At 41.9% G+C, this 57,671-nt stretch carries 46 protein-coding genes and 1 pseudogene (1 of these 47 running past the window's edge); 9 read left to right on the forward strand and 38 right to left on the reverse strand.

The genetic code is table 11. From position 1 onward, the window contains the following. Window positions 1-313: 313 nt before the first annotated feature. The 4 genes from ELQ35_RS12870 to ELQ35_RS12885 form a co-directional block, all read right to left on the reverse strand. The gene (locus ELQ35_RS12870; protein WP_126865237.1) at window positions 314-1,315 is read right to left on the reverse strand and encodes an agmatinase family protein; all 1,002 of its coding nucleotides are present in this window, start codon (window positions 1,313-1,315) and stop codon (window positions 314-316) included. Beyond that, window positions 1,288-2,589, reverse strand: a complete 1,302-nt coding sequence (gene hutI, locus ELQ35_RS12875; RefSeq protein ID WP_126865238.1) for an imidazolonepropionase — start codon at window positions 2,587-2,589, stop codon at window positions 1,288-1,290. Before hutI ends, ELQ35_RS12870 begins: the two co-directional genes overlap by 28 nt. Window positions 2,590-2,671: 82 nt before the next feature. Next, a complete protein-coding gene (hutU, locus tag ELQ35_RS12880; protein ID WP_126865239.1) occupies window positions 2,672-4,342 on the reverse strand; it encodes a urocanate hydratase in 1,671 nt (556 codons plus the stop codon). Window positions 4,343-4,543: 201 nt separating this feature from the next. Next, a complete protein-coding gene (locus tag ELQ35_RS12885) occupies window positions 4,544-6,025 on the reverse strand; it encodes a helix-turn-helix domain-containing protein (RefSeq protein ID WP_126865240.1) in 1,482 nt (493 codons plus the stop codon). A gap of 744 nt (window positions 6,026-6,769) precedes the next feature. On the opposite strand from ELQ35_RS12885, the gene ELQ35_RS12890 reads away from it, so the two are divergent. The 4 genes from ELQ35_RS12890 (at window position 6,770) to ELQ35_RS12905 (ending at window position 10,591) form a co-directional block, all read left to right on the forward strand. Beyond that, on the forward strand, window positions 6,770-7,300 hold the full coding sequence (locus ELQ35_RS12890) for an IseA DL-endopeptidase inhibitor family protein (RefSeq protein WP_126865241.1): 531 nt from the start codon (window positions 6,770-6,772) through the stop codon (window positions 7,298-7,300). Window positions 7,301-7,552: 252 nt separating this feature from the next. Next, a complete protein-coding gene (locus ELQ35_RS12895) occupies window positions 7,553-8,866 on the forward strand; it encodes a TrkH family potassium uptake protein (RefSeq protein ID WP_126865242.1) in 1,314 nt (437 codons plus the stop codon). A gap of 15 nt (window positions 8,867-8,881) precedes the next feature. Then, window positions 8,882-9,535: a potassium channel family protein gene (locus ELQ35_RS12900; protein ID WP_126865243.1), complete on the forward strand. Its 654-nt coding sequence runs from the start codon at window positions 8,882-8,884 to the stop codon at window positions 9,533-9,535. Between the two features lie 276 nt (window positions 9,536-9,811). Beyond that, window positions 9,812-10,591, forward strand: coding sequence for a class I SAM-dependent methyltransferase (locus ELQ35_RS12905; RefSeq protein ID WP_126865244.1), 780 nt, complete (start codon window positions 9,812-9,814; stop codon window positions 10,589-10,591). A 250-nt stretch (window positions 10,592-10,841) separates the two neighbouring features. Here ELQ35_RS12905 and ELQ35_RS12910 read toward each other — a convergent pair whose 3' ends face one another. From ELQ35_RS12910 to ELQ35_RS12945, 8 genes are all read right to left on the reverse strand, one after another. Then, window positions 10,842-14,357 carry a YhaN family protein gene (locus ELQ35_RS12910; RefSeq protein WP_126865245.1) on the reverse strand — a complete coding sequence of 1,172 codons (3,516 nt, stop codon included), beginning with the start codon at window positions 14,355-14,357 and terminating at the stop codon, window positions 10,842-10,844. Continuing rightward, window positions 14,354-15,628 (reverse strand): metallophosphoesterase family protein, encoded by a 1,275-nt coding sequence (locus ELQ35_RS12915; RefSeq protein ID WP_126865246.1) that lies wholly within the window; start codon window positions 15,626-15,628, stop codon window positions 14,354-14,356. Before ELQ35_RS12915 ends, ELQ35_RS12910 begins: the two co-directional genes overlap by 4 nt. Before the next feature lie 305 nt (window positions 15,629-15,933). Next, a complete protein-coding gene (locus tag ELQ35_RS12920; RefSeq protein ID WP_126865247.1) occupies window positions 15,934-17,466 on the reverse strand; it encodes a tripartite tricarboxylate transporter permease in 1,533 nt (510 codons plus the stop codon). A gap of 1 nt (window position 17,467) precedes the next feature. Further along, window positions 17,468-17,953: a tripartite tricarboxylate transporter TctB family protein gene (locus ELQ35_RS12925; protein WP_126865248.1), complete on the reverse strand. Its 486-nt coding sequence runs from the start codon at window positions 17,951-17,953 to the stop codon at window positions 17,468-17,470. Window positions 17,954-18,008: 55 nt separating this feature from the next. After that, a complete protein-coding gene (locus ELQ35_RS12930; protein ID WP_246026074.1) occupies window positions 18,009-19,022 on the reverse strand; it encodes a tripartite tricarboxylate transporter substrate binding protein in 1,014 nt (337 codons plus the stop codon). Window positions 19,023-19,147: 125 nt separating this feature from the next. Continuing rightward, window positions 19,148-20,095 (reverse strand): hydroxymethylglutaryl-CoA lyase, encoded by a 948-nt coding sequence (locus ELQ35_RS12935; protein WP_126865250.1) that lies wholly within the window; start codon window positions 20,093-20,095, stop codon window positions 19,148-19,150. Then, the gene (locus ELQ35_RS12940) at window positions 20,092-21,309 is read right to left on the reverse strand and encodes a CaiB/BaiF CoA transferase family protein (protein WP_246026067.1); all 1,218 of its coding nucleotides are present in this window, start codon (window positions 21,307-21,309) and stop codon (window positions 20,092-20,094) included. Before ELQ35_RS12940 ends, ELQ35_RS12935 begins: the two co-directional genes overlap by 4 nt. Before the next feature lie 56 nt (window positions 21,310-21,365). Continuing rightward, a complete protein-coding gene (locus tag ELQ35_RS12945) occupies window positions 21,366-22,034 on the reverse strand; it encodes a GntR family transcriptional regulator (RefSeq protein WP_185861760.1) in 669 nt (222 codons plus the stop codon). A gap of 185 nt (window positions 22,035-22,219) precedes the next feature. Here ELQ35_RS12945 and ELQ35_RS22625 point away from each other — a divergent pair, with 185 nt between their 5' ends. After that, window positions 22,220-22,384: a hypothetical protein gene (locus ELQ35_RS22625; RefSeq protein WP_185861761.1), complete on the forward strand. Its 165-nt coding sequence runs from the start codon at window positions 22,220-22,222 to the stop codon at window positions 22,382-22,384. Beyond that, window positions 22,381-23,448, forward strand: coding sequence for an alpha/beta fold hydrolase (locus tag ELQ35_RS12950; RefSeq protein ID WP_126865252.1), 1,068 nt, complete (start codon window positions 22,381-22,383; stop codon window positions 23,446-23,448). The genes ELQ35_RS22625 and ELQ35_RS12950 overlap by 4 nt, the downstream gene beginning before the upstream one ends. A 259-nt stretch (window positions 23,449-23,707) precedes the next feature. On the opposite strand, the gene ELQ35_RS12955 is transcribed toward ELQ35_RS12950, so the two are convergent. Beyond that, entirely contained in the window at window positions 23,708-24,475 is a 768-nt protein-coding gene (locus ELQ35_RS12955) for a sulfite exporter TauE/SafE family protein (protein ID WP_126865253.1), read from the reverse strand. A 488-nt stretch (window positions 24,476-24,963) separates the two neighbouring features. On the opposite strand from ELQ35_RS12955, the gene ELQ35_RS12960 reads away from it, so the two are divergent. After that, window positions 24,964-26,457 carry a peptide MFS transporter gene (locus tag ELQ35_RS12960; RefSeq protein WP_126865254.1) on the forward strand — a complete coding sequence of 498 codons (1,494 nt, stop codon included), beginning with the start codon at window positions 24,964-24,966 and terminating at the stop codon, window positions 26,455-26,457. 64 nt (window positions 26,458-26,521) lie between these two features. On the opposite strand, the gene ELQ35_RS12965 is transcribed toward ELQ35_RS12960, so the two are convergent. The 22 genes from ELQ35_RS12965 to ELQ35_RS13070 all read right to left on the reverse strand — a co-directional run bounded on the left by ELQ35_RS12965 (window position 26,522) and on the right by ELQ35_RS13070 (window position 52,645). Further along, on the reverse strand, window positions 26,522-27,088 hold the full coding sequence (locus ELQ35_RS12965) for a Uma2 family endonuclease (RefSeq protein WP_221884968.1): 567 nt from the start codon (window positions 27,086-27,088) through the stop codon (window positions 26,522-26,524). Window positions 27,089-27,170: 82 nt separating this feature from the next. Next, entirely contained in the window at window positions 27,171-28,475 is a 1,305-nt protein-coding gene (locus ELQ35_RS12970) for an MmgE/PrpD family protein (protein ID WP_126865256.1), read from the reverse strand. A 1-nt stretch (window position 28,476) separates the two neighbouring features. Then, window positions 28,477-29,394: a glycine betaine ABC transporter substrate-binding protein gene (locus ELQ35_RS12975; protein WP_126865257.1), complete on the reverse strand. Its 918-nt coding sequence runs from the start codon at window positions 29,392-29,394 to the stop codon at window positions 28,477-28,479. A gap of 23 nt (window positions 29,395-29,417) precedes the next feature. Then, the gene (locus tag ELQ35_RS12980; RefSeq protein WP_126865258.1) at window positions 29,418-30,158 is read right to left on the reverse strand and encodes an ABC transporter permease; all 741 of its coding nucleotides are present in this window, start codon (window positions 30,156-30,158) and stop codon (window positions 29,418-29,420) included. A gap of 12 nt (window positions 30,159-30,170) precedes the next feature. Beyond that, window positions 30,171-31,175, reverse strand: coding sequence for an ABC transporter ATP-binding protein (locus ELQ35_RS12985; RefSeq protein WP_126865259.1), 1,005 nt, complete (start codon window positions 31,173-31,175; stop codon window positions 30,171-30,173). Between the two features lie 18 nt (window positions 31,176-31,193). Continuing rightward, window positions 31,194-31,802 carry an ABC transporter permease gene (locus ELQ35_RS12990; protein WP_126865400.1) on the reverse strand — a complete coding sequence of 203 codons (609 nt, stop codon included), beginning with the start codon at window positions 31,800-31,802 and terminating at the stop codon, window positions 31,194-31,196. Between the two features lie 363 nt (window positions 31,803-32,165). Continuing rightward, window positions 32,166-33,086: a DUF6282 family protein gene (locus ELQ35_RS12995; protein ID WP_126865260.1), complete on the reverse strand. Its 921-nt coding sequence runs from the start codon at window positions 33,084-33,086 to the stop codon at window positions 32,166-32,168. A 221-nt stretch (window positions 33,087-33,307) separates the two neighbouring features. Next, window positions 33,308-34,678, reverse strand: coding sequence for a sigma-54-dependent transcriptional regulator (locus ELQ35_RS13000; RefSeq protein ID WP_126865261.1), 1,371 nt, complete (start codon window positions 34,676-34,678; stop codon window positions 33,308-33,310). Between the two features lie 2 nt (window positions 34,679-34,680). Next, window positions 34,681-36,774 carry a PAS domain-containing sensor histidine kinase gene (locus ELQ35_RS13005; RefSeq protein ID WP_185861762.1) on the reverse strand — a complete coding sequence of 698 codons (2,094 nt, stop codon included), beginning with the start codon at window positions 36,772-36,774 and terminating at the stop codon, window positions 34,681-34,683. A gap of 125 nt (window positions 36,775-36,899) precedes the next feature. Further along, entirely contained in the window at window positions 36,900-38,696 is a 1,797-nt protein-coding gene (locus tag ELQ35_RS13010; protein ID WP_246026068.1) for a carbon-nitrogen hydrolase family protein, read from the reverse strand. Between the two features lie 81 nt (window positions 38,697-38,777). Beyond that, on the reverse strand, window positions 38,778-39,689 hold the full coding sequence (locus tag ELQ35_RS13015; protein ID WP_126865263.1) for an alpha/beta hydrolase: 912 nt from the start codon (window positions 39,687-39,689) through the stop codon (window positions 38,778-38,780). Between the two features lie 539 nt (window positions 39,690-40,228). Continuing rightward, the gene (locus tag ELQ35_RS13020; protein ID WP_126865264.1) at window positions 40,229-40,753 is read right to left on the reverse strand and encodes a DUF1572 family protein; all 525 of its coding nucleotides are present in this window, start codon (window positions 40,751-40,753) and stop codon (window positions 40,229-40,231) included. Window positions 40,754-41,004: 251 nt separating this feature from the next. Continuing rightward, window positions 41,005-42,315 carry an Nramp family divalent metal transporter gene (locus ELQ35_RS13025; protein ID WP_126865265.1) on the reverse strand — a complete coding sequence of 437 codons (1,311 nt, stop codon included), beginning with the start codon at window positions 42,313-42,315 and terminating at the stop codon, window positions 41,005-41,007. A 132-nt stretch (window positions 42,316-42,447) separates the two neighbouring features. Further along, the gene (locus ELQ35_RS13030; RefSeq protein WP_126865266.1) at window positions 42,448-43,170 is read right to left on the reverse strand and encodes a GntR family transcriptional regulator; all 723 of its coding nucleotides are present in this window, start codon (window positions 43,168-43,170) and stop codon (window positions 42,448-42,450) included. 49 nt (window positions 43,171-43,219) lie between these two features. After that, complete coding sequence (locus ELQ35_RS13035; protein ID WP_185861763.1) at window positions 43,220-44,566, reverse strand: FAD-dependent oxidoreductase; 1,347 nt, start codon at window positions 44,564-44,566, stop codon at window positions 43,220-43,222. Between the two features lie 111 nt (window positions 44,567-44,677). Next, a complete protein-coding gene (locus ELQ35_RS13040; RefSeq protein WP_126865268.1) occupies window positions 44,678-45,634 on the reverse strand; it encodes a cyclase family protein in 957 nt (318 codons plus the stop codon). 113 nt (window positions 45,635-45,747) lie between these two features. Then, complete coding sequence (locus ELQ35_RS13045) at window positions 45,748-46,524, reverse strand: SDR family NAD(P)-dependent oxidoreductase (RefSeq protein ID WP_126865269.1); 777 nt, start codon at window positions 46,522-46,524, stop codon at window positions 45,748-45,750. Continuing rightward, a complete protein-coding gene (locus ELQ35_RS13050; RefSeq protein WP_126865270.1) occupies window positions 46,505-47,785 on the reverse strand; it encodes an MFS transporter in 1,281 nt (426 codons plus the stop codon). The genes ELQ35_RS13045 and ELQ35_RS13050 overlap by 20 nt, the downstream gene beginning before the upstream one ends. 239 nt (window positions 47,786-48,024) lie before the next feature. Then, entirely contained in the window at window positions 48,025-49,383 is a 1,359-nt protein-coding gene (locus ELQ35_RS13055; protein WP_126865271.1) for an FAD-dependent oxidoreductase, read from the reverse strand. A 147-nt stretch (window positions 49,384-49,530) separates the two neighbouring features. Next, complete coding sequence (gene pdxA, locus ELQ35_RS13060; protein WP_126865272.1) at window positions 49,531-50,553, reverse strand: 4-hydroxythreonine-4-phosphate dehydrogenase PdxA; 1,023 nt, start codon at window positions 50,551-50,553, stop codon at window positions 49,531-49,533. Then, complete coding sequence (locus ELQ35_RS13065) at window positions 50,550-51,869, reverse strand: four-carbon acid sugar kinase family protein (RefSeq protein WP_126865273.1); 1,320 nt, start codon at window positions 51,867-51,869, stop codon at window positions 50,550-50,552. The genes pdxA and ELQ35_RS13065 overlap by 4 nt, the downstream gene beginning before the upstream one ends. After that, window positions 51,866-52,645: a DeoR/GlpR family DNA-binding transcription regulator gene (locus ELQ35_RS13070; RefSeq protein WP_126865274.1), complete on the reverse strand. Its 780-nt coding sequence runs from the start codon at window positions 52,643-52,645 to the stop codon at window positions 51,866-51,868. The genes ELQ35_RS13065 and ELQ35_RS13070 overlap by 4 nt, the downstream gene beginning before the upstream one ends. Window positions 52,646-52,755: 110 nt before the next feature. Between ELQ35_RS13070 and ELQ35_RS13075 the strand changes: the two are divergent. Beyond that, window positions 52,756-52,905, forward strand: a pseudogene (locus ELQ35_RS13075) (DoxX family membrane protein); the annotation flags it as partial. Window positions 52,906-52,990: 85 nt separating this feature from the next. Then, window positions 52,991-54,499, forward strand: a complete 1,509-nt coding sequence (locus ELQ35_RS13080; RefSeq protein ID WP_126865275.1) for an aminotransferase class V-fold PLP-dependent enzyme — start codon at window positions 52,991-52,993, stop codon at window positions 54,497-54,499. A 251-nt stretch (window positions 54,500-54,750) separates the two neighbouring features. On the opposite strand, the gene ELQ35_RS13085 is transcribed toward ELQ35_RS13080, so the two are convergent. The 3 genes from ELQ35_RS13085 to ELQ35_RS13095 all read right to left on the reverse strand — a co-directional run. After that, on the reverse strand, window positions 54,751-55,704 hold the full coding sequence (locus ELQ35_RS13085) for a TRM11 family SAM-dependent methyltransferase (RefSeq protein ID WP_126865276.1): 954 nt from the start codon (window positions 55,702-55,704) through the stop codon (window positions 54,751-54,753). 15 nt (window positions 55,705-55,719) lie between these two features. Further along, a complete protein-coding gene (locus ELQ35_RS13090; RefSeq protein WP_126865403.1) occupies window positions 55,720-56,625 on the reverse strand; it encodes a DMT family transporter in 906 nt (301 codons plus the stop codon). 264 nt (window positions 56,626-56,889) lie between these two features. Further along, window positions 56,890-57,671 carry the 3' portion of an MBL fold metallo-hydrolase gene (locus ELQ35_RS13095; protein WP_126865277.1) on the reverse strand. The gene runs 211 nt beyond the window's last position, so only the last 782 of its 993 coding nucleotides appear in the window; its start codon lies off the right edge, out of view; the stop codon is at window positions 56,890-56,892.

Here is a 57,671-nt window from a genome sequence, read left to right on the forward strand (position 1 = left end):
TGAACTGCAACAGATATACAATAAATATAAAGTGGAATTTTCAGATACTTGAAGTACCACAAAACCTTTCGGTTTTTAGTGGCACTCCGTATCTGACCTCACTTTCATCCCACCCCTAAAAGGGGGTGATATCGCACCGTAGTGGGCTTTCTCGTTCGGTAAATCTGTAATTAAAGATTAAAAAGTTTGTTAGGTCGTCTGTTTTTTGATTTTGTCATCACTTTTTTAGTTTTCGTCGTCTGTTTGTTATTTTTGTCGTCACTTTTCAGGGTTTCGTCGTCTGTTTTCTACTTTTTTTCAAATAACGAAACTACTACTCCATTTCCCTCTGCTTCAACCCCGTCAAAAAGGAAAGCATCGTGTGGACGGCGGATTTTGTAGTCATCTCGCCTCTATCCTTATACGGATCAAGGCAGACCATGTCCATCGCTTTCACCTTCGGGCACCTGCCTGCAAGATAAACTGCTTCGAAAAGCTCATCATTTCGCATGCCGCCCGGTGTTGAAGCGGGTACACCGGGTCCATAACTGCTGTCGAGGACATCCATATCTACCGTGAAATAAATGGTATCGACTTTTTGGCTTAGTTGCGCTAATGCCTCGTTGATCGTGGTGTCGATTCCTTTTTTACGGGCCTGCCGCATCGTTGTATAGCTTACCCCTGCTTCATCGGCATACGCTTTTAATGAACGTGCATTGAAGAAACCGTGAAGCCCGATGTTATGGACGTCTTCTCCCTTGATGACCCTGCTTTCGATTAAATTTCGGATGGGGGTACCGTTGCTCGGCCCGTTATCCGCCAAATCGCGTAAGTCAAAGTGAGTGTCGAGCTGGAGGATGCCGATTCGCTCATCTGGGTGAACCGCCTTCCATCCCTTTACCAGCATTGCTGTAATGGAATGGTCCCCTCCCATGATAAGAGGAAACACTTCCGGGTGATGGGTGCGCATGCTGACCATGGCTTCTTTAATATTGGTGTGGCATACTTCAATATCCGTTACATGCTGGCGGACGTCACCGAGATCGACGACTTTCATTTCTAAAAGATCTTCCTCATGGTCGAGGTTGTACGTCGTGAAGTATTTCCAGGCTCTGCGCATCGCATCCGGGTTTTCACTTGCTGCCGAGGCTGAGATCGATGAACGCGACAAGGGAACGCCAAGAATCGCAGCATGATAGTTTGGCCAATCTACTTTTTCGATACTTCCGGGATCAAGCGTCTGAATCCATTCATTTACTTTCGGTTCCTCGGGTGCCGAGCTCCTGTCCCAGCTGAACGCCGGTGGCTTTAACTGGGGATACGGGTATCGTTGCACACTAATCTCCCCCCATTAACGATCAATTCACCGTTTTTAATGACACTGTGTACATGGTTCACGCCGTATTTGTATTGAAGCACCATGTAGTTCGGCACATCAAATATCGTGATATCCGCTTTTTTCCCTTTCTCAATGCTTCCAATTTCTTTTCCTCGATTCAGCGCATGGGCAGCATTGATGGTCGCTGCTGTAAGTACTTCCGCCGGAGTCATGCCCATTTTCAAGCAGCCAAGGTTCATGACAAGCGGCATGGAGACGGTTGGAGATGAACCTGGATTGCAGTCAGTAGAGAGCGCGACCGGCACACCAGCATCAATCATGTCCCGTCCGTTCGCTGACTCTGCCATCAGGAAGAATGCGGTTCCTGGCAGAAGGACCGCGATTACCCCTTTATCCGCAAGTGCCTTTATTCCTTTATTCGATGCTTTTAAAAGATGCTCAGCCGAGATGGCCCCGATCGATGCGGCAAGCTCCGCCCCTTCGTAAGGCTCGATTTCATCGGCATGGATTTTTGGGAGAAGCCCATGCTTGAGTCCCGCTTCCAGAATGCTTTTAGACTGTTCAGGTGTAAAAACACCGCGTTCACAAAAGACATCATTAAATTCAGCAAGCTTACGGCTCGCTACCTCCGGGATCATGTCCTCGATGACATAATCGACAAATCTATCCGGGTTCTCCTTGTACTCGAAAGGAACGGCGTGGGCGCCCATAAAGGTCCGGACGACATCAATCGGATGATGATCATTAAGCTTACCGGCGACTTCCAGTTGTTTAATCTCGTGTTCTAGCGACAGGCCATACCCGCTTTTTGCTTCTACTGTGGTGACACCGTGCAGCAGGAATTGGTCAAGGCGCTGTTTGCTTTCCTTAAAAAGCGTTTCATAGCTTGCTTCTCTTGTCATCGAAGTGGTGGCATGAATTCCGCCGCCGCTATTCATAATTTCCATGTATGTCGCGCCCTGGAGCCGCATTTCGAATTCCTTTTCACGGCTTCCGGCAAAGACAAGATGGGTATGTGGATCGACGAGACCCGGGATAACGAGCTTGCCTGTTGCATCGATCATTTCTGCTTCCTCCAGGCGATCTTTATAGGCTTCAGCCACTTCTTCATCTTCTCCGACAAATTGGATAAGGCCGTCTTCCAGCCAGACGCTGCCGTTTTCGATAATGTGGAGCTGCTCCATCTGCTTTCCGATTAGAGGCCTGGCGCTGCTTCCTTTCAGGGTAACCAGCTGGCTTGCATGGCGAATCCATAGTGGTTTTTTGCTCATGCTGTTTCTCCTTCCTATTATCTAATTTTGCAAAAAAGGGGAGACTATTACTGCTGTGCTCCCCCTGCTTAATGGTCTAGTTTTATTTTTTCAACGTCGGCATATGAACGCCTTTTTCTTTGGCCGTTTGAATCGCGAGGTCATACCCTGCGTCTGCATGGCGGACGATCCCCATTCCCGGATCGGTGGTGAGCACACGCTCCAGACGTTTTTCAGCTTCCTTCGTTCCATCTGCGACGATGACCATTCCCGCATGGAGCGAATAGCCCATACCGACGCCGCCGCCATGGTGGACCGACACCCAGCTTGCGCCTCCGATGCTGTTGATCAGGGCATTCAGGATTGGCCAGTCTGCCACAGCATCGCTCCCGTCCTTCATCGCTTCCGTTTCCCGATTTGGAGAAGCAACAGAGCCGGAATCCAGATGGTCGCGCCCAATGACGATGGGTGCCTTCAGATCCCCGTTGGCGACCATGTCATTAATGATTTTCCCAAACTTTGACCGCTCTCCATAACCGAGCCAGCAAATCCTCGCCGGCAGTCCCTGGAATTCGATCCGTTCCTGGGCCATCTTAATCCATTTGCACAGATGGGTATTGTGGCTGAATTCGCGCAAAATGACTTCGTCTGTTTTACGAATGTCTTCAGGGTCGCCGGATAGTGCTACCCAGCGGAACGGCCCTTTTCCTTCACAAAATTGCGGGCGAATGTAGGCAGGTACAAAGCCAGGGAAAGTAAAGGCATTTTCTACCCCTTCGTCTTTCGCGACCTGGCGGATGTTGTTTCCATAATCAAACGTAATCGCACCTTGTTCTTGCATGTTCAGCATCGCCCGGACATGCTCGGCGATGCTTGGCTTTGATTTCGCTTCGTATGTTTTAGGGTCTTTGTTCCGAAGCTCAGCTGCTTCCTCCATGCTCATGCCAATGGGAATGTAACCGTTGATCGGATCATGAGAGGATGTTTGGTCTGTGAGTACGTCTGGTATAAATCCTTTTTCAAGCATCGTGTTCAATACTTCCGGCGCGTTGCCAAGAAGCCCAATCGAGATACCTTTCTTATCACGTTTAGCTTCCAGTGCCATAAAGATCGCTTCGTCCAGGCTTTCGGTCATTACATCAAGATATTTCGTATCAAGTCGGCGCTGGATCCGGCTCTTGTCGACTTCAATGTTGATGCTGACACCGCCGTTTAATGAGATAGCAAGCGGCTGAGCGCCTCCCATTCCGCCAAGGCCGGCTGTAACTGTAATCGTCCCTGCCAGCGTGCCGTTGAAATGCTGGCGGGCGCATTCGGCGAAGGTTTCATATGTCCCCTGTACGATCCCCTGGCTGCCGATGTAAATCCAGCTTCCCGCCGTCATTTGCCCATACATCATAAGCCCTTTTCTATCAAGCTCGTGGAAGTGGTCCCAGTTGGCCCATGCCGGTACTAAATTGGAGTTCGCAATCAATACTCTTGGCGCGTCGCTGTGTGATTTGAAAACAGCGACCGGTTTGCCGGACTGAACCAGCATCGTTTCGTCATTTTCCAGGTTCTTGAGGGTTTCGACAATCGCATCAAAGGCCTCCCAGTTACGGGCGGCTTTCCCGATTCCGCCGTAGACGACAAGGTCTTCCGGCCGCTCCGCCACCTCAGGATCCAGGTTGTTGTACAACATTCTTAATGCCGCTTCCTGGATCCATCCCTTCGTGTGAAGTTCAGTCCCGGTATAGTTTTTGATTATCCTTTTTCCTGTTTGATTTACCGCCATGCTCCCACCTGCTTTACTATAGGTTTATGGTGTTCAAGATGAACTTCCTTGAACACTCATTTCTTTTCTATCTAAAGTGTAGAAAAAAAAAGCAAGTATAAACAGACGATATTCTTTTGAATTTTCCTAATTATTTTAGAATGAAATCCCTCACAGGAAGCGCTTTCACTATAAACCTATCATTATTTTAGATTTCTATACTTATTTACGATTCCGAAACAAACGGGGGGTTTCTCCGGTTTTTTCCTTAAAAATCTTGCTAAAATAATTGGCGTTCATGAATCCGGTTTTTTCGGCTATCTCCTGCACAGATAGTTTCGTAGCCAGCAAGAGCCGCTGTGCTTCTTTCACGCGGATTCCCGTCAATATCTGCCGGAAAGAGCTTCCCTGTCTTTTAGTGATCAGGGAGCTCAAATAGGCGGGACTGCGGTCGACATGATTGGCGACATCTTCAAGCCTCAGTTCCGGGTCGTGAAAACTTTCTTCCAGATACAGGATTACCTGCTCAATGATGTCAGTCCGTGCGTTTTCTTTGTGGTTTTTTGCCTGGTCAAAGACTTCGTACAAAAACAGCAGAAATTCCTGGACGATGCGGTACAGAATCGGGTTATAAAGGATCGTTTCGAACATTTGATGATAGCGTTCCTCAAGTAGGCCCGTATCAAGGTACAGGGACTTCATATACCGACGCACCTGGGCCAATATGCTCGTCAAGCGGGTCCGCAGCAACCCAGGTTCCGGGTATGGCATTTCCTTGTTAAGAAATTCCCTGTACATCCATTGCTTTAGCCTCTCACGGTCCATGTTGTTCAACATATCGATCCACTCCCGCTGTTCAGACGGCGTTAGGAACGGGTCGATCATTAACCAGTCCACCCTATCCTCAATGACCGAAAGCTGCCGGAATCCCTGGAAAAACCTGATTTCCAGCGCCTGCCTGGCATAAAGATATTTTTCATTCAGCGAAAGGGATGGATCTGCAGTATCGTATAAAACCACTGACAGCGGTTCGGAAAACTTTTCTTCCCATTCTGATAAGATTCGGTTTCCTAGGTACTTTAAATGCTCAAGCGGATGCCTGGAATCGAATTCAAAAATGCAAACGATCATATTGCTCAACGGCAGGAAAACCGGCTGGTTATGAAACGGATACTCCTGTAAAAAGGCCAGGAGCATCAATTGATTTTTCGGATTCTCCAGCTGCATCAGCATCAGCCGGTAATTGATGCCCGCCGTTTCCTGGGGCAAGAATAATGAGCGGTAAGAAACAGTGCCCGCTTCAGCTTTTGCCGGTTCCTGAATCATCGGGGTCCGGGTCAAAATCCTGTAGCAATCCGTCAACACCCGCTTGATGTGATCGGGCGATTGATGCTTCACCCAGAGATCGCACGCCTGAAGCTCGATTCCCTGCAGTGCCCGTTCAAAGGTTGCTTCCGCCGTCATGGCGATGACCCTTGGCTTATACCTTTTTGCCAATTCCCTGAAGCTGTCCCATACATCCTTGGGAATCATATCAAGTTCAATGCACATGACGTCCGGCATTTCCGCTTCGATCAAACGGAAAACATCAGAAACCGTCCCTGCAAACAATACTTTATCAAACGGAATCGCATATGAAGAAACGAGCCAGCGAATGCCGGTCCGTTCATTTTGATCCCGGTCCGCAATCAACAGCTTTATCATAGGGATGCTCCTTTCATGAATCCGGTCTCGCATAGGATAAATATTATGAAAATTCTATTTATATTTTATTGTATCGATTCGGACATTTAAACCGGAATCATGCACGATATGGCTATTTTTTGCAAAAGCGGGATACTGCCTATAGACAGGCACTGTGTTTTGGAGTGGTGTTAATCACATTTACGGAGACTTTCTTAGATGCTTTACTACCCTGGATTGAAGAAGCTGGGGCAAGGCTCCCTCACTTCAGCTCCTGCAATCCAATGTCTTTCATGAATATCATAGGCCAACTTTTAATTGATTAAACGCATATTTTATTGTCTAATTTATATAATCTAAAATAGTTTATTTCGTATGGTAATCTATGTTGAGAGCACAGCCGTAAGAATTGAACTATGTTATCACATCCGTACAACGTTATTGATACATTCATTTGTACATAGCGTTCTTTACTTATATGAAGTGAGACACTATTTATTTCTCCCCTTTTTTTATCCGGAGAGGATTCTAATTTTCTTAAGACTTTATCCATATGAGTGACATTGGTTGCACCAATAACAGGGACTATCGGCCTCTTTCTAATTGGATTTTCCAAGCTCTATGAATAGAATTGACTATTGTTAAATGAAACTTCAAAAATGTCTTTATTTCATGTAATATTTAATGTAACATAAATGTAATATTTGTAATAAAGAAACACTATAGTTTTATCAGTATCGCTATTTTGAGGAGGAGAAGCAAAAAATGAAAAAATTTGCAGTTATCATACTATCGTTCATTCTTTTCTGTACGATAAGCACAGGAGTTTCAGCACACTCTTCGGCACAGAACCTATCAAATACAAATGCGATAAAAATAGCTAATAATGCTAGCACTCATTTCTGGAATGCATTACATGGATACAAAAACACCTCTTGCACACAAAAAACATTTAATTATAAGGGGAAACAGTATTCTTACCTTTGCAAGGAATTTAATACAAAAGACAAGCTAGTTACATACTTATCAGAAAAATTTACAAATAATTCCATACAAAAAGGGTTAAACAAATATAATTATATTACGTATAATGGAAAATTGGCTCGCGCTGTTGGGGACGGGAGCAGCATGCTAACTTGGAGTAAAGCGAAAGTAAAATTGGTGTATCAAAGACCAAACGTCCGTTCATATACATTCACTGTACCCACTGTTGAAGGAGATAGTGTGAAACGCACTGTTACTTTTTACAAGTCGGGATCTAAATGGAAAGTGAACCAATTCGATGCCGTGCAATAAGTAACTCTCGCATGCCACAGGCAATGTTAAGGGCTCAATCATATGACGATTAAGTAAAATTAGAGGAAGAAGCATAGAAAAGTCCCAAAACCAATTGGGACTTTTTCTTTTATGGTTAACTTATAAAGGAAGATGTATCAAGCTGTTGACTATCCAAGTTACTTTTGGGTAAATTACTATCATACATAACTGTTTAGGATATTTTCTTAAAAAAAATATTTACGAAAAAAATCACCAAAATGGAGTATTGAAATGACCCAAACCAAATCAAATATCAAACAATTTCGCTTTGTATTTGTTCTGTACGTTTCGACGATTTTACTTTTTGCCCTGTTCTATGCTGCACCCATATCACATAATGGGGAACTTGGTTATCTCGATTCTTTATTTTTATCCACGAGTGCCCTCAGTGTGACGGGCCTCTCCTCTATTGATGTATCAAGGGATCTAACCAGGTTAGGACAAATGTTGTTAATCTTCGAAATGCAGCTCGGTGGAATAGGTATATTAGTAGTGATGAGCTATCTATTTTTAATGTTGGGGAAGCGGCTTACGATGACTAATTTGCTTTTGCTTTCTAAAGATCAGAATCAAAGTAATCTAAGAACCATCAGGTCTTTAGGGTTTTCCGTTTTAGTTATCGCACTCATTGTTGAAGCGATCTGCTTTCTTATTACACTCGTACAAATACTCCCCCGATTTGACAATAAAACGGATGCTATATTTGTTGCAGTATTCCATAGTGTCGCAAGTTTTACAAATTCCGGCTTTGATTTATTTGGTGACAGCCTAATTTCTTTTAAGGATAATAAAGTTATTTTGCTGACTACGGCATTCACCATTTTTTTAGGCAGCTTGGGCTACCCGACGATCGTGGAATACGTATTTTCTTTCAAGAAGAAGAAAAGCCTATTTTCCAAAATCAATATCAGAATGCACACCTATCTGTTAGTAGCTGGTTCCGTTGTATTTTTTGCCCTTGAATATAACGGTGCTTTTAGTGGTTATACAATCCTAAATAAACTAACAAATGCCATATTTCTATCGGCCACTGCCCGTAATGGTGGATTTACAACTTTGCCTCTTTCTTCTATCACAATGACATCTTTAATGATCCTAATGTTTTTAATGTTTGTAGGAGGAGCTTCATCCAGTGCCGGGGGAGGCATAAGACTGACCACTCTTAGAGTGTTAATTGCCAAAACGGTTTCAGTTGCCAAATCGCAGGACTACACAGTAATAAAAAAGAAAACCATTTCAAATGAGGCGATTAATAAATCTTTCTTAATTTTCTTCAGTTTTTCAATGCTGCTTTTTGTTTCTGCTGTCATCGTTTCAATGCTGGAAAAACAACCATTTGAATTCATTATCTTTGAGGTTTTATCTGCATTAACGAATACAGGGCTATCTTTGGGGATAACAGGAGAACTAGCACCTGTCTCGAAAATCGTTTTGATTTTATTGATGATCATCGGAAGAATTGGAGTCTTTAGCATGATTTATTCTGTACTACGGTTGGAAGCATCTAAAACAAGATATCTGAAAGAGGATTTAGCTGTAGGTTAAAAGGGGGACATATACTTGAAACAGTTTTTAGTTGTAGGGGCAGGAAGTTTCGGCGGCGGCATCATCAAAGAATTATATAAACAAGAATGTGAATTAGTCGTTTGTGATATAAACGAAAATTACCTTGAGGATTATGATGAGTTTTCAACATACTCCGTTGTCGGGGATATGAGAGATGATGATGTTCTAGATGAGTTTAACATCGAGGAATTTGATGCCGTATTCATTGCAATCGGAACAGACGAATACTCGGCAATACTTGTAACTAAAAAAGTGAAAGAACGCGGAGCTAAAAAAATTATCGCGAAAGCATCCAATAAAGAAGTTGGTGAAATTCTTGAAAGTGTAGGTGCAGATCGAGTGGTAAATCCAGAGGAGGAAGCCGGAGCTAAGATTGCCCGCCATGAAATGATGTCAGGAGTGGCTGAGTATTTTGAGATCACAAAAGATGTTTCTGCCATTGAGATGGCAGTTCCTGAACAAATGCTGGGTCATACTTTAAGGCAGTTGGACTTTTCCAGAAACTATGACCTTACTGTGTCTTTGGTTTTACGAAACGGAAAGCCACTGTTGACTCACTTTGCAGAAATCCCTTTTAAAGAAGGCGATCTCTTCCTTTTGATTGGGGAAAACAAAAAGATTGAAAAACTCAAAAAGAAATTCCAATAAAGAATAAAATAATAATAACAACGCTCACCTTCGCGAGTGGACCTTTTTTTCAGAAATCTGCTCTTCCATGAAAGGTCTCCCTTAGGATAATATGTCTCACGACCAATTATTACTGCAAATTTATATCATTGTTATTGATAGGAATCAAAATAAAACAAGGGTTTGAAGCAGTTATTTGGCGGAAGGCATCCTAGTCAAATAAAATAAAAAGTGATGGTCGGTCAAACTGAGAAGAGTTCCTCTCTCTTTACCTTATCAAAAAGGAGAAAATGACATATGACGGAACAAGATTCAATCAAAAGGAAGGTGCAGGAGCAATTCGGAAAACATGCACAGAAATATGTAACAAGCAGCACACATTCAAAGGGGTCTGACCTGGCCCTTCTTCCTGAGTGGCTACAGCTTCAGCCAGAATCGATCGTACTCGATATCGCCACAGGAGGCGGACATGTGGTTAAAGCTTTAGCTCCGCATGCAGCATCTGTTTTTGCTGCAGATTTAACCTACCAAATGCTTAAAACAGCCAGGCGCCATCTAGATCCATCGTATTCAAACATTCATTATGTTGTGGCAGATGCAGAATCTCTGCCGTTTTTAGAAAATACCTTTGATGCTGTCACATGTAGGATTGCCCCGCACCATTTTCCGCATCCTGACAAATTCGTAAAGGAAGCGGCGCGGGTATTAAAACCGGGAGGTAAATTCCTGCTTATTGACAATATTGCTCCCGCAGACAAGGAATTAGATGAATTCGTCAACCGACTGGAAAAACTCCGCGATGAAAGCCATATGCGCAGCTACTCGGTGAAAGAATGGTCGACATGGTTTGAGCAAGCCGGGTTGACTTTAGTGAAAGCGGAATCCCGCAAAAAAACATTTAATTACCCGGAGTGGGTCGAACGCACAACGACATCAGAGGAACAAATCAAAAAAGTCGACAAGCATCTTCTCTCTGCCAGCAAATCTATTCTTGACTATTTCTCTATTGAAATATCAGAAGACATGATTCAATCACTAACAATCGATGAATGGATGGCCCTTACAGTGAAGAAATAGAATATAGCACATTTAAAAACCGGATGCCAGCTCCTTTTCGGAACGATCATCCGGTTTTCACTTTTTCCGCTCCAACTATTCCAGGAATTTACTTTTGAAAACATTCTTGCCGTGCCCCTTTTTGCTTTTCCGGTCATTTTTTTCGATATCTTCGCTCATACCGACCGATTGTTTCCATACATAATTCCCACTTCGTTATTACAGATTTTCCGATCGTTAGTCAGCTTTTGCCCCTCTAGGAGTGGGAGTGTCAAACAGTAATAGTAGGGTTTAAGTTTGCTATTTCTTCAAGCTGGTAATCGTCGTTTCCTACTTGTTTTATTATCTCAATAAGTCTTGAGTGGTGCGTAAAGAAAATGACCTGTGTTTTCTGCGATAACTCCAGTAGTACCCGAAGCGTTTCTTTTGATCGTTCATCGTCAAAATGGATAAGGATATCGTCAACAATAAACGGAATCGGTTCGTTGTCATGAACATACTTTTCGAGGCTGGCGATGCGAAGTGCCAGGTACAGCTGGTCTGTCGCGCCGTCGCTCATCCCATCAACCCGCACCTTATCTCCATTATTACGTACGCCCATTAAAACAGGTTCATCTTTTTCATCGTAATCCACGGTAATGCCATGATAAGAATATAAAGTAAGTCTTGAAAAGATTTCGCCGGCTCTGGTTAATATTGGGCTTTGGTTATTATTCCGATAATGTTCGATGCCTTTTTGCAGCAAAAGCGCCGCCATTTTGTGCGTTACGTATTGTTCAGCGTGAAATTGCAGGCGGGACAAAATGCTTTCTTTGTCTTGTTCCGCTTTTACCGTTGCATTGCTATTTCCCTTACTTTTTTCAAAGTATTCCTTTTGTAATGCGCCATGATCTTTACTGAATGACATTCGTTTCTCATCCAGGTGTTGCAGTGTATTTTCAATCTCACTTATTTCCACAGAAATGGTATCATACTCAATACCATCACATTCTTTGATGAGTTGGTCAATGGTGAGTCCGCCACCGAGATTAAAAAGCTCTTCTTCGATTTCTTGAATTTTAGAAATAAATTCTACCTTTAAGTAAAACATAGAAATTAATTGCTCCAGCTCTTCATCTTCCTTGCAGTTTGCGAGTTCTTTTAGGTTCTCAATTGCCAGTGTTACAGCTTCAATTTCACGATGTGAGCCATTAACCGTTTCCCGCAATCCTTTTAATTGTTTATCGATTCCCTCTGCAGTACTTTGGTCTTTTTGAGCCTGTATCAGTTCTTTGTGCAATTGACTGATAGCATGATGTTCGGGAATTGAATTCAACTGGTATTTATCAATTAGACTTTCTGCTAGTTCTTTAAATTTCTGGATGCTCTCATTGACGGCCTTCAGTTCTTTTTCTTTTTCAGTCGTCTTCTCATACGCAAGTACGCATTCCTCCAACAACTGAACGATTTCCACGACCACTGTCGGCGATGAACCAGGCCATACAGGAACTTTTGTAATCGCTTGTTTCCATTGTGAAGTCCAGTTTTCAACCCTTGTAAGAATGGTTTGTTTTTCTTCTTCCTTATGGCTTACATTTTTCTCGATTTGCCGGATTTGTTGGAGCGTTTGATTTCTCTTACTCTTCTTTTCTTGTAACTCCCTAAATGATCTCACCGCATGATCAAGCAGATTGGTTAACGTTATCTCCAATGAAGGCAGCTCAAGCTTTTCAAGTGCAGCCGATAAAAGACTTTTGAGTGAAGACCGTTTCGCTTCCTTTTCCTGAATGCCCAATATGAGTTCATTGAGCCCGCCGGTGAGTTCTTTGATTTTTTCGTATTTCTGCAGCCATTCGAGCATTTCTTCCGGGGTGAGCGGCGCGATGTTTGCTGATTGCCACTGGTCGGACCATTCATTGTGTAAAAAGGATAATTCATTTGTTAGTTTCTCTCTCTTTTCTTCATGTTGAGAGATTTTCAGTTCACTAGTTTGAATGTCGCCGAGCCGCTTGTTTTTCTCGCCCACTTTTTCAGCCTGGATTCGCATGGTGTCTGAGGCAAGATCTGCCTTCTGAATTGCTTTTTCAAAAACCTGCTCCAAAGGCAAGCCATTTGTGTAGGTAATTATTTGGTTTTTATCTTCTTTGCCATGTAAGTTTGAACGGAGGATAACCCAGCCATGGTCACGGTGTTCACGCAAGTGCTTCAGTTCTTCTGCTGTTGGGATATTTTCCAACGCTTCTAACTCGCGTATTCGTTCATTATTTTCTTCTATCGATATCTGCTCCTGCAGGATGGATTCGTTCACCCGCTTCAATTCTTCCTGGAGCATGGTAAAGTCTTTCTGAAACTTCCTTACCGTTTCCACCATTGGAGGCTCTATTTGTAAAAGTGACTCTCTATTGCCAGTCCATAAAGGCAGCCGATTTATCGAATCTTTTATAGCTGCATCTTGTTTTTCAGCTTGTTTTGCTAACTTTTCTAGCTCTTCCTCGATTCTAACTTCACGCTTTACCTTTTCGATCGCTGTTTCTAAATCGATTAATTCAGGCACATCCCGTAGTATGGCCAGCTCATCTTGAAAGTTACGAAGGTCAAAAGCATAGGAGGCAATATCGTCTGTTACTGTTTTGAAAGATTGATCAAGCAACGGCTTTTGCTTCGATAATTCAAGGATCAATTGTTTTGTTTCAGCAGAAATTCGAAATGAATCAATATCTTCTATCTGGTTGAGTGAACCGTTTATTTTCTTTGCTAGGTAGAGAGCTTGCTGTTCCAGGAGATTCTTTTCCTGCTCCAGCAGAGGTTGCTTTTTCAGTTTGTTTTCATAGCTTTGCACATCTTTATATAGGGAATCGATAAGCAGCGCATGTTCAATAATAAATTCAGGAATTTGGATTTTCGCCAGTTCCATTTGTAATTCTTCGATTTGCTCCTCTGCTTTCTTCAAGTCTTTTTTCGCCACTTGCAGTGCTTGAAGATTTCCGTTGTACCTATCCCGTATATCATGCGGCAGTTCTGGAATACTGCCTACTTCTTCAAGCTTTTTCTTATATTCGCTTCTTTTTGCCGTTTTCGGCAACGTTGTCTGAACACGGAGAAGTTTCCGTTGTTTCGTTTGAAGCTCACGTATTTGTTTTTGCAAATCTTCTAGGTGCTTTTCGCCTTCACGGTAACTTTTTTCTAGATCCTTCCACTCTTTAACTCTCAGCTGGCTTTCGGTTATCTTCTTTGTTAGCTCTTTCTCTTCTTTAATCAGCTGATTAACCGGTGGATTGGATCCCCCTTTTTTATAGATATCTTTTGCTTTTGTATCTAGCTTATCTAAAACCGAACGAACCATATTTATTCCTGAAGCTGCTGAAAATAAACTCTCCCCAAGATTACCGCCGCTTTGCAGTAAGCTGTTTCCGCCTTCACGGATACGGACATGGTCAAGCGCAAACATATTTGTAAACTGCTGTTCTGAAATATGGTTTAATAACTGACGGACTTTTTGTTCATCAATTGGTTTGTCTTGAAGGTCCAATACCGTGTTCTTATTCCCTTTTCTTCTGGCAAAATGCAATTTTTCACCGGTTGACCGGCTTAGCCCGCCTTCGATTCGGAGTTGTTTATTATCATGTAAAAACGAATAAGTGGTGTTTTTCGGAAATCCATAGAGCCAGTTTGAAACAGAGTTAAGAATGGTACTTTTCCCTGCTTCATTTGGCCCATAGATCAGATGAAAGTTTTTATTGAGATCAAATGTCAAATGATAATCAGTGAAGTGGCCAAACGCCTTTAAACGGAAATAATCAAATCTCATACCGCACCCACCTCTTGCTTCGTTAAGTAATGTAAAATTAGATCCTCAACTTCCTCAAAACGTTCTTTAACAAGCATTGGGTTGTTAAAGTCCAAGCCTCTTTCTGTCTGTTTTAGTTCATGAGGCAGCGCATTGTGAAGATCTTTGAATTCCGCCAATAATGAAGCTATCGCTTCATCGTCTACTTTGATTAGTTGTAAATAATCTAAAATACTGGCCAATGGTGTATTCCGCTCTCTTAATTCATCTATATTTACGGTTTTTGCAGTCTGTATCTTTACTTTTTCGATCCAAATATCGCCTTGCCCGACTTCCAAAGATAATGAACGAATATTATTGATAAAGTGTTCTCTTTGAGTAAGCAATTCTTGATGGATCGAACACGCTCCGTAAATCCGGAATCTAACTGCCAGAAAACGGCCTTCTGCTCGTTCAAATGTTTCTTCAAGAAGTTCCCTTGCTTTTTCAACTAAATCAGAAGTGTTTTCTACACCGTTCGCATCCACTTCGCATACTTGCCACCTGACAACATCCAGGGTATGATGTTCAATCGATTGAATTTCGCTATCCCTTACATGGACAAATGTACAGCCTTTGTCCCCAGTTTCTTTTATATGTCGGCCTTGAATATTGCCAGGAAATAAAACGACCGGTTCATTCTCTGACAGCACTTCTCTTAAGTGAATATGCCCAAGCGCCCAATAATCATAGCTTTTTGCTTTTAAATCATCCAATGAACAAGGAGCGTAATGTTCATGGCCTTCCCTGCCTGTTGCCGAGGTATGTACAATCCCGATATTCAAATAGCCGTCTTTCCGGATCGGATATTGCAATACAAGGTTATCCATTACTGAACGGGAAGAGAAACCTTGGCCATGGATGGCAGTATTGAATTCCTCCAACAAAATCGTTTCCGGCTCGTTCACGGACAGTTCCTTCACATTTTCAGGCAGTTTAAGCTCTTTTGAAATTTGACTGGCGGCATCGTGGTTACCACGAATCAAAATCACTGGAATCCCTTCTTTTTGCAATCGTGTCATTTGGCTGATAAAAAATAACCCGGTATTGTAATCCTTCCAATCCCCGTCGTATAAATCACCGGCAATAATAACAAAGGCTACTTTATTCTCGATTGCCGCATCGACAAGGTTAATGAATGCTTCTCGCGTCGCATTCCGTATTTGCTCAACCGGCGCCCCTTCATATTGTTCAAGTCCCCGCAACGGACTATCCAAATGAATGTCTGCTGCATGAATAAAAGTAAAATCCACGTTGGCTTCCTCCCTTGGTTATTTTTAGGTTACTATACATTTCCGGATTAAGAGTATAAAATCCTTCATAATTTGACAGAAAAATAGTTGGCTCCTGACATCATTCATATTTTGTAGAAATATGGAGCCCGTTTAATAAGTCCAAGAGTATATTCTACTATTTTATTAAAGTTTAGCCAAACTTTGAAGTAGATTGAGTGTCAGGCATCATCCAGATTATGGAGTAATAATGGTTTTAAGCCCTTCTCTGATTGAGAAGGGCTTTTATTATAAAATGAGATACCCATAATCGCATCTGAAAATGATTAGGCATTCGTATTAATATCTGTATCCGTCGGTTTTTTACCGTTCCGTTTTGTCTTACCCAACGTCTTCACAATTGGTACAATGATAACCGCGAAAATAATGAGGCTAAGAACGAGTGAAATCGGTCTTTCAAAAAACGTGAACCAGTTGCCATTTGCAATATCAAGGGAACGGCGAAAATTTTGTTCCAAAAGCGGGCCAAGCACTAACGCCATAACAGCAGGAGCAAGCGGAAAATCGAATCGCTGCATCGCATACCCGATCAAACCGAACCCAAATAACAATAAAAGATCAAATTGGTTGTAATTAATCCCGTACACACCTAACACTGAAAATGCCAATACACCCACAAACAGTGGCACAATCGGCAGCTTCAATAACGAAGCGAATACACCCACCAATGGAAGATTCAAGATTAACAACATGACATTCCCAATGTACATGCTGGCTATGATCGCCCAGAGCAATTCGGGGTTCTGGTCAAACATTCCCGGTCCAGGCTGCATGCCGTACATCATGAAAATAAACATTAACAGTGCTGTCGTAGCCGATCCTGGAATCCCAAGTGTAAATAACGGAACTAATGCACCGCCCACACCGGCATTGTTGGCTGCTTCCGGACCGGATACACCTTCAATCGCTCCCTTTCCAAACTCTTCAGGATGTTTGGAGAGCTTCTTTTCCATCCCGTAAGACAGAAAGGATGCTAAAGATGGACCTACCCCAGGGAGGACGCCAATGATGAAACCTAATAACGAGCCTCTACCGAATGGCCCGACGGATCTTTTCCAGTCCTCACGTGTCATCCAATTAGACCCTTTAAATTCTTGCATATCCATTTTAGCGGCTTTGCCTTTTCTAGCCATATTCGAAAGGGCTTCTGGAATCGCGAATAAAGCAATCGCGACTAACACAAAATCGATACCATCCAGCAAATTCGGAACCCCGAACGAAAATCTAGGTACACTGGATTGCAAATCAATCCCTACCATCGCGATTGACAGGCCAAACAAGGTAGAGATGTAGGCTTTTAAGGCAGAGCCAGTAGTTAAACTGGAAACCATGGTCATGGCCAACACAATCATCAGAAAATACTCGGCCGAACCAAAAAAGTAAGCTGCTTTGGCTAAAATCGGTGCAAGCAACATGAGACCCAATGTGGATAATGTTCCCGCAATAAACGATCCAATCGCGGCAGCCGACAAGGCACGTCCGGCCTTTCCTTGTCTTGCCATTTCATAACCATCCAATGTTGTTACCACGGAAGCCACTTCCCCTGGTGTTTTCACAAGTATGGCTGTGGTTGATCCCCCATACATAGACCCATAATAAATCCCGATTAACATAATGAGGCCGCTCATTGGCTCCATTCCATATGACATTGGTATTAATAAAGCAATCGCGGTAATAGGCCCGATCCCGGGTAGAATTCCGGTCAATGTCCCAATCAGAACCCCGAGAAAAGCAAAGGCAAGAGTCTCCCACGATAACGCTTGGCCGAATCCTGTCATCAGATTTGAGAAAATGTCCATCTTAGCCACCTCCCAATGGACCTAGCGGCAGATAAACAGCCAGCACACGGTCAAAGATGAGATAAATGGTGACAGGGAAGGCCAAAGAATAAATCACATTTCTAATCCAGTGCCCCCGGTCCAAAAACATGGTAACACTCAGAATAAAGAGGGCTGTTGAGATCAAGTACCCCAACGGGAAGAATAATAAGACATACCCAAGTAGTAAAAGGGAAAGAACGAAAACCTTCTTGGAATCTTGTTTTTCCCCTTCTTCTTCCGATTTCTTTTCAGGCTCTTGCATGCCTTTTTGCTGGCGTTGTTCAATGATTCCCTTTCCTATAAGCATAACAGAGGTCACAATTAAGAGAATACCAATGGCTGTCGGAAAGACGGATGGGCCAATTACTGCGTTTTGTGACGATGAGGCCGGCAGCCGGAACGCCATAATGGTATAAATAAGTGCAAAAAGGAAGACCACAATTCCGGAAACGATATTCTTGTTCAAATGACCACCCCTTCCTTTCAAGATTCATAGTTAGATTGTTTGCTGGTTTACCAAATTATTTAATTTGCCCAGTTTTTTGCAGCCCTGTTTCAATCGAGTCATTGGTTTCCTTTAAGTATTTCTGGAATTCCTCATCCTTCATAAAAGTCGTTTCCCATTGGTTTTTTTCGGCGAGTTCTTTCCATGTATTCGTTTGAAGTGCTTTTTCAATGGTATCTTGCCAATACGTTACAGCTTCTTGTGGCATTTCCGGCGGTCCCATGATGCCGCGCCAGTTCCCGAAAGATACATTCACCCCTTGTTCGATAGCTGTAGGAACATCTTTCATTGCACCTTCCAGGCGTTCTTCGCTTAAGACAGCTAGAGCACGGAATTCACCCGCCTCGATTTGGGAACTGAATTCGCTGACCCCTGAAACAGCCGCTTGAAGATCGCCATTCAATAAGGCATTTGTGATTTCTCCGCCGCCTTCATACGAAACGAACTTAATATTCTTTGGATTTCCTCCTGTTTCATCCACCAATAAAGCAAATGGAAGCTGATCGTCTCCGGAAGCTCCAACAGGAATAGCCTGTCCTTTTTCTTTAACGTCAGCCAGTAAATCTTTAAGAGTTTTATACTTTGAATCTTTTGGAACTACGACTGTGTAATACTCTGTAATTAGCCTGGCAATCATTGTCGCATCTTCATAGCTGTAGTCTGAATTCCCGCGAAGGTAATTGGACATAATGGGAGTCGATGTGACACTGATTCTATCGACTTTACCCTTATTTTGCGTCACCAGCTGGGATAGAGACACTGCACCAACAGCGCCTGGCTCATTAAGGACAGGAACTGGGAACTCAACCAGTTTTTCTTTCGTAAAGGTTTCAACTAGGGCACGAGCCGTTAGATCCCATCCGCTTCCTGGTGATGCAGGAGCCACTATGTTGACCGGCTTTCCATTCGCATATACCTCTTTTTCTCCACCAGCCTTTGTCGGTCCGTCCGTTGAACTAGAACTGCAGCCTGCCAATGCAACAACAAAGGTTAAACAAACGATGAACATCATGAACGCTTTCTTTTTCACATTTTTCAAAACAATTCCCCCTCTAAAATTTTTATATAAAGTTATTTGGAAAACAAAAAGTAATAGCCGTATTATAAGATCTGTATAATTGCAACTTGAAGTGAATCAACTTGTCCTCAAAGTTCTTATTTACCAATCTTTTTTTGAGCTGTTGGAGCAACTTGAAGTTGGTCAGCAGGCCCCGCGCGATAAATGGCGCTTTCCAGGGTATGCCCCACCAATGTCTCAACAATCTTCGAGATATCAAGCAGGCGGTTCAAATCAACTCCATTTGGAATATTCATTAGGTCGAGCATGTGAACAAGATCCTCCGTGGATACGTTGCCAGTTGCTCCAGGGGCATACGGACAACCGCCAAGACCGCCCATTGAGGCATCAAAGGAACGTACACCTGCATCAATGCCAGCCAGGACATTGGCAATGGCCATTCCGCGAGTATTGTGCAGATGAAGACTGAATTCTACGTCCGGGAACTGGTTAATCAGCCTATTCATTGTTGTATAAATCAGCTTAGGGTCAGCGACGCCAATTGTATCGGCAATACTGATCGATCGGATACCCATAGAATAATAGGCTTCCGCAACATAAGCCACCCTGCTGAATGGCACCTTCCCTTCAAACGGACAGCCCAGCGCAGTTGCCATGCCCCCTTGAACAGTTACGTTCTGTTCATTTGCAAGCTTGACGACCTTTTCATGTTCTTTAAGACTTTCATCAACCTTTTTATTCGCGTTGGCTAGACTATGGGATTCTGTTACCGAATGCATCAACTCCCATTCATCTGCTTTCATCGGTACAGCACGTTCAGCGCCACGCTCATTGGGCACTAACACACTGTAGGAAACACCTGGATGGCGCTCAATGCTTCTCATTACCTCTTCTGCGTCTGCCAATTGCGGAACCGCCTTTGGGTGAACAACAGATGTAACCTGGATACCGTTGACACCCGTTTTAGACAGTGCGTTTATGAGTTTAATTTTTTCCGCTGTCGGTATCCATTCTTTCTCCATCTGAAGGCCGTCCCGCGGACCGACCTCTTTCACATTGATAAAATCGTTACATTCCCAAATCAAATGATTCCCTCCCTTTGTAAATCTTGAATTTCTTCAGGTGAAAAACCAAGTTGCGTATACACTTCCAGATTGTGTTCCCCCAGTTTCGAGCCAGTATTTTTCACAGAACCAGGGGTCTTTGTGAATCTTGGTACAACACCTGGAAGCTTTATTTTTCCAAATGAAGCATGTTCAACTTCTACAATCGAGTCACGAGCTTGATATTGCGGATCCTGGAAAATATCTTCTATGGAATAAATAGGAGAGATGGGTACGCCATGATTGTCACAAAGCACTTGAATCTCTGAAGCGGAATATTGCTTGATCCAATCTGCCACCACGTTCATTAATTCATCCCGCCTTGTTTCACGCTCTTTGTTGGTAGAATAGCGCGTGTCGGTTATCATGTCTCCCCTCCCCATTAATTCTGCTAAGCGGTAAAAGGTCCGGTCCGTACTCGCTGTAAGCACCATCCATTTGCGGTCTGCTGTTTGGAAGGTTCCCACCGGCACCGATGCACTGTTATCATTGCCTTTTCTCTCCATCACAGATCCGAGTATGTCGTAAGAAGCCACCATGTTCTCTAACATACGGAACATCGACTCATAAAGAGACACATCCGCTTCTTGGCCTTCCCCTCCTAATGCGTCACGATGGTACAATGCCACAACCGCGCCGATCGTTGCGAATAACCCCGTTACATAATCTACAAGTGATATCGGTGGTGATAAAGGCGGCCTGTCTCTGTCACCATTGATGTATGTATAACCGCTAAAGGCTGTGGCTGAAGTTCCAAATCCTGCTTTTTCACGGCGGGGGCCGGTTTGGCCATAACCACTAACGCTGACAACAATAATATTCGGATTGGCTTCTCTTATCCGTTCGATTGGAATTCCCCATTTTTCAAGTGTCCCAGGACGGAAATTTTCGAATAATACATCGTGATCCGCTAATAACCGAAGAAACACCTCCTGACCCTTCTCTTTCCTGAGGTCAAGTGTAACCGTTTTTTTATTACGTGAAATTGTGGCCCATGGAATCGACTCATCATGCCACATCGGTTGGAAGCCGCGTACAGGATCTCCTCTTCCCGGAACTTCCACTTTAAGTACATCTGCTCCGTAATCCCCTAATATGGCTGCTGCGAAAGGGGCTGCATAAACGGTTGCAATGTCAAGAACCTTTAACCCCTTGAGCGGTCCTGCCATCCAATCACCTCCACAAAAAAAGTTCATGAGTCTCTCCTGCTACATTTTGATTCTGACATTTAAAAGGCAAAACGCTTTCATTTTTAACAATTGAAATTCACACTGTACTGATTCAAACCACTTAAAATATTCTGCAAGTCCTCCTGGATGTGCTTTTTCATTAATTCCTCTGCACTGTCAGGATCTTGCCCATTAATCGCTTCAAGAATCGCATCGTGTTCATCAAAACCCCTTGTTCGAAAACCAAAAGAACTCGTAATGATTCGATAGCGAAGGATTTCGGTACGAACGTGTTCCACCATTTGAATTAGCGCCGGATTTCGGCTCAACTTTACAATCGTTTCATGGAATAAAGTGTTTTTTTCAACCACTTGTTCTATATTTCCTGCTTGAAAATACTGTCTCGAGAGAATGATATACTCACTCAATTGATAGTAGTCTTCTTGTCGTATATGAAGTGCAGCTTTTTTTGCTGCAAGACCTTCCAATACTGAGCGGCACTCATAGATACTGGTAATTGTTTCGTCATTTAATTCGGTAACCTTAGCGCCAATAGATGGTTCAAAGGTTACAAGACGTTCCTTCTCTAATTTCCTTAAAGCTTCGCGCACAGGAGTTCGGCTTGTATCGAACATTTCAGCCAGCCTCACTTCCCGCAACCGTTCATTCGGTGACAACACTCCCTTCACAATGGCTTCCTTTATCGATACATACACTTGCTCATACAAATTGGATTTCTTATCGTTCTTCATCGCTTCACCCATCTAACTTCAACATTGTATTCAATAATTAATATTGTATACAATTTATATCATAACACTTTTAATATTCATTTCAATCAGAAAATTTCGATAAGTATTGCTATAAACTTTCATCTCACCGTGAAAAAATGGATAACTAAATATTAATAAATGTTTTTCTAAGGATTACTGGATAGATGCAATCTGCTTTTTACCTAGAAAATATAATGAAAATGATTTTAAAGAAGGATAATTCAAATCTTAAAGGAATATATATTGTATTCGCCTACATTAATGATGAGGAGGTAATAGGCATGACCGGTAAAGAAAGTATGGCTGAAGGGATAGGTGATACTAATTGATTAAAAATAACTATTATACTCAGGAATTTCATGGCCCATATGAACTCTATAATTTAGGAGACTTTTCTTTAGAAGACGGGGAAAACATCCCTGATTGTAAGCTCGCTTATGCTACTTTTGGAGAGCTTAATGACGCAAAAGATAATGCGATTCTCATTCCCACATGGTTTTCAGGAACCAGTAAAGCCTATGAACCCTATATCGGAAGCGGAAGAGCCCTTGACCCGGAAAAATATTTTATTGTGATTGTGAACCAAATCGGAAATGGGTTATCAAGTTCACCTCATAACACTCCTGCACCCTTTGGCATGGCTCATTTCCCAAACGTTAGAATCGGCGATGATGTTCGTGCCCAACATAAATTCATTACTGAAAAATATGGCATCCAGGAACTGGCTCTCGTAGTCGGCGGTTCAATGGGAGCCCAGCAAACGTATGAATGGGCTGTCCGCTATCCTGATATGGTCAAGCGGGCTGCACCGATTGCCGGTACTGCCAAAAATACCTCACACGACTTTCTGTTTACTGAGACACTAAACGAAGCGATCACCTCTGATCCGAATTGGAATGGCGGAAATTATCAATCTTGTCGGGAAGTTGCAGATGGGTTGAAAAGACATGCAAAAATATGGTCTGTTATGGGATTGAGCACTGAATTTTACAAAAAGGAAGGATGGCGGCTATTTGGAGTAGCTTCATTAGATGAATTTATAGCTGGATTCCTTGAACCGCTTTTTATAGAGATGGATCCGAATGCACTTCTTAGCATGGGCTGGAAATGGCAACGGGGTGATGTGAGCAGGAATACGAACGGAAATCTACAGGAAGCACTTGGCCAAATCAAGGCAAAAGTCTATGTCATGCCGATCGATGAAGATATGTTCTTTCCACCGAGGGATTGCGAAGAAGAACAAAAAATGATCCCGAATAGCGAGCTTAAAGTAATCCGGAGTATCTGCGGTCACTTTGCCCTATTCGCTGCTGAAGGAAAAGAGTACACGGACCAGATTGACAAACATCTTAGCGAACTATTAGCTGAGCCTGTTTTGGAAGCAATCAAGTAACCTCCTTCGATTTTTAATATTTTGTTTAGCAAAAGAGCTGGCCGAAAACCAGCTCTTTTATGAATGCCTCTTTTGAAACCCTCGATTAGAAAACATTTTTATCATACTTTTGTTGCCTGCATTTTTGCATGGACAATCTTTTATTTCCTAACTGTATGTAAACTATACCGGTGCCCTTCATAAGTAATAAAGAAGGTAACTGAATAAGGCCTGCAACTATTTCTATTTTACAGATAGAGACATAGAGACACCGATATTTTTAATTAACAAGCTTGATTCCAGTAATTAAAATGATTGTGGCGATAATCGCCTGAAGCGGTTTTGGTGATACCTTAACCGATAATCTGCTGCCCAATAGCACACCCGGGATAGAACCTATCAGTAAATTGCCTGCCAAGATATAATCTACATTTCCAAAGCTGGCATTTAATATACCTGCAACAGTCACTAACAAAAATGCATGGGCTATGTCGGTTCCTACTAACTCGGAAGATTTCATGTTGTATAAATAGATCATCGCAATCGCAAATAAGGATCCAGAACCAATTGAAGTCAAGCCAACTATAAAACCAAAGAGTACACCAATTAGGATCGTTAATGTTTTCTTTTTTTCAAGAGGTTGATTCTGCCAACGATTAGGACCCATCTTCTTATCGAAAAAGACACGCAGGATAATCGAAATGGCTACTAATGTCAGCACATATCCGAGAGCATGCTTAATAATGTTTTCTTGATGTTGTTGGAATGAAGGAAATAGATGCAGAGTGCCGATTGCAATGATTGCACTTGGAACACTCCCTAAAGCTAAATATTTTACCAGTTTCACATTAATCGTCTTTTGCCGCCAGTGCTGGGCAACCCCGAATAATTTGGTAATCGAGTTATAAACCAGATCGGTTCCTACCGCAATTGAAGGATTGATCCCAAATGTTATTAATAAAGGAGTCAAAAGGGCTGCCCCGCCTACTCCTGTTAAGCCGACCAAAGTTCCTACCACAAAACCCAAAACTGTAATACCGACCGTCATCCTGCTGCCTCCCACTTAATTCCGAGTTTACTTATGCGATTATATAACAATGTAAAGCAATAGTAAATAATATTCCGAATATTGTTTGGAGAGACTTTTTGATCTTACGCTTGGATCTATTGAATGGGTTTCAAAATACTGAGTCCGTTCCTCAAAAGTTTTGCCTGCAAGGTTCGCATAATGTGCTTGATAATCAGTTACTTTCGCATACTCCACCGTCCGCAGTGGATTCTTAAAGCCTGGATACTATCTGAATACAGTTGTGCCGCTTGGCTAAGGAATTCTTCCATCGGTTTTTATATTCTTCATATACTTCCTTTGATATTTTCATAGAGTCACAAAATTCCCAACCAATTGATTATTCTAAAATAATTTTTGTTATCGCTTTTCTTCAAAAAAATTTGCAATTTCCTATAAAAATCACATAATTACATTTACTTTTCAAAACCATCTTCGGTATTATAGAATAATGAAGAGGAGGAAATTGTATGTCATTGTATAATAGACAGAAAATTGTGGATAGCGTGCCTCAAAAAGGTTTTTTTGGACACCCTAAAGGTTTGTTCACACTTTTCTTTACTGAGTTCTGGGAGCGCTTCTCCTACTACGGAATGAGGGCCATTCTGGTCTTTTATATGTACTATGAAGTTTCAAAAGGCGGGTTAGGACTTGACCAAACGACAGCGCTGTCTATCATGTCCATTTACGGTTCATTGGTTTATATGTCCGGTATTATTGGCGGGTGGCTGGCCGATAGGGTGTTAGGAACGTCGAGAGCCATTTTTTATGGCGGTATCTTGATTATGTTCGGCCATATAGTTCTGGCTATACCAGGAAGTCTTTCCATGTTCTTTGTATCCATGGTACTTATCGTCCTAGGTACTGGTCTGTTAAAACCGAATGTTTCCAGTGTAGTTGGTGAAATTTATAGCGAAAATGACAATCGCCGTGATGCTGGTTTCAGCATTTTCTATATGGGAATAAACCTTGGCGGCTTCCTTGCCCCATTGATTGTCGGATCACAAACAGTAATGGATTATAGCTTCCATCTCGGTTTTGCATTTGCCGCTATTGGAATGTTCTTCGGGTTAGTCTTATTTTTGGCAACGAAGAAAACAAACCTCGGACTTGCCGGAACGATTCCTACAAACCCTTTATCAGCAGAAGAAAAGAAAAAGGTTTTCACCCAGATTGGTATAGGCATAGTTATTATTGCTGTATTAGCTGTAATTGCCGTTTCCATGGGCGCCTTAACAATTGAAAGCTTTATTAACCTGGTCGGTATCCTAGGAATTGTTATTCCTGCTCTTTATTTTATTTTCATGTACCGCAGCCCTAAAACAACAAGCGTTGAACGTTCTCGTTTAATTGCCTACATCCCGCTCTTTATTGCAGCTGTGATGTTCTGGGCAATCCAGGAACAGGGATCAACCATTTTAGCAAGCTATGCGGATAAGCGGACGCAGCTGGATTTTGCAGGAATTCATGTTTCTCCAGCCTGGTTCCAATCATTAAACCCGTTGTTTATTATCATTTTAGCTCCAGTATTTGCTTGGCTATGGGTTAAACTGGGAAACCGTCAGCCAACGATTCCTCAAAAATTTTCGTTAGGTTTATTATTTGCCGGTCTATCTTTCCTTGTCATTCTCTTACCGGTTTACTATGGCGGAGCTTCATTAGTAAATCCTTTATGGCTTGTTCTTAGCTATTTCCTTGTGGTACTTGGTGAATTATGCTTGTCACCTGTTGGTCTCTCGGCTACCACTAAATTAGCGCCTGCTGCTTTTTCAGCACAAACGATGAGCTTATGGTTCTTAGCAAATGCTGCTGCTCAAGCGATTAATGCGCAATTGGTTAAATTTTATACTCCTGAAAATGAAATGTTCTATTTCGGTTTGATCGGTGGAGCTTCACTGGTTCTAGGAGTCATCTTGTTAGCGTTGGCGCCAAAGATTCAAGGTTTTATGAAAGGAATACGCTAGCACATAAAAAAGACAGCTTTGTCGGTTGGACGAGCTGTCTTTTTTTACAAACTTTTAAATTGCATTAAAATAGGATGTCACTCATAGGAATTTCAAACCCAGGAAGGATATCAGACCGAAATATGTGCTCTATATTGTAGATTTTAGGGATTTCATACATACCTTGTTCTGCAAGAGTATATTGCTCGATGATCTTCTCGTTAGGATAAATTAATACGTATTCTTTTACTCCATGACCTTGGTATTTATTCAGTTTCTCAATACGGTCTCTTTGCCATGTGGAAGGAGATAGAACTTCTACGATGAGATCAGGAGCTCCTTTGCATCCTTTATCGTCTAATTTTCTTTCGTCACATACTACGCTAATGTCCGGCTGAACGACATGGTATTCTTGCTCATCTTCTGCAGATGATAATCTAACATCAAACGGTGCCGTGTACACGTCGCATGTTTTCCCTTTTAAAAAAGTATATAATTCACCGGTTAATTGAGTGACAAGACGTTGATGCTGCCGTGAAGGCGCGGCTTGAAGATAGGGGATGCCATCAATGATTTCATAACGTGGCTCATTAGGCCAGGTTAAATATTCAGCATATGATACTTTCTTAAGATGAGGTTGATTGAAACTCAAAAAGGGACACCTCCTTCGTTTACTAATAGTTTAACAACATTTCTGAAAAAGTAAAAACTGACTACTGAGAAAGTGTCCTTTATTAGACCTGCATAAGCTCTCTAATACTTTTCATATGTTCGATGTTTTGAATGGATTCTAATAACCTCTTCGCAGTTTCTTGTCCTAGGATTGGCGTTGTCAGCCAGAAAAACTTTTCTTTTTTTTCTTCAGCCAACAACGGATAATCATAGTCTCCTCTTGCTTGTATAATATCAGATTGATAAGTGCTCCCATCCTGCATTACTATTTTAACCATACTTAATGCTTTTTCAGGAAATGCTTCGTTAAGTTGTTGATCAATTACCACTGAAACCTTGTCCATCATGCCCAGAATAATTGGATCATCCAGATGGTCTAGTACTTGTTTTGGACCAACTTCACCATAAGCAAGATATGCTGCAACGGGAAAAAACAAATTGTACTGTGCTTCCTCTGTAGTTTCTGGATACTCTTTCGATAATGCTGCAGATTCTGTAAATGTATGAATGACTATTTTTTTCACATTGCTGGATACCAATGGATGTTTAGTTTGAATTCCCCTAATTGCTTCAATAGCTGGCTGCGCCCATCGACAGCATGCATGCGGCTTATAATACAGTTCATTTACACGATAACTTGTTCCCAAATCATCTGTAAGCTCTTCTGCTTCTTCTGTTGTAAATAATGATGGAATCCCTGTATAGCCTGCTTTTGCTAAATGAGCTGCACTTACCCCGGCCATGCAGCCCCAATTAATCCCATCTTTTAACATAGAAGGATGTTCGATGCAGCGCATCATTGGAGAATAGGTACCAAAATATTCTGCATTCCCCAGTGCGTGCTCAATTGTTTCTCCCATAAGTCCTAAAATGTATGAAACACCAGCGGCAGCTCCCACTGCTCCCCATGAACCGGTGCAGTGATAATCTGGCCGGACCAGGTGTACTGCAATGCCAGCACGGATCCCCACTTCATAGCCTATAAGGAGTGCCGTCAAAAACTCTGCTCCGCTTATATTATTCTCTTCTGCAACGGCGAGTACCGCGGGAAAAATAACCGCGCCGGGATGCCCTTTTGTAAGGCGGTGTCCATCATCTAAATCGAGTGCATTTGCCATTGTCGCATTGACAAAAGATGCTCCGGCAGTCGTTAATTTATCAGGAAACAGGAAAAGCGAACTGTTTCCCGTCCCCCATTGCGAAACAGCAAATTCTTTTGCAATCTCTGCTGCATTCGTATTCCTACCTGCAATAGTACAAGCGATAATGTCTGCTAGCGCTTCTTTGAGAGTATTTAATGTGCCTTTATCCAAATACTTTATCGATTCAGATTCAATATAGGTAATGAGTGGGCCATTCACTTTCATCTCAATCTAGCATTCCCTGTTCAACAAGCCACTCTCTTGCAACTTTATTTACGTCTTCATGTTTAACGTCAACCCGGTAATTTAAGTCTTTCATCGTATCTCCATCTAGACGATCTGCCATTTCATTTAGAAGGTCTCCCACTTCCGGCTGCTCTTTTAATACCTCTTCACGGATAACCGGGACACCGTTATAGGCTGGGAAGAATTGTTCGTTATCTTCTAACACAACTAGATCAAACCCTTTAATGCGTCCGTCTGTCGCAAAGCCAACCGCGATATCGACTTGCTCCTCTTTCAATGAATTATATAAGAGGCCTGTATCCATTTTCACGACATTTTTCTGGGGAAATGCGAAGCCATACTTCTTCTGTAGTGCTTTCAGACCATCTTCACGGGCATAGAATTCAGAGTTTGTTGCGAATTTATACTTGCTGGAATCTTTATTTATATATTCTGCAAGATCTGAAATGGAGGCAATGCCCAATTTTTTTGCTTGATCCTGGCGCATTAAAATTGCGTAAGTGTTGTTGAATTCAGATTTGTTTAACCATGTTAGGCCATTTTTTTTGTCTGCTTCTTTTACTTTTTCATATGCTTTCTGAGGATCTGTCTCAACCGGTTGTTTTAAATAGACCATTAGCCCCGTACCTGTATATTCCCAGTACACGTCAAGCTGTCCGTTTTCCAGTGCGGAGCGGGCAACCGTACTTCCCATGCTGCTGGCTTCATCAACCTGATATCCTTTTTCTTTTAAATAGATCGATGTCATTTTCGTTAAGATGTGCTGCTCAGTAAAGTCCTTCCCGCCTACGGTGACTTTTCCCTTACTTTCACCTGAACCTGCCGTTGATTTCGAGCTGCATGCGGCAAGTGCTGATACAAGCAGCAAACTGCAAACTACTAAAATAAATTTTTTCATCCTATTTCCCCCTCGTATTTTTACTAAATGGCTTCGACCTTACGCTGTAAACCTTTTGGTATAATCAGTTTTTCAAAGATTCCTAACATGAAATCAATCGTAATCGCAAGTAAAATGACGGGTAAGGCACCTGACAGCATAATTCCCGTGTCATAAAGGGATATACCCGTAAAAATAAGGTCGCCCAGTCCGCCGCCTCCGATTAAAAAGGCGAGAGCAGCGGTTCCAACGTTAATTACGGTTGCCGTACGGATCCCTGCCAGAATGGCGTACGACGCATTTGGAAGCTCAAGTTTCCACAAAATTAACTTTTGCGTCATCCCCATTCCTTTTCCTGCATCAATAATGGCGGGATGGACGGAATCGATGCCTGCAATTGTATTCCGTAAAATGGGAAGCAGGGAACTAAACCAAAGTGCAAAAACTGCAGTTTGCCAGCCTAAGCCTAAATAAGTCATTACCAGCGCCAGGATCGCAATGCTTGGGACGGTCTGTCCGATGTTTGCAAAGTTGATAACAAGAAATTCAAATCTTTTAAACTGGGGTCTAGTAATGAAAATCCCCAAAGGTATCGCACAACAAATCGCCGCTGCAGATGATATCGCAACCATTCTGATATGCTGCCCAACCAGGTAAGCTATTTCACTTGGATTTTCTGCAATATATGTAAATGCGCCTATTTGGAATGCATAGACAAATAGCGCGATTAACAGTGCATATAACCCGATACGGATCATCGTTTCAACTTTACTTCTTCCTTTCATGTCATCACCGCCTTAATGAACAATCGATTTGAGTTTTGAAGGATGCACACCCGTTAATAGTTCGTAATCAGTGAAGGTTAATATTCCGTGCGGCTGGTTTCTTTGATCAACTATTACCGCTTCTCCTGTTGGTGATGCCAATAAAACTGCTAGCGCATTACGCAAGTCTGTATCAAGCGTGACATAGAACTCGTTTATCTCCGCTGTGAGATTCGATTTACGGTTTCCCTTTTTCCCCTTATTTAGCAGGTCTTTGACTGTTAATAATGTCAGTCGCTTGATTTCACGGTCGCTTCCAATAAAGTCTCTTACAAACTCATTTTTCGGATCTGATAAAATCTGATCAGGCGTTCCAACCTGCATTAATTGTCCCTGATTGAAAATGGCAATCTTATCACCCAGCCGTATCGCTTCATCAATATCGTGGCTGACAAAGAGGATCGTCTTTTTCACATCTTTTTGAATACGTAAAAATTCATTTTGTAAATGGTCACGAATAATTGGGTCAAGAGCACCAAACGGCTCATCCATTAGCATAACAGGCGGGTCGGCTGCCAGGGCACGGGCTACCCCAATCCGTTGCTGTTGTCCGCCGGATAACTCCCATGGAAAGCGCTTACGAAATTCTTCTGGATTGAGACCCATCATTTCCATCAATTCTTTATAGCGGTTCTTCCTTTTTCCTGCATCCCATCCCAGCATTTTTGGGACAACATTTATATTTTCTTCTATCGTCATGTTGGGGAACAAGCCGTTCTGCTGGATGACATAACCGATTGAGCGCCTTAATTCAATTGAATCCAGCGCTTGAATATCCTTCCCGTCGATTTCTATCGAACCTTCGGTGATCTGAACGAGCCGGTTTACCATACGGAGAAGTGTCGTTTTCCCGCAGCCGGACGGACCCAAAAACACACAGATTTCCCCTTCCTCAACAGACATGTTCACATGATCTACAGCTGTTACTTTCTTGCCAGTACTTTCATATATTTTCGATACGTTGCTAAAAGTAATCATCGGTCTCTATCCCCTTTCCTATTTTGAATGAGCTGTTTTTGGTGACACTTGCTTTTGTATGCGACCGAGTAAGTAATCAGCTACAATCGCTAGGACGGAAACAGAAACAGCACCAACCTGGACCATTGTGGTGTAGCTCGTTGAGATGCCCCGTGCAATATACTCCCCAAGCCCTCCTGCACCGATATAGGCAGCGATTGCGCCAATTCCGATTGTTAATACCACTGCCGTGCGGATCCCGGCCATAATCACCGGAAGTGCGATCGGAATCTCGACTTTACGAAGACGCTGCCACGTTGTCATTCCCATGCCAATTGCGGCATCGCGCATGTTTGGATCCACATTCTTAATAGCGATAAATGTATTCCTGATAATCGGCAGCTGTGAATACAAAACGAGTGCCAGAAAGGCTGGTAAAAAGCCGATTCCCTGATTAATGACTGATAAGATTGGAATCATGATACCAAAAAGGGCAATGCTGGGAATCGTCATGATAATGCCTGCAACGGTTAACACTAAATTTGAAAGCGTTTCATGCTGGGTAATATATATCCCAAAAGGAACGCCTAGCAAGATGGCTACCCCGACTGCAAGACCCACTAACTGAATGTGCTCCCATGTCATCATCAGGATCTCGTTCCAGCTAGTACTGAAAAATTCAAAGAACTCCACCGATAAATCCCTCCTTTAATCCAAAATAAAATTTCGAAATACTTAATCATTTATCTTTGCAAGAAGCGTGCCAACGTTAAATCCCGAAAAATCACCCTATTCTATTCCTATTTAGCGGAAAAGCAGGCTGGTTTGTTAAATTTTTTTTCGCTGAATGTAAAAAGTTTTTTACTTTTTTGCAGCAGACAGCCGGGATTGTCGTGACAATGGTTGCTGCGTGTGTGTTTTCCGCATGTTTCATCTTTGCATCTAAAATTTCCATGGATTCTTCAAAATGGAGAAGGTTATAAATTCCGCCCGATTTTCGATACGATCGTTTCAATATACGTAATAAGCTGTTCCTGCATTATTTCTCACCTCGTCTTTAATACCAAGAAGCTTTCTTGGATTGTGAACAATCATCGTTTCTATCTCACGGCTTGTTATGCCTGCTTCCAGCATTTCTTCGACAAAATGGCTCAATGCTTCAATCGGCGGAATATTATGGTCCTGGCCATAATCTGTAACAAGCACACATGATTCAGCGCCGATTTCACGGATGGATTCAGCCATTTGAGCGAGCGAAAGATCTTTAAAGTCCTCACTGCACGCTAAATAACACTTCTCAATGATCGCTCCCTTCTTAGCAAGCTGTTTCTGTATGTTTATGGGAACCGGTGCAATGCCGAGATCTGCATGCTGGATCAGGATTTTCTCAATATGATGTTCTTTTGCCGCATCGATTAAGATAACGACCTCTTCCGTGGACAAATGACCCGTGGCGAGTGTAATATCTGCTTCGCCGATAAGCGTGAGAATTTCATGGACTTCTTGTTTTAGCTGCTTGCTTTCATCTAAAATGGTCAGTCCATCTCCTTCATTGCCCAACGGACGATCACTGTTAAAAAACCGCGTTTTCTTTTGACCAAAGTGACAACAGTGCTGATTGGCTGAAATGGTAGGCATCCAAATGATTTTTGCCCCCTGCCGGATTGCCGCATCCACAGCCTGTGGTGACAGACCTCCTGTAAACTGATTTAACACTAATCCCCCATATACGTGAAGGCCGGGCTCCTTCAACCTTATAAGTGTAGCGCGGTCTACAGTTGAAGCCTCATGTGCTTTGAGCACAACCCCTGACATATTTGCTTTTTTTACATCCTCTATTAATTCCCAATCCGTCTGCTTTCTTGGGAATATGCTCGGATAGCTGTGACAGTGCAGTTCAATTGCTCCTTTTAATAAAAAATGAAAATCCATCTCTCCAACTCCTCTTTTTCGTTTTTAAATGAAAATGCAAGAATTGTGCCAAGAATTAATAGGACGTTTGTCTTTGAGTCTTGGTCCACGTTTAAAAAGATCGTTAAAATGTTTTCTCATTTTGAAAATTTTTGTAATGTATAAGCAATTTTCGTATTAAACGGGAATTCAGAAAAATGGGATCAAAATAAAAACCATTCGATCGTTCGAATGGCATGATACTAATGTTCAAGAAACTTGTTTAATTTGTAGAACAGTCGTTGCCTTGAGACGCCAAGTTCTCTCGCTGCCGAAGCAATCTGGCCGTGATGCTCCTCGATCGCAGTTAGTATAAATTGTCTTTCGATATCTTCCAGCTGTTCCGGGAGCGTTTTTGTTTTATCGAAAGCGAAAAGTCCGCCTGAAACAGGGTTTGTTTGGCTGAATCCCTGTATTTCATGGGGGAAATCTTGAATGGATAAATCCTCGTCTTTACATAGAACTACGGCACGCTCTACTGCGTTTTGCAGTTCTCGAACGTTTCCTGGCCATTCATAGCTTTTCAAAATGTTCATAACCTGTGAAGATAACCGGTAGTTTTTCTTCATTTTTTTACGGTGCTTTTCTAAGAATTCTTCAATAAGCAGCTGTAAATCATCAGTTCGGTTCCGGAGTGGCGGCATATGCATATCGACGATATTTAAACGGTAATACAAATCTTCACGGAAGCTCCCGTCCTGTACCATCTGTTTCAGATTACGGTTTGTTGCCGAAATAATTCGAACATCCACCTGTTTCAGCTGGTTGCTTCCAAGACGCATAAATGATTTTTCCTGAACAGCTTGAAGCAGCTTCGCTTGCAGCGATATCGATACTTCACCAATTTCATCCAAGAAAATGGTACCGCCATGAGCAGCTTCAAATTTCCCTGCCCGGCTTGCAGTTGCCCCGGTAAATGCACCCTTCTCATAACCAAAAAGTTCACTCTCCAATAGTTGTTCAGGAATTGCAGCGCAGTTCACGGCAATAAAAGGACCGGAATTGCGTCCACTTAAATTATGGATCATTCGGGCAATCATGCTTTTCCCGGTTCCGCTTTCCCCGTGAAGAAGGACTGTGGCGTCTGTTGAGGAAACGCGTTCAATTAACTCATAGATATGCTTCATCTCCGGGCTGATGCTAATGAAACCATTTGTTGATTCCATGTGCTTAAGCCGCTCTTTTAAATGAAGATTTTCCTGTTTCATCCCTAGCCAGGTGCAGGCCCTGTTAATAATGAGTTCAATTTCATCCAATTTTGCCGGCTTTACAACATAATCAAATGCCCCTGCCTTCATTGCTGAAACAGCACTTTCGACTTCACCATAAGCAGTCATGATGATGAAAACCTTTTGATGGTAAAGAGAACTGAATTCCTGAAGAAGCTCTAAACCATTTGCATCTGGAAGATTTAAGTCAAGAAAAACCAGATCCACTTCATTTTCCAACATTTTTCTCCGTGCCTCCTGGCCATTGGCAGCAAGCGTAACATGATATCCCTTTTTTCGAAAAGATAAAGATAGTGAACGTAAAAGCCTGATTTCATCATCAACAAATAAGATGCTCTTTTCCATGATCATTCTCCCTTTGGTAATTGAAAGTAAATGGTTGTTCCCTTGTTGATTATACTTTCTGCCCAAACCTTGCCGCTGTGCTGTACAGTAATTTCATGGGCTATCGACAATCCAAGCCCAGTGCCCTCCGGCTTTGTAGAGTAAAACGGATTAAATATCCACTTCAGCTTGTCTTCGGGTATCCCTTCCCCTGTATCAGACACAGAAAGCTGCCAAAAATCTGCCTCTCCTCTTATCGTCACCTGAATGGCGCCGCCGTTTTTCATCGCCTGAAGACCGTTTAACAAGACGTTTAACAGCATTTGGGAAAGCTTATGCCGATTTCCTTTCACTACTGCTCGATTGGTTTTGTAATCGGTGGTCACTTTTACATCCTGTTCGCTGAATTTTTTCCTTAGCAAAGTCAGTATCTCATCCGTAACCGAAATTAAATCTGTAAAGGACACGTCGTTATGTACATCGTCTTTTGTGAGTTTCAAAAAGTTCGTTAATAGTTTGTTCATCCGCTCAGAAGATACCAAAATATCATCTGTCAATTCATCAATGATCTCTTTATCTTCAAGTCTGTCATCTATCTGGAGGCGGATGGTTTCGGCTGCAACCTGAATAATGCTGAGCGGGTTTTTTATTTCATGAGCTATGCCTGCGGTAAGCTGCCCAAGTGAGGCCAGACGTTCGCTTTGCCTTAAAAATTCTTCAAGCTTTTTACGCTCGCTAACATCCCTGATTACCAAAAGAGAACCTATATATTCATTTTGTTCCCCTTTGAATAGCGATGTATAAATGCGGACATCATGTGTCTGCTTTTGTTTATCAATAATATAGCTTTCTACTTCTTCGAATGATTTTCCTTCCTTCAATGTTTTTAGAAGTACGAATTCATGGATATTATGTTTGATTGGCAAATCAAAAATACTTTTGCCCAAAACTTCTTCGCGATTATACAGCATCAATTCCTCTGCACCTTTATTAAAGGTCATAATCCGGCCATCTTGGTCTGTGGTAATAACGCAGTATGGAATGGATTCCAGAATATAAAACATGCTTCTCTCTTTTTCACGAAGTTCTGTTGCCATTTCTGAGAGAACAAGGGAAAGATCTTCAATTTCATCGTTTGTATGGACTATATGGAAGGCTTTGCGTTTGCCTTCTTTATAGTCCTGTACTTGATTAATAAGCGCCATGACTGGACGGACCACTCGCGATGCACTGAATACTGCAAGTCCAAGGGCGATAATGAACACCATAATAAAGCCTTTGATTAGTAAATCTGTAACCGGTCTAGCCGGTGTCAGTGCTTGTTTAATGGGCTCACCCGCAATGAGACTGATATTTCCTAAAAGAAGCGGCCGGTATGCGACAACCATTTGCTCTTCAAAGATATTCCCGTTCCATAGCCCGTACCGTTCCTTTTCTAAGTTAAGGCCGACTTTGTGGTTTTGAATCGACTTCCCAATATAATCTTTATTTGTATGGGCAACAATTGTGCCGTTTCTGTCAACAAGCGCATTCATGCCTTCTTGGCCGATTGCGAATTTTTGGAGATGATCCGATAGGATGCTAAGATTTAAATAGGCAATTACAGCTCCTGCGTAGTCTCCCTGCTCATTAGTCGAGGGATATGCGATCACTATCGTCTTGCGCCCATCCGGAAGTTCAATCAGATTTGAAATATAACTTGTTTTACTCCATGACAATCGCTCCAGAACCGCGTTGATCGGCGCTGAACCAGCAAGCGGAACATTGGGGATTCGGAGGCTCTGATCGTTTTCTTGGTAGATTTCAATAAATAAATAAAGAAGATCCTGCGAAATGATCTTCTCTATTTCCTTTTGATACGTACTTTTACTGGTGTTTTCAATCGTCTCCAACACAGGGGAAACTTGTCTCATGTCAGCAATGGCATGTTGAAGTACAGTTTCGATTTGCGCCCCAAGTGTTTTTGTGAGTAGCTCATCCCTGTATTCCATTTGTGAACGTACAGATGCATTCATTACATATACAGCAACTGTAAAAAGCGATGTTAAAACAAACAAGATTACAACTAATACGATGATGACATAACGTTTTGTAAGACGTGAATGAAATAGTTTCATAGCTATAACCTCGGTAGTTTGCAAAGTGTTTAGAAACATCGTTCCATGTCTGACTTGCATATTGTAGTATTATATACATTTGCCATATATGGACCTTTTTCCTTTAAAATTCGACAATTCCTTATTTAATTGCAGTCAAGCATTGGAACATGTTCAAATTTTTTTACAAGCGGCCGGTAATAATGTGTACGCCGAGATAGTAATAGCTTATTCTGATCAAACCAGCAATCTTTTTCGGTTTGAGCGATAGCCACTACCAGTACTTCTTCCTTGTCGGAAGATGCCACAATCGGCGTTTCTCCCCCGTATATCGGATCAAGTGTATAGATAGCACTCCCCCCTCTGCAGCCAAGCTTTGTCCCGGTAAAGTTTGCAATAAGTGTTTTTGCCTGTGCAAATCTTGCCATAGCATCCCATGTTGTCATTGTATTAGTCGGATATTTGTTTTCCATCATCTTTGTGTGAAGCGCCATTTCCTTTCCGTAATCACCATGCCAGCACGACGGAACGATAATGAAATCAGCATGGTTTACCGCCATAACTCCTGCTGTTTCCGGAAAGGCCGCATCATAGCCAACCATAAGACCAACACGCCCCACTCCTTTTGTAGAGGTAACGACAATGTCTTTACCCGGGGTTGCCCACCGTTCATCTGATTCTGTTACATGCAGTTTACGAGCCTTTGCAGCAATGTCACCTGCTGGCGTCAGCAACATTACCGTGTTATAAAGGGCATGCGAGTCGCTTTCTATCATCCCAAAGACAAGATGAGTTTGGTACATGCATGCAAGCTTTTGCATTTCGTTCACCGTCTCATCATGATCGGTTTCACCAAGTTGTTGGATTGCCGTCAATTCAAGTGAATGTACAGGTCCTGTTAGTGAAAGTTCCGGACAAACAACCAGCGATAACAAGCCTTTCTTCGGCTTTGTTTCTGCGGCGGTATCTTTGAGAAGGGACTTTATTTTTGAAAGGTTTGCTTTTTTATCTCCAATTACTGGAGTGTATTGCAATAGCGCTGCACAATTGCTCATTTCATTTCCTTGAACATCCTCTGCTTCTTTTATCAACTCGTATTTTGTGAAGTCCCATGGTCCGATATGTAACATGAGATCACCATATAGGTCTGGCTGCCGACTTTGAAGCCTTCTTTTTGACCGATTGTCGTATTCCGCAGGATCAATTTCTGCATATATAATGGTTGTTTCATTCCTCGTTTTCTCTTCTTCAATATAGGAAGTTTCGGCAAGCTTCTCACCGTTTGGGGACCAAACAGTGCTTGCCCCGATCATGTGATAGCCTTTTTCTGTATTCGAGCGGTTTGCTCCCAGTACATATAATCCATTCATCTCTGCCCAGGCCTGCAGCATGGAAAGAGAGCCGCCCGTTGAGTTTGTCGGAAAGCAAAGAATATCAGCACCGTTCACGGCAGCGATTCTTGCGGATTCAAAATAACTTGCATCCATACAAATGATCATCGAAATGTTTCCAATTTCCGTCTCATATACCGGAACACCCATGTCTCCCCAACTGGCCCAGCTGTTTTCTGTTGCCCATTGATGTATTTTGCGATATTTTCCGATATAACCATCAGGACCGATTAGTACTGCCGAATTATAGTAAAGTCCATCTTCAACATCAACTTCTGCCATACCAATAACGATATGTGTCTGATAATGTTTGGCGACCTTTTCAAATGCGGCTGTTGTTTTTCCTGGTATCGTATCAATATAAGGCTTTAACGCCCGGCGATTTTCGTAATGGTAACCGGTTGTAGCCATTTCCGGTGTAACAATTAATTTTGCGCCCTTTTCGGCAGCCTCGGTTACTTCTTTGAGTAAATGCTTTATATTATCATTCAAGTTGTTTAGGCAGGGGTTAAACTCGATGATTGCCGCTTTAAACGGTCGTCTATTCCCCATGATAACTCCCCCTCGTTTAACAGTTAAAAAACAGATGGCTAGCATGGAGCCATCTGTTTTCCCTTCATCTTTAAATTGTAATCACACCGCTTTAACTATTTCTTCCTTTTTCGTTACATTTACTTCAAAAAAGTCCTTTAATCGACCCATCAACTTCTGAAAGACTTCATGGTCATGATACATAAAGTCATTATGTTTCCCTTCGATTATATATAGCTCCTTCGGCTCAGTAGCTGACTCATATAGACGCTCTGCTTCATCTAGGGGATGCAATAAATTGCCTTCCCCGTGTGCGATAAAGAGCGGCACCTTTACATCTTTTACTGTTTTTTCGGCGTTCATGTTAATAATCGAATCGGTAAACTGCAGAACTGTTTGGTTTCCGAATGCTGAAAGGATAGCAAGCTCTTTATCTACATAATCTGCAGTAGCCCGATCTAGCGGATAATGGATAAACGGATGAGCCAGCTTTGATTTTCCCGTTGAAACACGTTGCTTTCTGTCTTCATCGACTGCTTTCAGGATTTCGATCCATTCTACATAGGAATGAATCGACCTCAACCATCTTTCTCCATTATAAAATCCGTTTAAAGCGGCAACTGCCTTAATACGCTTATCTTTTGCAGCCACACGGACTACATTCGAAGCCCCCATGCCCCAGCCGGTCAATCCGATTCTATCCGGATCTACTTCTTCCTGAATGGAAAGGAAAGTAATCGCATTTTGAATATCTTCTACCTGTTCATCCAAAATAACGCGCCCTTCACCGCCTTCGCTTTTTGCAAAACTGCGATAGTCGAAGCCTAAGCATACATATCCTGCTTCCGTGAAATTCCTCGCAAATAATTTTGGATAAAATTCATTAAACCCCTGATACCCTGAATTTGGAATAATCGCTGGGCGTTTCTCACCTGGCTTGTAGTCGTCTGGAAGATACAAACTGCCATCTAACTTAAATCCTTCGCTATAAAAGTGAATTTGACGCTCAATCATTTTCTCCCCTCCAATAATGATATAAAATGAATTCACTTATAGATATTGCAATTGATGTGCCAAATCAAAAATCTACGTAAAAGAAAGAAAAAGGCCTACATAGAGGGAATAAGTTCAAAATGAACTTCGAAGGAATGCAACAACTGCGGAAGATTTGTTAATTTTTTTTTACGTAATTGCTTAACTTTATGACAAGTAGTTATACAGCATAAGGAATTCCCTAAACATGTAAGGATTAGCCAACAAATGTTTTAAGAATGCAGCTGTTTACTGTGAAAATCCCAGAACACAAAGAAAAACCCTCTTCTGTTGCATGGAAATACAACGGTAGAGGCGTTTTTAGGAGAACTATTTCATAACTCGAAGAATCAATTATTTATTATAGAATTGCGATCAATTTTTTTTCTGACCATACATTAGCTATAACTCAGACTTATTCTTTATCTGTTAAGATTTTCTTTCAAAGGAACCCCATCAATCTTAGTGGATTTTTTTGATATGATGCTGTAATGCTCCTTTTTATGATGTTGAATTACCTTCTAGAGAATCCGTTCCTCATTTTTTACTTTCTTTGGAATGGATAAGCTTCTCCAACTTCCAGAATTAAGCTGTTTTGCAATGTAAACGATTTGGCCAATATGATAGGAATAATGATACATATGCCTTTCAAGACTCTCAATTACAGTATGAGTTTCTCCTCGAATCGCAATTATCTGCAGAAGATGTTTTTCTTCAATTGTGTCTAATGCCTTGAAGAACACATTCCACCCATTATTCCATACCTCATACATTTCATCACGGGTTAATAGAGTATGTTCAAATTCACTATCTCGATCTCTATTATTCTCCCCATCTGAGTTTAAGAAATCGGTCCAGCGGGCTACCATATTTCCGCTTATATGCTTAACTATTGTAGCTATACTATTGGAATTGTCGTTTGGGAACCATAATAATGCCTCGTCATCCAGTTGTTCGAATGTCTTTTCTGCCATCCTTTTAATATATCTAAATCGTGATTTTATAACCTTCAAATACGCTGAAGATAAGGGACTATTATTTGACATATTAGACCTCCAAATGTAAGTTATGTGGATGTTCTCATACCTAACTTATTTACACTTTTGCAATCGCTTTCAATAATGAATATGGAAATAACGCTCAAATTTTTTCTTACAGAAATTCAAGCTTCAGGGTTTAATTTCTTATTTTAGACCATGTTCATCTTTATAGGACGTTGGTTCGATCGAATTGTGATATCCGAAAATCCGATATAATATAAGCGCGGCCTTCCTACGTATGATAACACATTTTACAGCTAAAATAAGCTAACGATCAGATGCCACGTAGACCATAGAGTCAATCCAATCAATACGAGTAAAAGTACATTCTCCCACCATTTATTGGCATACTCACCTAGTAGGTCTTTGCGATTGGTTAATACCATCAATCCTATGGCGACAGCCGGTAAAAGAATGATTTGAAATGCATTAACAATAATTGTTAAGTATACAAACCCAGGCATGGATGGAAGCGCCCAAATGAGGGGTGAAACGACTGTGACAAGAAGTGTGAGTTTGTATATTGGATCTTTCGTATACTCCCGTTCATACTTTTTAGCTCTTTCAGGAAAGGTAGTATGAACAGCATCTACAAAAAGAGTGCCAAACCCAAGTGCATAAACGATAACCGTTTTAAAACAGGCTCCTAAAACCCCGAGATAGAAAAGAATACCGCCAAACATACCTAATGTTAAAGTTAACATTTTCGCCATATCTGACACGCTCTCAACAGTTAAACCTTTTGGATAAAGAACTTCAGCACCTAGGGTCCATACCGCTAGATCGATAATAATAATCATTACTACTCCAAACAATAAATCGTAGCGCTGAAGTTTCAGATATTTTGGGCCCTGCCAACCCTTTTCCTTAAACAGATAAGGATAGATTAAATTTGACATGGAACCAGCAACAGCACCGATTAACGAGAACACAAAAACTAAAGTATCTACCCCGCCTACATTCTCCGGGACGCTAAAAGCTACCGTACCTTTTGCTATAGCGGGAATATCAGGCCCTACCCATAAAGCACTTCCGACTAAACTGATAACCATTAAGATAAGAACGCCTTTAATGGTTATCTCTACCGTATTATAAATTCCCTTGACAACTAAGATAAGGGAAGCAACCACAACGATGATTGACCAGAAAAATGTGTTACCGACGTTAGTGAGATGCAAAAGCGCCTCTCCGGCTCCTTTAATTAGATACGCTGCATAAAAGTGTGCTAGCAAAAGGCTAGAAATACCGAAAAACAAGGGCAAGTATTTACTTAATCGATTATATCCTTGGATAATGGTCTCCTGATGAACATTAGTAAGTGCGTATTTGGAAATGACATTTACTAAGATATATCTTAAAACTAATGCCAAAACCATGCCCCACATCAGATTATAACCATAGTGGGCACCTGAAACTGACATATCTACCAAGTCTCCAGCACCCAACCAACTTAGAACCATAACGATTCCTGGCCCAAACGAAATCATATATTCACGGAAGTTGGAGGGAATGGGAGCGAGAGGTTGTGTTGGTTTTTCCTTTTCTCTTTGGTCAGCAGGAATTGACATTTATAACTTCCTCCCTAGAAAATCATTTTTATCATTAATTAATAATTGTCAACTCATAAGAAATACTAGTTTCATATGTTTTATAGAAAAAACAGAAAGTTCACCTCCAATCAATACACACTAATCCTATACCTAGTCCTCTTTTGTGTCATTTTCTGAAATAATCGAAGTTAACACTTCTTTTGCGGTCAAAAGGTGTTTCTCCAAAACCTGAATAGCTCTTTCTGTATTTTTGTTTTTTAAGTATTGAAGGATTTCCCAATGCTCAGCTTCTGATTCTCCTGCCCATTTGATATTAGATAACGAATAAAGCCGATAACGAACTATTGTATCTTGAAATGTATCAATAAACTGCTCTAAGCGGCGGTTGCCTAGTGATGATACAAGTATCGAGTGAAACTCAGAATTTGTACTCGCTAACCCAGCAGGGTCTTTGGATGTAAGCTGTGTATCAGCGATTTCTAAGCATGCTTCCAACTGTTCAATAAGTGAAACATGATCCGGGGTAATATTTCGCAAAGCCTCGGTTTCCACTAACAATCGTATTTGATATATTTCCTCAATGTCTTGAATGGTAGGGATCGAAACAATTATTCTCCGTCCTGGCAGTATGGAGACCATGTTTTCCATTTCCAATACCCTGAGTGCCTCTCGCACTGGTGTACGGCTCACCGACAATTTGTCTGCTATCTTATTTTCACTTAATAACTGACCCGGTTTTAACGAACCGTTTAAAATTGACTTTTTTAGAGTTTGAAAGACAGCCTCACGTAACGGCACATAAGGCGGAAAATCACCCGGAGATTCTATATTAAGTTCGTCTTCTATTATGAATGGTTCTTTTAGGTATTCCATTTACTTCCTCCTGGATGTGAATATGGACTGTTCTGAATTTGGAATATTATTACTGTGTAACCCGTTTTCCAAGAAATACACCACGTTCTTCGAGAGTATCCTGTAGTTTTTTAATATCCAGTTCCGGCATATTGACATTGTGTTCTGCAGCAAGTGCTGCTGCTACACCCGCACTCTCACCCATTACCAAACAAGGTGCCATATTTCGAGTTGAACCATGGGCAAATGACGTAGCTGAAATGCATCTACCTGCAACGATAATATTGTCTACATTTTTTGGAATCATGGCACGATACGGAATATCGAAAGCTCCATCGTCTCCAATTTCATAAAAGGAAGCCTGTCCAGTATCAGGATCGTGAATATCAACAGGAAAGCAAATTTGACCAATCGTATCTTCGAATTTCCTTCCCACAGTAACATCTTCATCGCTAATTTCATAAAGTCCTTCGATTCTTCTTGTTTCCCTCACACCTGCAAATATAGAAGGAACAAAATACGCATTTCGAAACCCTGGCACATTTTCTTTTAAAAATTGACTAATTCGGTGTAGTTGCTTGGTTAATTCAACGGTAGCACGAGATAAAGATAGAGGATCCGTCCCATCAATCCCAATGACAGCAGAAGTATTCACATTGATGTGATTCGGCCAAACCGTATTAAAAAACACTTTATGATCTTCATTTGGAAATATCTTTTTCTCACGAATAATGTCATTCCATTGGCTGAATGCACCATTAAAATAAACAGGAAAAGGTTTTGGATAATCACTGCGAGTGGCCATTGCAGGCGTTGATACGGCAATGGAATCTGCAATTTCCTGATTGTTTGTTCCAAAACAACGAAGCACCATAGAAACCGGTTGCATTTTCCCGGTTTTACGATCTCCCTTTGTGTAATTTGCTCCTGCAGAGACTGCAACATCAGCATCTCCACTGGCATCAATATATGATTTGGCCCTGATCTCTCGTATTCCTCCCTTTACAGCCGCCTTAACACCCGTGATTTTACCCCCTTTAACTTCGGTGCCAATTACATTTGCGCCGAATAAAACGGTGACATTCGCTTCATCTAATAGTTCCGTAGATACGATTCTAAACATTTCTCCATCGACCGGTGTGACTGAATGAACAAAACTCCCATATGGAATGTGACCTACTGCCCCGCCAATTTTTTTCAGGCGATCCACTAATTCTTGGGCAATCCCAAATACCACTTGTCTGCCAAACTTCGTAATGTAATTATGAAGACAAAGTCCAGTAGTTGCATTTCCTCCAACAAACGTCTTTGACTCAAGAAGGATCGTTTTGGCACCGCTTCGTGCCGCTGCCGTGGCTGCAGCTACACCAGTCACACCCCCACCGACAACAAGAACATCACAATCAAAATCATTCATAAGTACTTCCTCCTTTTCAGATAAACACAATCGTATACTTGTATACATGTATAATATACATAATTATTTGTAAATTGTAAATATTTTTGTAACTTCTTTTTAATATCATGATCATCGAATGGCAATAGGATTTACAGGACTCGCAGTGCCCCCCACCAACTTTAAGGGACTTATTGCTAGGCAAAAGTCATAGCGTCCATCATCAGCACATGCAGCTGCAATGTCCTCAAGCCACAACGTCTCTAATATCGAAACCCCTAAACGGGTAATCAGGTAGGGATGGAGAGGTTGAGTTGTACCCGTTTGGCTCGAATGGGTTTGCTCGCTTCCCAATGTATCTGTCCCGTATACAGCTATCTGTTGTTCATAAAACCAGTGTGCCAATTCGTTCGTAAATGTGATACCTGGTTCATTAAGACCGTTTCTAAAATATTCATGGGATCCATTCTTTAGATAGTTAAGGTAAAAACCAGTTCGAATCAAAAGTATATCCCGCTTATCCAATGATACATTCTGATAAGCTGCGGTGTTTATTAGGTCCTCAAAGGTAATCTCATCTCCTTCCGGAACCCACTCTACTCCTTTATAACGAGCGACATCCAAAAGAACAGAGCGTCCAACAATTCCTTTATTGCCAACATGATGGATGCTGTTTTTCGCCAAGCCCCCAGTGGTGGTTTCTGCATCATAACCGTTATATAGCTTCCCATCATACCACGCATGGCCAAGTGAATCGACATGAGTGGTACTGTGTGTATACATATATATTAGGTCATCTGATAATTCGACTCCCCCACTGCCGGTGACCGCGTCTTTTTTGTTTGCTGCATACATCCCCCTATCACTAACCATATGATGCTGCGGCGGCCTTCTTGTAAGCCCGATAAGATCACCACGGGGATCATTTATTGGTTGACCCAAAGTATAGATATTTCCTTCTTTAATTGTGGAGATTCCACGAAGTACTTCAGCGCTCCCAAGAAAGTTTACCGCGCCAACTTCGTCACTTTCTCCCCAGCGCCCCCAATTTTGGGGGGCTTTTTCTAGCAAATCTCGTATATTTTTCATCAACTGCACACCTTTCTTGATAGAGTTCTATACGGGGTAGTTGGTTCAGTTCGAATATCCTTGATCATTTACTCAACATCCATATTAATCCTAATACTGTCTAATTTTCCTTTCTAATCAATATGCCAGCCGCCGTTCACATCAACGATTTCGCCGGTGATATACCCTGCAGCAGGGGAAGCCAAAAAGCAAATTGTGGCGGCAACTTCCTCCGCCGAACCTGATCTACCAGCAGGAATCTCCTTCATCAAGAGTGCGCGCCGCTCTCCAGCATCCCCTTCTGTGAATCCTCCAAAATCAGTTTCAATAAGCCCGGGAGAAACAGCATTGCAGGTTATTCCATACCCACCCATTTCACGTGCAACATGCTTTGTCAACCCCATGACACCTGCCTTAGCAGCAGAGTAATGACAGCCATTTTGCACCCCGCCGCGCTCGCCTGAAATTGAAGACAGATTAATAATCCGGCCGTATTTCCGCTTCATCATTGCAGGAAGCACCTCCTGGGTAAAAACAAATGAGCTGGTTAGATCTGTTGCCAGAACTAACTCCCATTCTGACCGGCTAATATTGAGTATTGAATTGGGGCGTGTAATCCCTGCGTTATTGACAAGAATATCAATGTGGCCAAATTCATTTAATACTTGGTCCAGCGCCCTCTGAATTTCAACATCTTTTGTCACATCCAGAGTTATCGCTATAGCCTTTGATCCCTCGGCCCTAATTTGGGCAGCGACCTCTCCAACGATTGGATCCCGATCTATGGCAACAACGGATGCACCCAGCCTCCCGAAATGTAAAGCTGTTTCCCTCCCAATACCGCGTGTAGATCCCGCTCCAGTAACTACGGCAACCTGTTCTCCCCAATCTTTATCCAATCTTGGAATCATTAGCTATTGCACCTCCGACACTCCGTTTTTTTATCACCCATTTCGGAATGTTTAACCCAACAAAGATTACAACGAGCAGCGACCAAAAGATTGTAAGAATCATAATGGCGTTGCCTAAACCGACAGCTTCCTTTAAGGCACTTCCCCAAACAGGTGAAAGTCCGCCTGCAATAGCACCCACATTATACGCTACCCCTAATCCGGCGGATCTTACCTCCACATCAAAATGATCCGCTAAGTATTTCGGACACAACCCTGAAATACCCTGAATTGTGAATAGCACCAAGAACATCAATATACCAAGCAGGGCAATCGATGTGTGACCAACCATAGTTGCCAGGACTACAAATACGAGGCCTACTAAAAACGTATATACGAAGGTACGTCGGGTTCCAATCCGGTCAGCGACGAATCCCAAGGCGATATTTCCGAGCAACCCCCCGAAATTTGCAATAAACATAAGCTGGCTTACCGCCACGGCGTCATAACCAATATCCTTAAAATAAGTGGGCATCAATCCTAAAAGTGGCCATTGTGAACCAAAAAAAGCAAACTCAAATATAGTCATGAGTAATAATATCGGGAACCATTGGCGCGAAAACAGTTGGAAGAACGAAACGGACTTTCTAGTATTTCCCTTCTTCTGTCTGGCTTCCTCCCATTCACGGGATTCATCTACATTCCAACGCATATACAGGGTAATAAACGCAGGTAAAATTCCTACGAAAAACAAAGCTCGCCAGCCAAAGTTAGGCACAATAAGCCCGTAGAGAACAGACGCCAATAGCCCGCCTGCGGCCCATCCGGAACATAAAAAACCACTTGCCTTATTTCTTAGTTCCTTAGGCCAGCTTTCCAGCAGCAATGTTGTTCCCGCGGTGTACTCGCCCGCCATTCCGATACCCACCAATAACCTAAAGACGAACAAAGACCAGAAATCCCATGACAGACCACATAAAAATGTGGCGCCACTATATATCAGAACCCCTATTATCATCGCCTTTTTCCGGCCTAATCGATCGGCAACACTTCCAATAACAGCTCCTCCCAGCCACCTGACTGCGAAAGTTGCAAGTATTAACGTGCTGGCAGTAGTTAGACTTAAATCAAATTCTTTGGCAATATCCGTTAAAACATAGGTTATTATTATGAAATCCACGGCATCCAATGCCCATCCAAGCCAACAAGCGAAAAGCGTTTTCCATTGGTCCTTTGACACCTTGCGATACCACGGTTGTAAGGTAGTTTGATTATTCTCCATCTATTAACGAACCTCCTATTCATAACATTTTAATTAAAGCAACTATATCTACCACCTTCTTACAATTTAAGAATAGTGACTATCTCTACTTGAAAGGGCTTACAATTTAGAAATAAACACATTTGCTTACAACATCTAACGACAAAGGAATCACTGAGGGTAACAGCGGCAATATCGTTGCTGGACATTCGAAACGGATTACCAACGATATGCCGCCATTACTTCATTATTAGGGCCCTTTAAGCATCTACAGTTTTTTTACCGCGATCCCCTAAAAATACTCCGTTTTCTTCAAGTTTATTCTGAAGCTTTTTCATGTCTAATTCAGGCATGGTCACGTTTGATTGTGCAGCCATTGCCGCGGCTACACCGGCACTCTCGCCCATTACTAAGCATGGTGCCATATTCCGCGTAGCACCGAGAGCAAAGGATGTTGCCGATACACATCTGCCTGCAACCAGAATATTATCTAACCCTTTTGGAACTAATGCGCGATAAGGGATATCAAATGCCCCGTCATCGCCGATTTGGTAGAACTCCGGCTGCCCTGTGTCAACATTATGAATATCGACCGGGAATGAAATTTGTCCGATTGAATCTTCGAATTTCCGGCCTGCATTGATATCGTCTTCATTGATCTCGTATAACCCCTCAATTCTCCGCGTTTCTCTGACACCGGCAAATATAGATGGAATAAAATAAGCGTCTTGGAAGCCTGGTACATTTTCTTTTAAAAATTTGAATATTTTATAGACTTGCTGTGTCAATTCGACAGTGGCCCTTGATAGTGATAGAGGCTCTGTACCATCCACACCAACTACCGCGGAGGTATTCACATTGACCTGATTAGGCCAGACTGTATTGAAATATACCTGATGGTCTTTATTTGGGAATATTTTCTGCTCTTCGATGATATCGTTCCATTGGCTAAATGACCCGTTAAAATAAACAGGGATAGGCTCAGGATGATCTGCCCTGGTTGCCATTGCCGGTTTGGAAACCGCGATGGAATCAACGATCTCTTTATTATTTGTGCCGTAGCAGCGCAGCAGCATTGAAACTGGCTGCATTTTTCCGGTCTTGTCATCACCCATGCTGTATTTAGCCCCGGCAGACACTGCAACATCGGCATCTCCGCTGGCATCAATAATGGTTTTAGCCCTGATAGTCCGGAGTCCGCCTTTTACAGCCACTTGTACTCCTTTTACGTGCCCGCCATCTGTTTCAGTGTCGATAAAATTAACACCATACAAAACGATTACCCCAGCTTCTGCTAAAAGCTCAGTTGATAGAACTCGGAACAGCTCCCCATCAACAGGAGTTACAGAATGGACAAAACCACCATAAGGAATATGGCCTACAGCACCCCCCATTTTGATTAGCTTGTCAACCATTTCTTGGGCAATCCCGAATACCACCTGACGGCCATTTTTAGTAATGTAATTATGCAAACATAGTCCTGTTGTCGCATTTCCACCAACGAAGGGTTTTGATTCCACAAGGATCGTTTTGGCCCCCGCTCTTGCTGCCGCAGTAGCTGCAGCCACCCCTGTTACACCGCCTCCAACGACTAACACATCACATTGCATTTCCTGCATGATAATATCCTCCTCTTGAGTATTTGGATGATTAAAAATTTGACAAAAGCCACTATAAAACTAAAATGATTGTTTTATAGACTCTTTTAAAACCTGTTAAACATTCTTTTTAGACGCTTTCAAATCTCAGTTTGTTAATTCTTTTAGCTAAGCTTTTTGTGCAGCACGGAACTGTTTGGCATATTTAGCTGCAAGCTTGATGGCTTCTTCCATGCTGACCGACGCGGCAATTCCTGTTCCGGCAATGTCAAATGCAGTGCCATGATCGACGGAGGTGCGAAGGAATGGTAACCCGTTGGTAATCGAAATGGTTCGTTCAAAATCTGTCATTTTAGCAGCAATATGTCCTTGGTCATGGTATAGGGAAAGAACAGCGTCATACTTTCCATGCAATGCCTGATGAAACACGGAATCGGCAGGTACTGGTCCAAAAGCATGAATACCATCTTTGCATGCATTCTTGACTCCAGGCTCAATTTCATCGACCTCTTCACGTCCGAATAATCCGTGTTCACCGCTGTGCGGGTTTAATCCGGCTACAGCGATTTTCGGATTATCAATCCCCAAGAGGTTTAAGGCTGCAGTACAGCGATGTAAATAATCATACACTCGCTTTGCGGTTATTTGTCCGATAGCGTCTTTTAAAGACAGATGTCTTGTGAGGAAAAAGATTCTTAGGGAGTGGACTTCGAACATGGTAAGTGGATCATCAACACCAGTAAGCCCGGCAAGCATTTCAGTATGCCCGATATATGGAACATTTGCCGCCTTTAACGATTCTTTATTGATTGGCGTGGTTGCAATCGCATCAACAATTCCAGCATTTGCAAATTCAATGGATGTCTTAATATAGTCAAAGGCAGCCTGCCCGCACATCGCCTGTACTTCCCCCACCTGTAATTTCTGAATATCTACATTGTCTGAATGAATAATATCAATTGTTCCGTGTTGGTATTTTCCTTCAGAAGGATTTGCCACCGTATTCAAATATAAGTCTAATCCCGCAAAGCCGATAGCTTGGTTCATCACTTCCTTATTGCCAATCATAATTGGACGGCAAACTTCATAAATCTCGCCTTTGGACAGTGCTTTCACTGTGATTTCAGGTCCTATGCCTGCAGGATCCCCCATTGGGATTGCAATGATTGGTCTTTCGGAAGTTTCTGTCATGATACATTCTCCTTTTTATTTAAAGATTTTGATAATTGATTTATTAAAAAACGAACACAAGTAGTAATGCCTCCTTCGTCGCCAACAAGTCCCCCCTTCGTTACAATAGACATCCCGTCAAGATACCCGCCAATAAATTGACCATAAGCTGCCAGCGGAATTACTTCATCGATTAGTTGGATGCCATGAGTCTTCCCTGTTGCACAAAGTGACGCGGTAACATCCCCTCCGCTTGAAAAACATCCATTTATCGCAACCTCGCTTCCACGAATCACTTTTTGGCTGATGATCGCTAAACCATCAGTTATTCGTTTAGCCAGTGATGCTTCGGATGTGTTTTGCTTACCAGCAAGGGATTTTAAATCAAGTAAAGGCTGCTCTGGATGGTTTGTTGTTAAAACGATAACGCTTTCCCTTTTCAATCGATCCAAACCCTCAGATACTCTTTTATTTATCTCATTGTTCCTTGCTTCCATATCAGCACTTGCCAAAAGCAATGGATCAATATAAATCGGCTTTACACTCATTTTCTCGATAAGGTGATTAATTTGCTTTTGCGTTAATGACGTGCAGCTGCCGATGATGACTAGTATTTTCGAATTATCGATAAGGCTGGCATACTTTCTTTTTGCATAAGCAAGAGTAAGCGGACCTGGATCTACAGGAACAAACACATGATGTAATTTCTCCATCGCGATTGCTACATGCTCAATTTGATCATCAGTAGCAGCATCGATGACAATAATCCTGTTGCCATTTTCAACAAATTCATTTAATCTTTGGGCAATTTTGTCTTCTCCTTTAAGTACATCATCCATACCGACATGGTCTATTTTTTTATCCGTCTGCTTCGATATGATCCATGGAACAAATGATTCGTTTAATGGACATTGAGGATCTTTTGCTACTTCCGTCTCTTGTACAGGAAGACCGTTGACAAGCAAGTATCCTCCGACGGTTGTCCGGCCGGAAGCAGGAAATGACGGCATCACTACAGCTACAGAATCACCCCCAATAGTATCTAGAACAGCGTCAATTTCGCTTCCGATATTCCCTCTAATAGTGCTGTCGATCCGTTTGCAAAAGAGCTGCACACCCTGATTAAGCATGAGCGATGCCGCTTCCCCCACCCTTCTATAGGCAAGGTCCTTACGAAGATAACGGCTGTCTGTATCAATGCATACAGCATCATAATTAAAAGACTTTATACCAGACAAACCTTGAAGGATAGTGGCTGTTGAAAACCCACTTTTCGTCAGAAGAACTCCTGTTCCATTTGCTCCAGTTAAGTCATCTGCAATCACAGCGATTTTCATATAGCCTCTTCCCCTCCTTCCTCTACGATCTGTATTTTTACATATTCATTAAATAGCTTTTCATCTGTATCCGAAAGCTCAGAGTCGGTAATGATCGCTTCGACTGACTGAAGCGGACAAACTTGAGAAAAGGAGCATTTATTAAACTTACTAGAGTCCGCCGCTACCCATGTTTTTGATGCGGATTCTATCATCATTTGTTTGATCAATGCTTTTTCCATAGTGGGAGCCGATAAACCGGCTCGCAAGTCGATAGCATGAGTCCCCAGGAAGAGAATATCCACTCTAATTTGTTTGAGGATTGATTGTGCATGGGGTCCAAACATAGCTCCAACTCCTTTCTGAAGCGACCCTCCTGTACAAATAACTTGAGAAGGACAGTCCAGCAGTTCGGCGGCTATTTTAAGATCATTGGTAACAATGGTTAAATCATCTCGCATTTTTATTTCTTTAGCGATCTCCAGGGTTGTTGTTCCAGAATCAAGGATAATGTTTGAATTCGTTGGAATTAATGTCGCAGCATATCGCGCGATTGAGCGTTTTTGTTCAGTTTTGGTAACTGATTTATCTATATAAGGCGTTTCTGCTATCAAGACATTTGCGGGTAACGCGCCCCCATGAGTTCTTACAATTTTTCCTTCTTTCTCCAAATGGTTAAGATCTCTTCGTATTGTCATGCTTGAAACATTTAACCTATCAACTAACTCTTCAATTTCGACTTTTCCGTCTTTTTCTATCTGTTTTAGAATTTGAAGTTTTCTTTCTAAAGGTAACATAAATTTTCACCCTTTAAGTTTTCTTATGTTCTATTATGTTGTTTTCTGTTCAATATTTCAAGAACTTTTTATAATCTTTTGAAAATAAAAATCAATTAGCTCATAATCAGTCCAGTATAAATGAATTTGCATTTCCAAACGTTGGTCTGTTTAATGTTATAGTTCCTTGGGGAGAGTTGTGGGTCGGTATTGGTTTAATTTTGGGGGTTTTCACATCTTATGCTGTATTAATGGGGCTTATAATGAATTTTGCCTATATTAACATCCTACTGGATAAGATATGAACCATAAAAAGTTAACTTCATATAGTAAATAATGAATGGCAGTACCCAAGGATGGGATTGAATGATAACAGTAAGAATCGGAGACAATGAGTGTTACTTTTCGGGAGAGCTTGAGATGTATTTCGAGCCGTTTCGAAAGCATATTATTGGAAACGGCCAAGGTATTACCACTCCTTATGGAAAGAAGAGAATTGTTTATGCGGACTGGACCGCGAGTGGCAGGCTTTATCGACCGGTAGAAAATCAGGTTAGTGAAGTTTTTGGCCCTTTTATGGCCAATACACATACCGAATCGAATTCAACTAGTTCCATCATGACGCTGGCCTACAAACAAGCGCAGAGAATTATTAAGAATCATGTAAATGCCGATGAAGATGACGTACTTATAGCCAGTGGTTCGGGCATGACTGATGTGGTAAATAAGCTGCAAAGAATTCTCGGGTTAAAAGTTCCGGAAAAGTTCATCAGCAAAATCAATATCCCGGAGAGTGAGCGGCCGGTGATTTTTGTCACACATATGGAACATCACTCGAATCATACTTCATGGTTTGAAACGATTGGAGATGTGGAAGTGATAACGCCAGGGACCGATGGCAAGCTCGACTTGAATCAGCTTGAACAATTGCTCAATTGCTATGCTGGTCGGACTATGAAAATTGGTTCTTTTACAGCTTGTTCCAACGTGACTGGCATTCAAACTCCTTACCATCAATTAGCACGGAAAATGCATGAACATGGCGGGATTTGTTTCATTGATTTTGCAGCTTCTGCTCCTTATATGGATATCGATATGCATCCAAAGGATCCTATCGAAAAGCTCGATGGTATCTTTTTCTCGCCCCACAAGTTTCTCGGAGGACCTGGAGCCAATGGAGTCTTGCTTTTTGATTCAAGACTATACACGAGCAAAGTACCAGATCATCCTGGCGGCGGAACCGTAACATGGACAAATCCTTGGGGAAAGCATCAATATTTCGAAAATATTGAGATACGGGAAGATGGCGGAACTCCTGGGATCCTGCAAACAATAAAAACGGCTTTATGTATAAAACTGAAGGAACAAATGGGCACGGAAAACATCCTGAAAAGGGAAAAGGAACTAATGGATCTGCTCCTTCCAGGCTTGGAAAGTATTTCTGGAATTCATATTTTAGATGGTAAAATTACAGACCGTCTCGGAATTGTTTCGTTTTTTTCAGACGACATCCATTATAATTTAATCGTGAAGCTTTTGAATGATCGGTTTGGCTATCAGGTCAGGGGCGGTTGTTCCTGTGCCGGCACCTATGGACATTACTTGTTGAAAATTGATGAGAAAACATCGAATTCGATAAGCGACAAGATCAATCAAGGAGATATGTCTACAAAACCTGGCTGGGTCCGCATTTCTGTCCATCCAACGATGACAAATGAAGAGGTATATGGATTTGTAAAGTCACTGAAGCTGATCATTGAGAATATCAAAGAATGGGAAAAAGAGTATCTATATGACCCAAAAAGCAATGATTATTTTTACATCCATCAGGAAAGGGATCAATCGGAGGAATTGTTTCGGCTGCAGGGTCCATAATGTTCCAAGCAATTATTGGTGTGGATATTTTGAAATGGGTTTACTTAACCGAAATGAAAACCGTTGACCTATTCGTATTCTCGAATAGGTTAGTTTTTTCTACTTTAAAGTGAGTTTCTGATATAGGGAAGTTTGTAGAAACCAGCATGCTGATGCCACATCCATTGAGCTTAAAAGATGATTTTTCAAGGAATCACCTCAAATTTTTGGTTTAAAAAATGAGATACTATTTTTCGTTATCTTGAATTGCATTACCCACAGACAATTATTTGCCTCGAAAAGGATCCTTTTTTGGCTAGACAGCGGTCTGTGATCTCAAATCCAGCTTCTTCGATCATCTGATCCATCGTTTCAATTGTTATCACAACCACTTTGTTTGCAAAACGGCGGGCATGGCGGAGAATCGAGAGCTGGTCCTCAGGTGTAGCATGAGTATATAGATTGTAAGGCATATCGATTATAGCTACATCATAGTTTGTCGAGACATCTGAGATGGGTCCCGTCGTTACGTCCCCTTTAAGCCCGAAATGAGCAATGTTCTCCCTTGACCCGCTTGTGACGAGAGGATTTATATCGCGGCCGACAATGTCAATGCCCATGGAAAGTGCTTCCACCAATACTGTTCCAATACCGCAACATGGGTCAATTGCTCGAACTCCAACAGGTTTCGGAACGGCGATATTCGCTACAGCTCTGGCTACTCGCGTGCTAAGTGCCGTGGAATATTCGCGTGGTTTCTTCAAGTGATGAAGCCAAATCGCTTCGCTTTTACGATATTTCCCGAAATACCACCGTCCGCCCAGGGTAACAACGCCAAACAAATGGTCTGGATGATGTACGTCGGCTTCCGCTTCGATACGCCAGCCTATTTCGCGCTCAATTACGCGTCGTTCCTGGTACTCTATTTTTTCCGTTTCTTTCAGATCGTTAATTTTTACGAAGATCACTTTGAACGTCGATTCATACAAACGAATATGTTCTACTTGCGTCAAAATCTCAGACAGATCATCCCCTTCGTACATCACTTCGATTCGCTCCTTGATAAACGGACTTCTGCTGGGATCAATTTCGGTTGAGCTTTTTAGAATGTTAGATTGTGACTCAATTCCAAAAAGGGACCGCATCTCCATGAGGCATAAAGAAAGTTCCTCCCCGCTGCATGCATAAGTATATATAAACTCACGTCTTCGTCTATGATTATTCAATCTATTCCCATCCCTCTACAGCGTCAATTTGTGCTTCATCCGTTTCGATTTCCCTAATTGTTTATAGGCTCCAGAACCGATCAGTACCCCTAAAATAATAAAAACCAGGCCAGTTAAGTGGGTAGCATAGATTTTTTCATTAAGAAAAAGGGCAGCGCCAATCAGTGAGAAGAAGGGTGATAAATTCATAAAAACAGATGTTTCTGCTGCTCCAATTTTTCCAATCGCATGATTATAGCACATATGGCCAACAGCGGTTGCAATGACTGCCGATGAAAAGAATACGAAATAGTCTATAGCTGATCCTTCTGTTATGTTTCTGAAGCCATCGGGTTCGATTAATAAGCTAATGATGAATAGCAGAAATGACCCTATGGCAAGCATGTAGCCGGTTAATAAACGGGGATCCATCGTCTTCGATACTTTTTTAATCAAGATAAAACTTAGAGATTGTGAAAATATCGAGATAAAAACATCAATATCCCCCGAGGAAAACCCGTTTACTTCTGACTTTCCTTGCGAAACCGTTACTAACACCCCTGCAAATCCGATAATGAACCCGATGCATTTAAAGAATGTAAAGCGGCTTCCAAGCAGCACAATAGATAAAATCGCTGTGATCAAGGGTCCTACCCCCAAAATGATCCCGCCATTTACCGCCGACGTATTTTTCAGTCCTATCGATAAAAAGTAATGATGACCTGCAACGTTTAAAATAGCACCGAGAATAAGAGCGGGAATTTCTTTTTTCGAAGGGAGACGCAGCAGCTTTAAAAAATAAAGAATTATAAAAACGGATATTCCGGCTGTGGAAATCCGCAGAGCCGTTATTGTGACAGGCATGAATTGGTCCACAAGTAGCTTTGTTGCGGACACATTAAATCCCCATGCCACCATGACGAATACCAGAAGCACATACATCTTTGCCAAACTATCATCCTCTTTCTTGAAGTACGGGGAAGCGAACACCTTCCCAGTAATATGACTAATTACTCGGCCGGTATCTCGCGTTCATGATTTTTCGAGTGTCAGGATTAATCTGGCCAGAGCAGAAAACATTTCTTCCGAGTTACGAAATAATATTATTAAAGAATAACATATTCCATGTACTCTTACTAGAGTACCTTTGTTAAGAGAAGTTAGTTTTCTAGCTTAAAAACTCGAACAAAACGTAAAATAAGCCGCTTAAACAGAATAATAAATAACTCCATCCCTTTTTTCTGAAATGATCTCCCCTCTTTCAAATAGGAGATCTAATAAGCCGATTGTATCGGAGGCCAGTAAGATCATAGCATCTTCAAATCTATCGGGATACAGTTCTTTGACCAAATCAAAGCCGCTTTTTTTGCGGTTTACTAGCTTGCTTTTGACCCTGCCTGCTCGTTTGTCTATCTTTTGCAGCGTCTCGTTTATAAGTTCAGGCAAATTCTGAATTGCCTCGCCATGTCCTGAGAGTGTGATATCAACGGGGAAGCTCAAGCATTTCTTTAGATTATTCACATATTGGATTAACGGATTCGAACGTTCTGTTTCTGGAAAGATTGGTGCTTCGAGAAATATTCCGGCCGGGCTATGTTTTATAAGATGATCACCGCACAATAGAACATGATCACTTGATCGATACAGGGAGATATGGCTTTGTGCATGGCCTTTTGTTTCAATGACTTGCCATTCGGATAAACCAGGAATAGCTACACCCCCATCTAGCTCCATCGTGATTTGTATTTTATTCTTTAGTCCTTGATTCCAAGCTTTTGAATTTGCAAGTTCTTCAGCTTGTTCTTTTGGAATACCAAACTCTCGATAAAAGGTACTGAAAAATTCAGCACCTCTTTGAAAATGATCAACATCCTGTGTTAAGTATGGACGGCAATTAGCATGGGCATATACGGGAATAGGGTTTTTCTCCAAAATCCAATCCAGGAACCCTATATGGTCATCATGATGATGTGTGAGGACAATTTGCT

This window comes from Peribacillus cavernae (assembly GCF_003989135.1).
Lineage (GTDB): Bacteria > Bacillota > Bacilli > Bacillales > DSM-1321 > Peribacillus > Peribacillus cavernae.

What these genes read in the sequence shown, in the direction of transcription:
- ELQ35_RS12975 (WP_126865257.1), bottom strand. Translation starts at nt 29,394, where the DNA reads ATGAAAAAATTTATTTTAGTAGTTTGCAGTTTGCTGCTTGTATCAGCA.
- ELQ35_RS13045 (WP_126865269.1), bottom strand. Translation starts at nt 46,524, where the DNA reads ATGATTCCAAGATTGGATAAAGATTGGGGAGAACAGGTTGCCGTAGTT.
- ELQ35_RS12910 (WP_126865245.1), bottom strand. Translation starts at nt 14,357, where the DNA reads ATGAGATTTGATTATTTCCGTTTAAAGGCGTTTGGCCACTTCACTGAT.
- ELQ35_RS13025 (WP_126865265.1), bottom strand. Translation starts at nt 42,315, where the DNA reads ATGTCAATTCCTGCTGACCAAAGAGAAAAGGAAAAACCAACACAACCT.
- ELQ35_RS13005 (WP_185861762.1), bottom strand. Translation starts at nt 36,774, where the DNA reads ATGAAACTATTTCATTCACGTCTTACAAAACGTTATGTCATCATCGTA.
- ELQ35_RS13080 (WP_126865275.1), top strand. Translation starts at nt 52,991, where the DNA reads ATGATAACAGTAAGAATCGGAGACAATGAGTGTTACTTTTCGGGAGAG.
- ELQ35_RS12980 (WP_126865258.1), bottom strand. Translation starts at nt 30,158, where the DNA reads ATGAAAGGAAGAAGTAAAGTTGAAACGATGATCCGTATCGGGTTATAT.
- ELQ35_RS12970 (WP_126865256.1), bottom strand. Translation starts at nt 28,475, where the DNA reads ATGAAAGTGAATGGCCCACTCATTACCTATATTGAATCTGAATCGATA.
- ELQ35_RS13020 (WP_126865264.1), bottom strand. Translation starts at nt 40,753, where the DNA reads ATGTCAAATAATAGTCCCTTATCTTCAGCGTATTTGAAGGTTATAAAA.
- hutU (WP_126865239.1), bottom strand. Translation starts at nt 4,342, where the DNA reads ATGGCGGTAAATCAAACAGGAAAAAGGATAATCAAAAACTATACCGGG.
- hutI (WP_126865238.1), bottom strand. Translation starts at nt 2,589, where the DNA reads ATGAGCAAAAAACCACTATGGATTCGCCATGCAAGCCAGCTGGTTACC.
- ELQ35_RS12955 (WP_126865253.1), bottom strand. Translation starts at nt 24,475, where the DNA reads ATGACGGTCGGTATTACAGTTTTGGGTTTTGTGGTAGGAACTTTGGTC.
- ELQ35_RS13040 (WP_126865268.1), bottom strand. Translation starts at nt 45,634, where the DNA reads ATGAAAAATATACGAGATTTGCTAGAAAAAGCCCCCCAAAATTGGGGG.
- ELQ35_RS12985 (WP_126865259.1), bottom strand. Translation starts at nt 31,175, where the DNA reads ATGATTACTTTTAGCAACGTATCGAAAATATATGAAAGTACTGGCAAG.
- ELQ35_RS13050 (WP_126865270.1), bottom strand. Translation starts at nt 47,785, where the DNA reads ATGGAGAATAATCAAACTACCTTACAACCGTGGTATCGCAAGGTGTCA.
- ELQ35_RS13030 (WP_126865266.1), bottom strand. Translation starts at nt 43,170, where the DNA reads ATGGAATACCTAAAAGAACCATTCATAATAGAAGACGAACTTAATATA.
- ELQ35_RS12960 (WP_126865254.1), top strand. Translation starts at nt 24,964, where the DNA reads ATGTCATTGTATAATAGACAGAAAATTGTGGATAGCGTGCCTCAAAAA.
- ELQ35_RS13035 (WP_185861763.1), bottom strand. Translation starts at nt 44,566, where the DNA reads ATGAATGATTTTGATTGTGATGTTCTTGTTGTCGGTGGGGGTGTGACT.
- ELQ35_RS12895 (WP_126865242.1), top strand. Translation starts at nt 7,553, where the DNA reads ATGACCCAAACCAAATCAAATATCAAACAATTTCGCTTTGTATTTGTT.
- ELQ35_RS12990 (WP_126865400.1), bottom strand. Translation starts at nt 31,802, where the DNA reads ATGATGACATGGGAGCACATTCAGTTAGTGGGTCTTGCAGTCGGGGTA.
- ELQ35_RS13010 (WP_246026068.1), bottom strand. Translation starts at nt 38,696, where the DNA reads ATGGGGAATAGACGACCGTTTAAAGCGGCAATCATCGAGTTTAACCCC.
- ELQ35_RS13070 (WP_126865274.1), bottom strand. Translation starts at nt 52,645, where the DNA reads ATGTTACCTTTAGAAAGAAAACTTCAAATTCTAAAACAGATAGAAAAA.
- ELQ35_RS22625 (WP_185861761.1), top strand. Translation starts at nt 22,220, where the DNA reads ATGCAATCTGCTTTTTACCTAGAAAATATAATGAAAATGATTTTAAAG.
- ELQ35_RS12945 (WP_185861760.1), bottom strand. Translation starts at nt 22,034, where the DNA reads ATGAAGAACGATAAGAAATCCAATTTGTATGAGCAAGTGTATGTATCG.
- ELQ35_RS12995 (WP_126865260.1), bottom strand. Translation starts at nt 33,086, where the DNA reads ATGGATTTTCATTTTTTATTAAAAGGAGCAATTGAACTGCACTGTCAC.
- ELQ35_RS13015 (WP_126865263.1), bottom strand. Translation starts at nt 39,689, where the DNA reads ATGATTGAGCGTCAAATTCACTTTTATAGCGAAGGATTTAAGTTAGAT.
- ELQ35_RS12920 (WP_126865247.1), bottom strand. Translation starts at nt 17,466, where the DNA reads ATGGACATTTTCTCAAATCTGATGACAGGATTCGGCCAAGCGTTATCG.
- ELQ35_RS12890 (WP_126865241.1), top strand. Translation starts at nt 6,770, where the DNA reads ATGAAAAAATTTGCAGTTATCATACTATCGTTCATTCTTTTCTGTACG.
- ELQ35_RS12940 (WP_246026067.1), bottom strand. Translation starts at nt 21,309, where the DNA reads ATGAACTTTTTTTGTGGAGGTGATTGGATGGCAGGACCGCTCAAGGGG.
- ELQ35_RS13065 (WP_126865273.1), bottom strand. Translation starts at nt 51,869, where the DNA reads ATGAAAATCGCTGTGATTGCAGATGACTTAACTGGAGCAAATGGAACA.
- ELQ35_RS12885 (WP_126865240.1), bottom strand. Translation starts at nt 6,025, where the DNA reads ATGATAAAGCTGTTGATTGCGGACCGGGATCAAAATGAACGGACCGGC.
- ELQ35_RS13000 (WP_126865261.1), bottom strand. Translation starts at nt 34,678, where the DNA reads ATGGAAAAGAGCATCTTATTTGTTGATGATGAAATCAGGCTTTTACGT.
- ELQ35_RS13055 (WP_126865271.1), bottom strand. Translation starts at nt 49,383, where the DNA reads ATGCAGGAAATGCAATGTGATGTGTTAGTCGTTGGAGGCGGTGTAACA.
- ELQ35_RS13090 (WP_126865403.1), bottom strand. Translation starts at nt 56,625, where the DNA reads ATGTATGTGCTTCTGGTATTCGTCATGGTGGCATGGGGATTTAATGTG.
- ELQ35_RS12905 (WP_126865244.1), top strand. Translation starts at nt 9,812, where the DNA reads ATGACGGAACAAGATTCAATCAAAAGGAAGGTGCAGGAGCAATTCGGA.
- pdxA (WP_126865272.1), bottom strand. Translation starts at nt 50,553, where the DNA reads ATGACAGAAACTTCCGAAAGACCAATCATTGCAATCCCAATGGGGGAT.